The 57,671-nt window shown below is 52.8% G+C and carries 56 protein-coding genes (1 of these 56 running past the window's edge); 40 read left to right on the top strand and 16 right to left on the bottom strand.

The features are described 5' to 3' along the window. The 4 genes from smpB to EKN00_RS05555 form a co-directional block, all read left to right on the top strand. On the top strand, window positions 1-109 hold the 3' end of the coding sequence (gene smpB / locus EKN00_RS05570) for an SsrA-binding protein SmpB (protein WP_127849162.1). 362 nt of this gene lie to the left of the window's left edge; 109 of the gene's 471 nt are visible here — the last part of the coding sequence; its start codon lies beyond the left edge, outside the window; the stop codon is at window positions 107-109. A gap of 69 nt (window positions 110-178) precedes the next feature. After that, window positions 179-763 carry a GNAT family N-acetyltransferase gene (locus EKN00_RS05565; RefSeq protein WP_164848038.1) on the top strand — a complete coding sequence of 195 codons (585 nt, stop codon included), beginning with the start codon at window positions 179-181 and terminating at the stop codon, window positions 761-763. Next, window positions 756-1,187: a GNAT family N-acetyltransferase gene (locus tag EKN00_RS05560; protein ID WP_127849160.1), complete on the top strand. Its 432-nt coding sequence runs from the start codon at window positions 756-758 to the stop codon at window positions 1,185-1,187. The genes EKN00_RS05565 and EKN00_RS05560 overlap by 8 nt, the downstream gene beginning before the upstream one ends. 145 nt (window positions 1,188-1,332) lie before the next feature. Beyond that, window positions 1,333-1,767, top strand: coding sequence for an ACT domain-containing protein (locus EKN00_RS05555; protein WP_127849159.1), 435 nt, complete (start codon window positions 1,333-1,335; stop codon window positions 1,765-1,767). 81 nt (window positions 1,768-1,848) lie between these two features. Here the strand turns inward: EKN00_RS05555 and EKN00_RS05550 are convergent, their stop codons facing one another. Together EKN00_RS05550 and EKN00_RS05545 are read right to left on the bottom strand one after the other, a co-directional pair. After that, on the bottom strand, window positions 1,849-2,331 hold the full coding sequence (locus tag EKN00_RS05550) for an LURP-one-related/scramblase family protein (RefSeq protein WP_127849158.1): 483 nt from the start codon (window positions 2,329-2,331) through the stop codon (window positions 1,849-1,851). 153 nt (window positions 2,332-2,484) lie between these two features. Then, entirely contained in the window at window positions 2,485-3,390 is a 906-nt protein-coding gene (locus EKN00_RS05545) for a Cof-type HAD-IIB family hydrolase (RefSeq protein ID WP_127849157.1), read from the bottom strand. 218 nt (window positions 3,391-3,608) lie between these two features. Between EKN00_RS05545 and EKN00_RS05540 the strand changes: the two genes are divergently transcribed. The 8 genes from EKN00_RS05540 (at window position 3,609) to EKN00_RS05505 (ending at window position 8,763) form a co-directional block, all read left to right on the top strand. Next, on the top strand, window positions 3,609-4,091 hold the full coding sequence (locus tag EKN00_RS05540) for a DUF2975 domain-containing protein (protein ID WP_127849156.1): 483 nt from the start codon (window positions 3,609-3,611) through the stop codon (window positions 4,089-4,091). A 9-nt stretch (window positions 4,092-4,100) separates the two neighbouring features. After that, on the top strand, window positions 4,101-4,304 hold the full coding sequence (locus EKN00_RS05535; RefSeq protein ID WP_127849155.1) for a helix-turn-helix domain-containing protein: 204 nt from the start codon (window positions 4,101-4,103) through the stop codon (window positions 4,302-4,304). A gap of 128 nt (window positions 4,305-4,432) precedes the next feature. Next, window positions 4,433-5,122, top strand: coding sequence for a uracil-DNA glycosylase (locus tag EKN00_RS05530; protein ID WP_127849154.1), 690 nt, complete (start codon window positions 4,433-4,435; stop codon window positions 5,120-5,122). 132 nt (window positions 5,123-5,254) lie between these two features. Next, a complete protein-coding gene (gene pta, locus EKN00_RS05525; protein ID WP_127849153.1) occupies window positions 5,255-6,238 on the top strand; it encodes a phosphate acetyltransferase in 984 nt (327 codons plus the stop codon). Next, entirely contained in the window at window positions 6,231-6,698 is a 468-nt protein-coding gene (gene tsaE / locus EKN00_RS05520; protein ID WP_127849152.1) for a tRNA (adenosine(37)-N6)-threonylcarbamoyltransferase complex ATPase subunit type 1 TsaE, read from the top strand. The genes pta and tsaE overlap by 8 nt, the downstream gene beginning before the upstream one ends. 54 nt (window positions 6,699-6,752) lie before the next feature. Next, on the top strand, window positions 6,753-7,583 hold the full coding sequence (locus tag EKN00_RS05515; protein WP_127849151.1) for an aldo/keto reductase: 831 nt from the start codon (window positions 6,753-6,755) through the stop codon (window positions 7,581-7,583). Window positions 7,584-7,731: 148 nt separating this feature from the next. Continuing rightward, window positions 7,732-8,166: a DUF805 domain-containing protein gene (locus EKN00_RS05510; RefSeq protein WP_127849150.1), complete on the top strand. Its 435-nt coding sequence runs from the start codon at window positions 7,732-7,734 to the stop codon at window positions 8,164-8,166. Window positions 8,167-8,238: 72 nt separating this feature from the next. Beyond that, the gene (locus EKN00_RS05505) at window positions 8,239-8,763 is read left to right on the top strand and encodes a DUF805 domain-containing protein (protein ID WP_164848037.1); all 525 of its coding nucleotides are present in this window, start codon (window positions 8,239-8,241) and stop codon (window positions 8,761-8,763) included. A 941-nt stretch (window positions 8,764-9,704) separates the two neighbouring features. Here the strand turns inward: EKN00_RS05505 and EKN00_RS05500 are convergent. The 3 genes from EKN00_RS05500 to dinB form a co-directional block, all read right to left on the bottom strand. Then, entirely contained in the window at window positions 9,705-10,238 is a 534-nt protein-coding gene (locus tag EKN00_RS05500) for a 3'-5' exonuclease (protein ID WP_127849148.1), read from the bottom strand. A 45-nt stretch (window positions 10,239-10,283) separates the two neighbouring features. Beyond that, entirely contained in the window at window positions 10,284-11,039 is a 756-nt protein-coding gene (locus tag EKN00_RS05495; protein WP_127849170.1) for an exodeoxyribonuclease III, read from the bottom strand. A 136-nt stretch (window positions 11,040-11,175) separates the two neighbouring features. Then, complete coding sequence (gene dinB, locus EKN00_RS05490) at window positions 11,176-12,297, bottom strand: DNA polymerase IV (protein WP_127849147.1); 1,122 nt, start codon at window positions 12,295-12,297, stop codon at window positions 11,176-11,178. 152 nt (window positions 12,298-12,449) lie between these two features. Between dinB and EKN00_RS05485 the strand changes: the two genes are divergently transcribed. From EKN00_RS05485 to EKN00_RS05475, 3 genes are read left to right on the top strand one after another with little or no spacing between them, the layout of a single operon-like run. Beyond that, window positions 12,450-13,766, top strand: a complete 1,317-nt coding sequence (locus tag EKN00_RS05485) for a DRTGG domain-containing protein (RefSeq protein WP_127849146.1) — start codon at window positions 12,450-12,452, stop codon at window positions 13,764-13,766. A gap of 2 nt (window positions 13,767-13,768) precedes the next feature. Then, the gene (locus EKN00_RS05480; RefSeq protein WP_206611263.1) at window positions 13,769-14,716 is read left to right on the top strand and encodes a DHH family phosphoesterase; all 948 of its coding nucleotides are present in this window, start codon (window positions 13,769-13,771) and stop codon (window positions 14,714-14,716) included. 5 nt (window positions 14,717-14,721) lie between these two features. Next, window positions 14,722-16,080, top strand: a complete 1,359-nt coding sequence (locus EKN00_RS05475) for a DEAD/DEAH box helicase (RefSeq protein ID WP_127849145.1) — start codon at window positions 14,722-14,724, stop codon at window positions 16,078-16,080. 44 nt (window positions 16,081-16,124) lie between these two features. On the opposite strand, the gene EKN00_RS05470 is transcribed toward EKN00_RS05475, so the two are convergent. After that, complete coding sequence (locus EKN00_RS05470) at window positions 16,125-16,880, bottom strand: potassium channel family protein (protein WP_241559462.1); 756 nt, start codon at window positions 16,878-16,880, stop codon at window positions 16,125-16,127. Between the two features lie 266 nt (window positions 16,881-17,146). On the opposite strand from EKN00_RS05470, the gene EKN00_RS05465 reads away from it, so the two are divergent. From EKN00_RS05465 to EKN00_RS11045, 9 genes are all read left to right on the top strand, one after another. Next, the gene (locus EKN00_RS05465; protein WP_127849144.1) at window positions 17,147-18,079 is read left to right on the top strand and encodes a hypothetical protein; all 933 of its coding nucleotides are present in this window, start codon (window positions 17,147-17,149) and stop codon (window positions 18,077-18,079) included. 352 nt (window positions 18,080-18,431) lie between these two features. Further along, window positions 18,432-21,071: an alanine--tRNA ligase gene (gene alaS, locus EKN00_RS05460; RefSeq protein ID WP_127849143.1), complete on the top strand. Its 2,640-nt coding sequence runs from the start codon at window positions 18,432-18,434 to the stop codon at window positions 21,069-21,071. Between the two features lie 69 nt (window positions 21,072-21,140). Beyond that, window positions 21,141-21,401 carry an IreB family regulatory phosphoprotein gene (locus EKN00_RS05455; protein ID WP_127849142.1) on the top strand — a complete coding sequence of 87 codons (261 nt, stop codon included), beginning with the start codon at window positions 21,141-21,143 and terminating at the stop codon, window positions 21,399-21,401. Then, window positions 21,401-21,838, top strand: a complete 438-nt coding sequence (gene ruvX / locus EKN00_RS05450; RefSeq protein ID WP_127849141.1) for a Holliday junction resolvase RuvX — start codon at window positions 21,401-21,403, stop codon at window positions 21,836-21,838. The genes EKN00_RS05455 and ruvX overlap by 1 nt, the downstream gene beginning before the upstream one ends. Window positions 21,839-21,956: 118 nt before the next feature. Next, window positions 21,957-22,268, top strand: coding sequence for a DUF1292 domain-containing protein (locus tag EKN00_RS05445; RefSeq protein WP_127849140.1), 312 nt, complete (start codon window positions 21,957-21,959; stop codon window positions 22,266-22,268). 182 nt (window positions 22,269-22,450) lie between these two features. Further along, window positions 22,451-23,347: a UDP-N-acetylmuramate dehydrogenase gene (gene murB, locus EKN00_RS05440; protein ID WP_127849139.1), complete on the top strand. Its 897-nt coding sequence runs from the start codon at window positions 22,451-22,453 to the stop codon at window positions 23,345-23,347. Window positions 23,348-23,545: 198 nt separating this feature from the next. Then, a complete protein-coding gene (locus tag EKN00_RS05435; protein ID WP_127849138.1) occupies window positions 23,546-25,618 on the top strand; it encodes a cation:proton antiporter in 2,073 nt (690 codons plus the stop codon). A gap of 564 nt (window positions 25,619-26,182) precedes the next feature. After that, on the top strand, window positions 26,183-26,587 hold the full coding sequence (locus tag EKN00_RS11050) for a transposase (RefSeq protein ID WP_127849136.1): 405 nt from the start codon (window positions 26,183-26,185) through the stop codon (window positions 26,585-26,587). Window positions 26,588-26,764: 177 nt separating this feature from the next. Then, window positions 26,765-26,980: a transposase gene (locus EKN00_RS11045; protein ID WP_127849135.1), complete on the top strand. Its 216-nt coding sequence runs from the start codon at window positions 26,765-26,767 to the stop codon at window positions 26,978-26,980. Window positions 26,981-27,168: 188 nt separating this feature from the next. Here EKN00_RS11045 and EKN00_RS05415 read toward each other — a convergent pair whose 3' ends face one another. The 4 genes from EKN00_RS05415 to EKN00_RS05400 all read right to left on the bottom strand — a co-directional run bounded on the left by EKN00_RS05415 (window position 27,169) and on the right by EKN00_RS05400 (window position 31,515). Beyond that, window positions 27,169-27,654 (bottom strand): hypothetical protein, encoded by a 486-nt coding sequence (locus tag EKN00_RS05415; protein ID WP_127849134.1) that lies wholly within the window; start codon window positions 27,652-27,654, stop codon window positions 27,169-27,171. A gap of 84 nt (window positions 27,655-27,738) precedes the next feature. Continuing rightward, a complete protein-coding gene (locus EKN00_RS05410) occupies window positions 27,739-28,398 on the bottom strand; it encodes a hypothetical protein (RefSeq protein WP_127849133.1) in 660 nt (219 codons plus the stop codon). 634 nt (window positions 28,399-29,032) lie between these two features. After that, window positions 29,033-31,126, bottom strand: coding sequence for a glycoside hydrolase domain-containing protein (locus EKN00_RS05405; protein ID WP_127849132.1), 2,094 nt, complete (start codon window positions 31,124-31,126; stop codon window positions 29,033-29,035). A gap of 11 nt (window positions 31,127-31,137) precedes the next feature. Further along, a complete protein-coding gene (locus EKN00_RS05400; protein ID WP_127849131.1) occupies window positions 31,138-31,515 on the bottom strand; it encodes a hypothetical protein in 378 nt (125 codons plus the stop codon). Between the two features lie 241 nt (window positions 31,516-31,756). Here EKN00_RS05400 and EKN00_RS05395 point away from each other — a divergent pair, with 241 nt between their 5' ends. The 4 genes from EKN00_RS05395 (at window position 31,757) to EKN00_RS05380 (ending at window position 35,574) form a co-directional block, all read left to right on the top strand. Beyond that, window positions 31,757-32,428, top strand: a complete 672-nt coding sequence (locus tag EKN00_RS05395; protein WP_164848036.1) for a hypothetical protein — start codon at window positions 31,757-31,759, stop codon at window positions 32,426-32,428. After that, a complete protein-coding gene (locus tag EKN00_RS05390; protein WP_127849129.1) occupies window positions 32,421-33,317 on the top strand; it encodes a GH25 family lysozyme in 897 nt (298 codons plus the stop codon). The genes EKN00_RS05395 and EKN00_RS05390 overlap by 8 nt, the downstream gene beginning before the upstream one ends. 382 nt (window positions 33,318-33,699) lie before the next feature. Further along, window positions 33,700-34,044, top strand: coding sequence for a hypothetical protein (locus EKN00_RS05385; protein WP_127849128.1), 345 nt, complete (start codon window positions 33,700-33,702; stop codon window positions 34,042-34,044). Window positions 34,045-34,395: 351 nt separating this feature from the next. After that, window positions 34,396-35,574, top strand: a complete 1,179-nt coding sequence (locus tag EKN00_RS05380; protein WP_127849127.1) for an MFS transporter — start codon at window positions 34,396-34,398, stop codon at window positions 35,572-35,574. 101 nt (window positions 35,575-35,675) lie between these two features. On the opposite strand, the gene EKN00_RS05375 is transcribed toward EKN00_RS05380, so the two are convergent. Further along, the gene (locus tag EKN00_RS05375) at window positions 35,676-36,557 is read right to left on the bottom strand and encodes a LysR family transcriptional regulator (RefSeq protein ID WP_127849126.1); all 882 of its coding nucleotides are present in this window, start codon (window positions 36,555-36,557) and stop codon (window positions 35,676-35,678) included. Between the two features lie 225 nt (window positions 36,558-36,782). On the opposite strand from EKN00_RS05375, the gene EKN00_RS05370 reads away from it, so the two are divergent. From EKN00_RS05370 to EKN00_RS05335, 8 genes are all read left to right on the top strand, one after another. Further along, the gene (locus EKN00_RS05370) at window positions 36,783-38,456 is read left to right on the top strand and encodes a malolactic enzyme (protein WP_277749627.1); all 1,674 of its coding nucleotides are present in this window, start codon (window positions 36,783-36,785) and stop codon (window positions 38,454-38,456) included. Window positions 38,457-38,499: 43 nt separating this feature from the next. Beyond that, window positions 38,500-39,480: an AEC family transporter gene (locus EKN00_RS05365; RefSeq protein ID WP_127849124.1), complete on the top strand. Its 981-nt coding sequence runs from the start codon at window positions 38,500-38,502 to the stop codon at window positions 39,478-39,480. A 270-nt stretch (window positions 39,481-39,750) separates the two neighbouring features. Then, entirely contained in the window at window positions 39,751-40,842 is a 1,092-nt protein-coding gene (locus EKN00_RS05360; RefSeq protein WP_127849123.1) for an ABC transporter ATP-binding protein, read from the top strand. 2 nt (window positions 40,843-40,844) lie between these two features. Beyond that, window positions 40,845-41,672: an ABC transporter permease gene (locus EKN00_RS05355; RefSeq protein WP_127849122.1), complete on the top strand. Its 828-nt coding sequence runs from the start codon at window positions 40,845-40,847 to the stop codon at window positions 41,670-41,672. After that, entirely contained in the window at window positions 41,665-42,471 is an 807-nt protein-coding gene (locus EKN00_RS05350; protein ID WP_127849121.1) for an ABC transporter permease, read from the top strand. Before EKN00_RS05355 ends, EKN00_RS05350 begins: the two co-directional genes overlap by 8 nt. A gap of 1 nt (window position 42,472) precedes the next feature. Next, window positions 42,473-43,546 (top strand): ABC transporter substrate-binding protein, encoded by a 1,074-nt coding sequence (locus tag EKN00_RS05345; protein WP_127849120.1) that lies wholly within the window; start codon window positions 42,473-42,475, stop codon window positions 43,544-43,546. A gap of 370 nt (window positions 43,547-43,916) precedes the next feature. Then, window positions 43,917-44,498 carry a hypothetical protein gene (locus tag EKN00_RS05340; protein ID WP_127849119.1) on the top strand — a complete coding sequence of 194 codons (582 nt, stop codon included), beginning with the start codon at window positions 43,917-43,919 and terminating at the stop codon, window positions 44,496-44,498. A 113-nt stretch (window positions 44,499-44,611) separates the two neighbouring features. Then, window positions 44,612-44,983 carry a nucleotide pyrophosphohydrolase gene (locus EKN00_RS05335; RefSeq protein ID WP_241559460.1) on the top strand — a complete coding sequence of 124 codons (372 nt, stop codon included), beginning with the start codon at window positions 44,612-44,614 and terminating at the stop codon, window positions 44,981-44,983. 302 nt (window positions 44,984-45,285) lie between these two features. Here the strand turns inward: EKN00_RS05335 and EKN00_RS11140 are convergent, their stop codons facing one another. From EKN00_RS11140 to EKN00_RS05320, 3 genes are all read right to left on the bottom strand, one after another. Beyond that, window positions 45,286-46,146 (bottom strand): DUF5067 domain-containing protein, encoded by an 861-nt coding sequence (locus EKN00_RS11140; RefSeq protein WP_127849118.1) that lies wholly within the window; start codon window positions 46,144-46,146, stop codon window positions 45,286-45,288. Between the two features lie 248 nt (window positions 46,147-46,394). After that, window positions 46,395-47,048, bottom strand: a complete 654-nt coding sequence (locus EKN00_RS05325; RefSeq protein WP_127849117.1) for a TetR/AcrR family transcriptional regulator — start codon at window positions 47,046-47,048, stop codon at window positions 46,395-46,397. A 114-nt stretch (window positions 47,049-47,162) separates the two neighbouring features. Next, window positions 47,163-47,723: a hypothetical protein gene (locus tag EKN00_RS05320; protein ID WP_127849116.1), complete on the bottom strand. Its 561-nt coding sequence runs from the start codon at window positions 47,721-47,723 to the stop codon at window positions 47,163-47,165. 119 nt (window positions 47,724-47,842) lie between these two features. Between EKN00_RS05320 and EKN00_RS05315 the strand changes: the two genes are divergently transcribed. Together EKN00_RS05315 and rsgA are read left to right on the top strand one after the other, a co-directional pair. Further along, window positions 47,843-49,201 (top strand): MATE family efflux transporter, encoded by a 1,359-nt coding sequence (locus EKN00_RS05315; protein WP_127849115.1) that lies wholly within the window; start codon window positions 47,843-47,845, stop codon window positions 49,199-49,201. Between the two features lie 244 nt (window positions 49,202-49,445). Further along, window positions 49,446-50,528 carry a ribosome small subunit-dependent GTPase A gene (rsgA, locus tag EKN00_RS05310; RefSeq protein ID WP_127849114.1) on the top strand — a complete coding sequence of 361 codons (1,083 nt, stop codon included), beginning with the start codon at window positions 49,446-49,448 and terminating at the stop codon, window positions 50,526-50,528. Between the two features lie 212 nt (window positions 50,529-50,740). Here rsgA and EKN00_RS05305 read toward each other — a convergent pair whose 3' ends face one another. Continuing rightward, the gene (locus tag EKN00_RS05305) at window positions 50,741-51,406 is read right to left on the bottom strand and encodes a hypothetical protein (RefSeq protein ID WP_127849113.1); all 666 of its coding nucleotides are present in this window, start codon (window positions 51,404-51,406) and stop codon (window positions 50,741-50,743) included. A gap of 218 nt (window positions 51,407-51,624) precedes the next feature. On the opposite strand from EKN00_RS05305, the gene EKN00_RS05300 reads away from it, so the two are divergent. Continuing rightward, a complete protein-coding gene (locus tag EKN00_RS05300) occupies window positions 51,625-52,065 on the top strand; it encodes a hypothetical protein (RefSeq protein WP_127849112.1) in 441 nt (146 codons plus the stop codon). A gap of 705 nt (window positions 52,066-52,770) precedes the next feature. On the opposite strand, the gene EKN00_RS05295 is transcribed toward EKN00_RS05300, so the two are convergent. Then, complete coding sequence (locus EKN00_RS05295; protein ID WP_127849111.1) at window positions 52,771-55,320, bottom strand: TIM-barrel domain-containing protein; 2,550 nt, start codon at window positions 55,318-55,320, stop codon at window positions 52,771-52,773. A gap of 314 nt (window positions 55,321-55,634) precedes the next feature. Between EKN00_RS05295 and EKN00_RS05290 the strand changes: the two genes are divergently transcribed. Further along, window positions 55,635-57,047 (top strand): amino acid permease, encoded by a 1,413-nt coding sequence (locus tag EKN00_RS05290; RefSeq protein ID WP_421825454.1) that lies wholly within the window; start codon window positions 55,635-55,637, stop codon window positions 57,045-57,047. Window positions 57,048-57,671 lie beyond the last annotated feature (624 nt).

Below are 57,671 nucleotides of genomic sequence, written 5' to 3'. Positions count from 1 at the left end.
GAAGGTACTGATTGGCATCGCTGTTGGGAAACACAATTACGACAAGCGTGAGACCTTAAAGCGGCGCGATCAGGACCGGGAAATTGCACGCGCGATGAAGGAAAGATAAACAGGAAGGCGTGGGTGGCAGATGCAGACCCGCGTTTTTTTGCACAGTCAGATAAGGAGTATTACACAGATGGTTAAGATTCGTCCGGCAAAACCCGAGGACGGGGTGCAGGCAGCACCACTCATTAAGATTGTTTTTGACGAAATGGAAATTCCCGAAATTATGCGAATGGACGTTGCCGCCGTGAATGCGGTGTTCGCCGAGGCGTTCAAGGTTGCCGCCTTTCGGTATAGCTATGCCCACACGATTGTGGCGGAGGAAGATGGGCAAATTCTGGGGGTCTGCGTGGGTTATCCCGCCGAAGAAGAGGACCACATTGACGATGCCTTTGCGCCGTTCTTGCCCCAAGTTGGGATCACTGACGGTCGCGAGTTATTCCCCGACCACGAAAGTTTCCCCGTTGAGTGGTACCTAGACCTGCTCGCCGTTAAGGAGTCCGCGCAGCACCAAGGAATTGGTACCCAGCTGCTCGAGGCGGCTTGTGCGCGTCAGCAAGCTGCAGGTCAGCGTTACGTCGGCCTGTGCTGTGATCTGGTCAACCCCAAGGCCCAGGCGCTGTATTCGCGTCTTGGCTTTGCCGAGGATGGCCGCGTGCGGATTTTCGCCCACGAGTACCGGCACATGCGCAAGGATTTGGAGGCGGCCCATGTTTGATTTGCGAATTGGTTCAGAACCGGCACTGCGCGCGGCCAGCATCTATGTGCGCATGCAGGTCTTCGTGCTTGAGCGCGGGATTGCCATCGATGATGAGTTCGACGCCAATGACGTGCCCGGCGTTACGTACGCCGTGATTTTCGATGGCAAAACGCCGGTCGCAACTGGGCGCTTCTTGCGGGAAGACGATGGTTCGGCCCGGCTGACGCGCATCGCCACGCAGGCCGACTACCGTGGTCAGCATTTGGGCACGCAGATCATTCGGGCGCTCGAACGGCAGGCGCAGGACCTGCACATTCACGACATCGCAATTCACGCCGAGGTGACGGCGATTCCCTTTTACGCTGGGCTGGGCTACCACGCGGTGTCACCGGTGTACAAGGAAGATGGAGTGCCTTGCCGCGTTATGAGCAGGACCCTATAAAAAATGTCCACAATTCGTGAACAGCTGTGATTAAGTTCTTGAACTCGCTGATGTTTACCGGTATGATTACAAATGTATAAGCAGAATGAACAACTTCTGTGACTGATAGACAAAGATACGAATAAACATAGAATGAGGGATAGTTGTGGATAAGTATTACATCGTCGACCGTTCGATTCTGCCCGACGTGGTGGAGAAGGTCATTGAAGCACGGTCATTGCTCGAAAACGGTGAAGTCCACCAGGTAAGTGAGGCCGTTAAGCGTGTTGGCATCAGCCGGGGGACGTACTACAAGTACAAGGACGTCGTATTCCGGCCAACGCAGGAACTTTCGAACCGGAAGGCGGTTGTTTCGCTGATGTTGCACCATGAACGGGGTGTGCTGTCAGAGGTGCTCAACCGGGTGTCGCTCGCTGACGCCAGCATCCTGACAATCAACCAGAACATTCCCATCCACAACTGGGCCAGCGTCGTGATGTCACTTGATATTAGTGGTATGCCGAGCACCCTAGATGCACTGATTGCGGACTTACACGCACTGAAGGGTGTTAGTGCCGTGCAGCTTGTCTCCGTCGAATAGGGTAATTTCAAGCCAAAAAAACAGGGCGAAACCGTTGTGGTTTCGTCCTGTTTGCGTTATTCGTGCACGCTAAGAAGCTGTCTAGTATGAAAAACTAAGCGGCTGCTGCTTCATGATGGTGCCCTGGCGAATCTGGTCCAAGACGGCGATTGTCAGCAAACTCGCTGGCGCGGCTTCCTTGGTGTTGCACCAGAGCCGCATGGTCAGGCCGCTAGCAAGCGTGTCACTGGCAAAGACCGCTTCGAACCCGCGGTAGGCGCGGTAGTGGTTGGCGGTCATGTTGCCGCTAACCAGCCAGTTGGCGCCCCGGAGCATGTACAGGGGGTGGGTCTCGCCCACCATGCGGATGAGGGTCCCGCGGCCCTGGCCGTTAATGTTGATTTCGTAGCGATTTTTCTGCGCGGGATTGACGCTGCCCAGAATGTGGTTGTCCGTGTTCAGCAACTGGAATGATCCGTGGGTGCCATATTTCTGGCGGAGCACAAACCGTCCCCGATTGTCGCCATCACGAACGGACGTAAAGCGGCCAGCATGCAACGTTTCAGTTTCAAAAAAAAGTTCCAATATTGCCACCTCACTAGGAGCCATCACGCATAGCAAAATGTGTTGATTGGCACATTAATACCGGGTGGGCTCGATTGATAATGCCTGATTTCGGTAACGACCACGAGCGCGCATTCGTGCTGCCACTGGTGGGCGTTACCGGATTGAAAAATCTTAGTTAACGAATTCGGTCTGGGATTTGCTCTGTTCCAGGCGGTTTTCTTCCATCGCCTTCATGATTGCCAGGGCCACCCCGTGATTGGTGTTGGTGGCGGTGACGAACCACGCGAGGTCCTTGATTTCGGGCACCGCGTTCCCCATGGCCACACTGTATTTGGCGTCGCGAATCATCGACTCATCGTTGAAGTTGTCACCAATGGCCATGACGCTGTCCATGCCAAAGCCCTTCTGTGCAACGTACTTCGCCAGCGCAATGCCTTTTTGCGCCTTAACGTTGTTGATTTCGATGTTGTTCTTCGAGGAGCTCGTGACCATCAACTTGCCAGTCTTAATCAGAATGTTCTTCGGTTCCACCAGGGTTTCTGGGTCGGCGGTGTTGAAGGCGATAATTTTCATGACGTGCACATCGGGATCCGCCATAATGCTTTCGTAGTTGTCCACGTAATTGATGTTCATGATTTCCAGGCGGGCGGAGGCGAGGGCCACGGCCAGCTTGTAGTTGGTGTCTGGGTTTAGGTTAACCAGCAAATCGGCCACGTTCTGAATCCGGCGGACCCGGCTGTTGGAGTAGATGCCGTGGTCGGTGACCAGTTCGTAATACAGACCGCGGTCGTCCAGCAGCTGCATGGAGTACTCGGTCATCTTGTCTTCCAGGGGGATGGACACGACCAGCTTGCCGTCTTCATCGTAAACCATGGCGCCATTCAGCGTGATGTAAGCTGGGTGTAGGTGCTGGTCGGCCAGCAGGGGTTTGGCTTCAGTTAGTCCGCGCCCGGTGGCAACGATGAATTCAATGTTGTTTTCACCGGCCTGGCGAATTGCGGCTGCATTTTCGTCGGAGACCTGCATCTTGTCGTTGAGCAGCGTGCCGTCCATGTCTGATGCAATTAACTTAATCATCCAAATCCTCCATGGTTGCGTACCGGTGAGCAAATTGTCGCCCGCGTTACCCAACCCTGACCTGTGCGTCGTTCGTGTCAAAGCGTTAACTTCATTTTAGCATGTTCCAAAGGATTTGTGAAAACGCTGCTTTTTGGCAACCTTTACCATTTCATATCGTTTATCGATAAAAATTGTGCTATGATGTTTTTATTAAATGGACGCGGAGGAACGCGAAGATGAAGATAGGCACTTGGTTTTTGAAAATTACGATTGGTGTGATGTTCCTGATGGCGGTTGCAATTGCGATTATTCCAGCGCCCCAAATTGCCATCGCCGTGATGAGTGATGCGCCCAAGTCACTGGGCTTTGTCGGCCTCATGCTGATTGGGGGGCTTTACCTCGTCATTCTTGGCTTTTTGGCCGCTGCCTGGCAGGCGGAACGGCTACTTTTGGTCATTGACCGGAGCGACGCGTTCAGCCGGCGGTCGGTAAAACTGCTGGCCACGATTAAGTGGTGCGTTGCGGTGATGGCTGTGGGCACCCTCTGTTGGTTGCCGTACCTGTACGTGCTTGTGCAGCAGGAGGACGCGCCTGGCCTGATGTTCATCGGGCTGTGCATCATCGCCGTCCCGATTGTGATGGCTGTCTTCCTTGACGTGCTGCAGCGGCTCTGGGCGGCCGCGCTCGACTACAAGGAAGAGACCGATTTGACAATCTAGGAGGGTGCGATGATTGAAATTAGTTTAGACGAGTGGCTCGTCAAGCGGAACATGACCCTCACGCAACTGGCTGCGGAAGTTGGCATTACTGTTGCCAACCTGTCCATCCTCAAGACGGGCAAGGCCAAGGCGGTCAGGTTTTCGACGCTGGAAAGAATCTGTGCGGTCCTGGATTGCCAGCCCGGTGATATTTTGCACTACAAGGCCCAATAAGCTGGTTGTGCCCGTGTTTGTGGTGAGCAGTCAGAAAACCTGTCAATTCAAAAGGCAATCCCGGTTAGATTAGGGATTGCCTTTTCGCGTCCTACTCGCTGTTGTAAAATAGGCGTGGAGGTGGACTCATGAAGACACTGATTCACAACGACTGGCAGGACATCTTGGCGCCGGTTTTTGCTGGTAAAACGTACGCACAGCTACATATGTTTCTGGCGGATGAATATGCTCACCAGACGATTTATCCGGAAATGCACCATATTTTCCAGGCGTTTGAGTGGACGAGCTTTCGGGACACCAAGGTGGTAATTCTGGGTCAAGATCCGTACCACGAACCAAATCAGGCGGTTGGGGCGAGTTTTGCGGTTGCACCGGGTGTTCAGATTCCGCCGTCACTGGCGAACATTTACAAGGAGCTGCAAAGTGACCTCGGCATTGCGCCGGTCAACCACGGTTACCTGAAGAGTTGGGCCACGCAGGGCGTATTGTTGCTCAATGCGGTGCTCACCGTGCGGCGCGGGGCGGCGAACTCCCACCGTGGGCGCGGCTGGGAAGAGGTCACCGATGCCGCAATTAAGGCGTTGTCGGCGCGCGGCGGTTGTGTCTTCATTCTGTGGGGACGCTCGGCACAGGACAAGCGGCGATTCATTGACGAACGCAGTAATTACGTGATTGCCTCAGCCCACCCAAGTCCGCTGTCGGCGTACCGGGGCTTTTTCGGCAGCAAGCCATTTTCCAAGACGAACGCGGCACTTGAAGAGATGGGGGCTAAACCCATTGACTGGCAGTTGCCGGCAACGGTCGACCAGGTCGATTGAGTTTAGAAAAAGTTTAGATTTGTGCTCGCTTAACGATTGGGTTGAGCTTACGATATTGATACAATAAAACTAACGTGTGCAACATGACGCACGCAAACAGTTGGTGGTGGAAGCACCGCAGGAGGTAGGATTATGGATTTATTTGCGAGTTTGGAACAAAGCGTCCGGGGTCAGGGCGTGACCATCGTCTTTCCAGAGGGGACGGAACCACGGATTCTTGGTGCTGCGGCTAAGTTGCAAAACAACGGCGTGCTGAGTGCGGTGGTGCTCGGTGACGCTGCGGCGATTGCGCAGGTAGCCAAAGAGCATGATTTTGACATCAGCAACCTGACTATCCGCGACCCAGAAAAAGATGCCGACCACGAGAAATTCGTCCAGGCGTTCGTTGACCGGCGCAAGGGGAAGGCCACGCCGGAACAAGCCCGCGAGATGGTGCGTGACGCCACGTACTTCGGCACGATGATGGTGTACACCGGTGAAGTTGACGGTCTGGTGTCGGGTGCGGTGCACTCGACGGCGAACACCGTGCGGCCAGCCTTGCAGATCATCAAGACGAAGCCGGGTGTTTCGCGGACCAGTGGTGCATTCATCATGCAGCGCGGCGATGAACGCTACCTGTTTGCCGACACCGCCATCAACATCGACCCCAGTGCGGACGAATTAGCCGAAATCGCGGTGGAGTCTGCCGCAACCGCCAAGGCGTTTGGCATTGACCCACGTGTGGCCCTGCTCAGCTTCTCGACCAAGGGCTCAGCGTCTGGCCCAATGGTGACCAAGGTGCAGGAAGCAACTGAAAAGGCCAAGAAGCTCGCGCCTGATCTGCCGATTGATGGTGAGTTGCAGTTTGATGCGGCCTTTGTGCCGAGCGTCGGTGCACAGAAGGCTCCAGGCTCAGATGTTGCGGGTCACGCAACGGTGTTCGTGTTCCCTGAACTCCAGTCCGGGAACATTGGCTACAAGATTGCGCAGCGGCTCGGTGGCTTCACCGCGGTCGGCCCAATTCTGCAGGGCCTGAACCAGCCGGTATCTGACCTGTCCCGTGGCGCTTCCACCGAGGATGTTTACCAGACTGCCCTGGTGACTGCGATGCAAGTATTGGCGGCGCGCAATGACTAAGACGTGGACCTTCGCGGGCGAAAGTGAAATGCAGCAGTTCGCCGCACAAGTTGCGACCGTGGTTGAACCGGGGGATGTGCTCCTGCTTGATGGTGACCTTGGTGCGGGCAAAACCAGCTTCACCAAGGGCCTCGGCGCGGCGCTGGGGATTACCCAGCCCATCAAGAGCCCAACCTTCACCATTATTCACGAATATCCAGAAGGCAGAATTCCGTTGTACCACATGGATTTGTACCGGCTCGAAGATGGGGGCGCGGACGATCTTGGCCTCGAGGAATACTTCGAGGGTGACGGGGTCAGCGTGGTTGAGTGGCCAGAATTCCTCGGGCTCAGTGCGCCCGAAGATGACGTGACGCTCCACTTTCACAAGGACGACGATGACGACAACAAGCGTACCTTGACGGCAGACGCACGCGGCAAGCGCGGCGCGGCGCTGCTTGAGGCAATTGAAAAGCTATGATGAAGGGGACGCACTGAATTAGTGCGTCCTTTTGCATCGGGAAAGGTGATTAAGATGGACGATTATATTTTGCGTGATGGACTGCGGCTGCCCCGGATTGGGTTTGGCACGTACAAGTTGCAGGGGGTATCTGGGGCCAACGCCATTGCCAGCGCGATTCAAACTGGCTACCGGCTGGTGGATTCAGCGTACAACTACGAGAATGAGGGGGCGCTGGGTGCGGGCATTCGCCGCAGCGGTGTTGCCCGGAACCAGCTGATAATCACGTCGAAGCTGCCGGGTCGTTATTATGAACGCAATGCTGCGATTACGGCACTGCAGGAATCATTATTCCGGTCCGGTCTCGATTATTATGACCTGTACCTGTTGCACTGGCCCAACCCTAAGGCGGACCAGTACGTCGAGGCGTGGCAGGCACTGATTGACGCGCAAAGATTCGGGTTGGTGCGCTCAATTGGGGTCTGCAACTTCCTGCCGGAGCATTTGGAGCGGCTGGAAAAGGAAACGGGTGTGTTGCCGAGTGTCAATCAAATTGAGCTGCACCCGTACTTCAATCAGGCTAAGGAGCGCGCCTTTGATGCGGAACACGGAATTGTGACGCAGGCGTGGAGTCCTCTGGGCCGGGCAAGCAGTGTGCTGCAGGAGCCGGTGATTGCGGAAATTGCGAGGAAGCACGGCAAGCAGGTGGGTCAGGTGATTTTGCGCTGGGAAATTCAACTCGGTGTTGTGCCAATTCCAAAGTCGCAGCATGTCAGTCGGCAGCGGGCCAATTTGGCGGTCTTTGATTTTGAGCTTTCCGCAGACGAAATGGCGGCAATCAACTCACTGACAAAACCAGATGGGCGCAATAAGAACCAAGATCCGGCCACTTATCAAGAATTCTAAGACAAACAAGGACCGTGCAGCGAACTGCAGCTGCGCGGTTTTTTTGACCGCAAACGCGCGCGTGGCACCAGTTGTTAGCGCTTACTTAATGGTGGTATAATGGGTTTAACGAAATGGGGGTTTGGCAAGTAAAGGCAGGTGCATAGCGATGACGGAAACAATGGGTCCGGTGAAGGCGATGCGGCGGTTGTTCGGTCGATACGTTGATTTTGATGGGCGCAGCGGCCGGGCGGCTTATGCTTGGGCAATGTTGCTACTTCTGATTATCACGGGTGGTTTTGGCTTGTGGTTGCGCACGCGGACGAACGCAATTAGTGCGACGAGCATCTTTGCCGCCGACGTGATTTTTGTGGTGATGTTTTTCACCTACGCAATTCTCGCGGTACCGTACGCGAGCCTGCACATCAGGCGCTACCGGGATGCGGGGCTCACGCCGTGGCTACTACTCTTTACTGTCGTGTTGCCGCTGATTGTGTTGCTACTGGACAACGGGAACATCTACGTTAACTACGGGGCGTATGTGCTACTACTGGTGAACTTGGTATTGGCATCCTTACCGAGCCGGCAAGAATTTGGTTATTAAAAAAACGGCTGTTATGACGGCCGTTTTTTAATGTGCGTGGTATACTTAGCCAAAAGACTTGGAGGTTCCCTTATGCAAAAAGAACGGGTTGGGTTTTTCAGTGCACTTGTGTTATTTTTCAAAAATTACGTGAACTTTACGGGGCGTAGCACGCGTGCTGAATATTGGTGGATGTTTCTTTGGCAGGTAATATATGGTGTCCTGCTTTGGGGATCGATTGCGGGTCTTGGCATCATGATTTTGCAAAAGTCCGCGGATAATGAAAGTGCAACTGCATACATCGGCTTAGCGGTGGTTCTAGGCATTGTTGCTCTTGTCCTCGCACTAGCCGTCATCATCCCGAGCATCTCGCTTCGGGTCCGGCGTTACCGGGATGCGGGGGTGAACCCACTTTTGGTGCTCATTCCCTACATTCTGCCGAACGCGGTCACCTTTTTCCTGCACATTCCGAATACTGATTCCAGCGCCACGTTCAATGCGTGGCTGGCCAGTTCGGGAATGCAGATTGGGTTGCTGTTACTAATCAGCTTTGCCGCATGGTTGTTCAATTTAGTCATCACCCTGATGCCAAGCAAACCATCACGCAATATTGATTAACAGCGGGAGTGGCTTTGGTGAGCTAGACCAAGGGGGCTCCGCGTTGCGGGGTTTGGCCTCCGGGTCCGGGCTGGGCCTCGGGTGTGCTTCGCCGTGGTCGCTGTGGCGGTCGTCTGGAGCCGGAAAAGCGCCGTCTCCAGACTAAAAATTTAGCTTTGCATCGTCGCAGTTAACTTCTAACGGGTGCGGAACATTGCAGTTAATTTTTTGTTTATTCTCGTAATCCACATCTAGCAGGCTCCTCACACAAATCTAAATTTTTCCCACAAGAATAGAGGCTGTGCCAACCGCAAAAAACGCGGTCGTCACAACCTCTATTCTTGTTGCCACGGCTGGGCGGCACACCCGAGACCCAGCCCGGACCCTCCAGCCAAACCCCACAACGCTCCGCTGGACAGTGGCATAAATCCAAATTCAGACTCAGTTCACGGATGGCAACCGAACAGATCTAAGGTAGCTGCCGGGGTCATGAATTTCTTTCTCGGATCTGCTTAAACATCGCCTGTACTTTTAGTTCTCTAACCACGATGTAGCGACTGGGTGGGGTCGGTGCGTGTGGAGCCAGAAGCTCTTGGCGCTTTAGCGCTTAGAGCTCTGGACATCGTTAGAGTGCGGCTGGGATTTTCCTGTGAAAGCTATGGTGAGAGAAGACCGATGCGGTTTTTGCATCGGGCTTCTCCACACCATAGCCGGCAAAAATTAAGACCCGCTAGGAGAACAAGATTCCCCAGCAGGTCTTAGCCACACATATTAAGTTTGTGACCCTAAAAACCAGTTGCGGGGCTCAATTTTTAGGTTGAAGACCCCGCTTTTGGGGCTTCAACCGGCCGCACGGAAAATCCCAGCCGCACGGAACGCACACCGGCCCCGCCCAGGCGCGGCCCCTATACCACTACATGCCCAGAACTTCACCAAGGACTGACGCTGCCGGACAGCGACAGCTATGCCAGCTTGACGAAGGGTTGGAGCGCACGGGGTGTGAACTGTTTTTCTTCCTGCAGGAGGATCCGGGCGCAGGCGTATGAATCGTCGAGCGCGTTGTGGTGGTGCTCCAGGTCGATGTGCAGTGCCCTGCTAACTGTGTCTAATTTGTGGTTAGGCAGTTCCGGGTAGAAGTACTTCGACGTCCGGACGGTGTCGATGTACTGGAATTCTGCCGGCGCCAAGTGGTATCGTTCTAGGCTCTTGCGCACGACGGAAACGTCGAACGTGGCGTTGTGTGCCGCCACCAGCTGGTTCGCGGTGAAAAAGCTTTGGATATGTGGCCAAAGTTCCGGCCACGTTGGCGCGTCTTGCACCATTTGTGGCGTGATGTGGTGTATCTGCACGTTGTATGGACTGAACCGCACCTCAGGGTTGATTAAACTGTAAAATGAGTCAACAACGCGGCTGCCGCGCACCACCACGAGGGCGACGGAGCAGGCGGTTGCGCGTTGGCCAGCTGCGGTTTCGTAATCCATTGCAATGAAATCCATGTTGTCCTCCAGAATACTGATAGGCGTAGTGCACTACCACAAAATTTACAGATTGACGGTTAATTCGATTGGGCAGTGATCGGAGCCCATGATTTCCGTGTGAATCTTGGCGTCGACCAGTTTGTCATCGAGGTCCTTGCTGGTGATGAAGTAATCAATCCGCCACCCCGCGTTCCGACTGCGCGCGCCGAAGCGGTAGCTCCACCACGAGTAGATGTCCTTCTGGTCGGGGTAGAAGTGGCGAAATGTATCCGTGAATCCCGCGCCAAGCTGGGCGGTGAAGTCCGTGCGTTCTTCATCCGTGTAGCCGGCGTTGTGGTGGTTACTCGTCGGGTTCTTCAGGTCAATTGGGTTGTGCGCAACGTTCAGGTCCCCGCAGTAGATGACGGATTTGGTCTCCGCCAGCTTACTGGTGTAATTGCGGAACGCGACGTCAAAGCCTTGGCGGAATTCGAGGCGCTTTAATTCGCTGCCGGAATTCGGGACGTAGACGGTGATTAGGTAGAAGTTAGGGTATTCAAGGGTGATGACCCGGCCCTCATCGTCGTATTCGGGCACGCCGATTCCGTACGTTGCGCTTAGCGGCTCGTGCTTCGTGAAAATGGCCGTACCGGAGTAGCCCTTACGCTCTGCATAGTTGAAGTACTGGTGGTAGCCGGGCAACTCGAGGCTTGCCTGACCCTCCTGCATCTTGGTTTCCTGCAGGCAGAAAAAGTCTGCATCCAGGGTGTTGAATGTGTCCATGAAGTCCTTTTTCAGGATGGCCCGTAATCCGTTAACGTTCCAAGAAATAAATTTCAACATTTGTCCCTACTTTCCCGCCAGCACAAAGCTGTCCCGGCGTTATATCCATTTTGGCTGGCATCGCAGCGCTTGCATTGTTTCGGTTCGTGTCCATTATACCAAAAGCAAAACGAGCCCGCCCAGGTAAACTGGGCTATTCGATGTGCGGGCCCAGCGGCAGGTCGATGTTCGCGAACGTGATGGGGGCGAGGGCGGTGACGGTGATGCCGACTAGCCGCAGTGCCTTGCGCATGCCGCCAAGTTCTTGCCAGAGCTGCAGGGCGGCGTCATAGATTGCTCGGCTCGTGTCGAAGTAGGTTTCGGTGGTGACGCGCCGGGTCAGGGTTGTGAAGTCGACGTCGCGGACCTTGATGACTACGGTCTTGCCGTGCCGTTCCTTGCGTCTAGTGGCCTCGAAAACCATTTCGGCGAGGCGTTCGAACTCTTTTTCCACTGAGGTGTCGGTTTGGAGCGGCGGGTTGTAGGTCCGCTCCTTGCCAATTGACTTGGCCTCGCGCACGCGCACGGGGCGGTCATCGATGCCGCGGGCGTGCTGAGCGAGGATGAAGCCCATCTTGCCGAAGCGCCGCTGTAATTCCTGCGGGGATTTGGCCCGTAAGTCGGCGCCGTTGTGGATGCCCATTGCCTCAATCTTGGGCAGCGTCTTTTTGCCCACCCCGTGGAAATTACCGATGGCTTGCTCGGCCAAGAAGTCGTCGACCACGTCGGGGGTCACGACCGTGCGGCCCCCGGGCTTGTTGTATTCCGAGGCCATTTTCGCCAGGAACTTGTTGTACGAAACGCCAACCGCGCAGGTGAGATGGGTTTTCGCCTCAATCGTGCGCTGCAGCCAGATGGCGAGGCTGATGGTGTTGGAAAAACGGGTGCTGGCGGTCACGTCGAGGTACGCTTCATCCAGGGCAACGGGTTCGATGAGGTCGGTTACTTGATGAAAGACCTCGTGAATCTGCTGGGACACCGCGCGGTATTTTTCAAAATCCGGGTTCTTGAACACCAGGAGTTGCCGGGGGACCAGGCGTAAGGCCTCCTGGGCGGGCATGGCCGAATGGACGCCGTACTGCCGCGCCACGTAATTGGCGGTGGTGATCACGCCCTTACCGCCAGTTTGGCGCGGGTCGTGGGCAATCACGAGGGCCTTCTTGCGGTACTCCGGACGGTCGCGCATTTCAATTGAGGCGTAGAACGCGTCCATGTCCACGTGCACAATTCGGCGGTGCGTATCACTGGGCAAATCTAAGCGGAACAATTCGGACACATTTACATCTCCTCACGAACAAACTTTCGCTAACATTTTCGCACAGATTAACCCCTGGTGCCAGTCCGTTTTTCCAGGGGCGACGCCAAGACACATCTTGACGGTGATTTCTGTTATAATTAACTTATCTATGCAAAGGGGAGGCGCCGGCGTTGCAGAAAAGTGAACAGTTGCTCCATTACATCGAATCACTGGATGTCGGCACCCGCATCTCTGTGCGCCAGATTGCTAACAGTCAGCATGTTTCCGCGGGCACGGCGTACCGGGCGGTCAAAACGGCCCAGGCGCGCGGACTCGTGGCGACCATCGACCGGGTCGGGACCGTGCGGACTGACCCCAGACCGCGGAGTACCAGCGCGCAATTAACGTTTGCCGATCTGGTGCGCGTAATTGATGGACGCGTTCTGGGGGGCAGCGATGGTTTGGATAAGCCGCTCGATAAGTTCGTTATCGGGGCCATGAAGACGAGCGCGATGGGCCATTACATTAGCCGCAACTCGCTCGTTATTGTCGGGAACCGTGAAGACGCGCAGGCGCTGGCACTGGAAAGCGGCGCGGCGGTGCTCATTACCGGTGGCTTTGATACCACCCCCGAAGTCATGGCGCGGGCCAACGCCGCGGCCCTGCCGATTATCGCGACGAGCCACGATACATTCACCGTTGCGACCATGATTAACCGCGCGCTGTCCGACCAGGCCATTCGCCGGGACATCTTGACCGTGGCCAGCTTGTACACGCCGCGGGAAGAGGCCAGTTTTTTGCAGCTGCCGGCGACGGTGGGCGATTACCGCAGTATGGCCAAGGCTAGCGGGCACGCGGACATTCCCGTCGTGAGTGTTAGCGGACGGGTGGTCGGCGTGGCCACCAGCATCACGGTGAACGAGCGCAAGGATGCCGCACCAATTGACCGGGCGATGGAAAGACATCCCGCCGTGGTCAAAACTGGTGAATCCGTGGCCACCGTGAACCACCTGATGCAGGGCCGGGGGTTAAACCTCGTGCCCGTGGTCGACGATGCCGGGCTACTCATCGGGGTCCTGACCCGCGCCACCGTATTGGCGCAGCTGCAGGAGACGCCGGAGCCCGAGCATTTGCCGGCGACTATTGCTGATCAGCTCGATGCAACGCTCAGTCCCGTGCGGCCACTGTTAGGTGGCACCGCCGCATACCGGGTGGCAACCGCACCGGTGATGACCAACAAGTTCGGGGCCCTGAACGTCGGGGTGCTGAACGGACTGGTGACGAGTGCAACCAGCCGTTACCTGCGCGACAACGGGCGGCAAAACGTTCTGGTTGATAATATTACGCTGAGCACACTGCGTCCGATTCAGTTATCTGCACGTGTGACAATTGGTTTGAAAATCCTGGACCTAACGCGCCATGGTGCCGCATTTGATATCGACGTGACCGTCGACGATGTTGTGGCCGCAAAGGCGTTGTTAACGTGTCAGTTACTAGAGAGGAATTAATTATGGCAGTAGAAGAAATTTTGCAGGCAATTGCAGAAAACGACACGATTATTATTCACCGGCACCAGCGGCCCGATCCCGACGCTTACGGTTCGCAGGTAGGACTGGCCGAAACCATCCGCAACAGTTACCCCGACAAGGCGGTTTACGTTGTGGGTGAGTCCGTTCCGAGTCTGGGGTGGCTTGCGACCATGCAGGAGATTCCGGACAGCCGCTACGCTGACGCACTCGTGATTGTCACCGACACGGCCGACACGCCGCGGATTGATGACGACCGGTACAAGCTGGGCAAAAAGCTGATTAAGATTGACCACCATCCGAACGATGACGCGTACGGCGACATCCGGTTGGTGCAGCCCGAAGCGTCCAGTTGCAGCGAGGTGCTCCTTGACCTCATCAACGCCAGCAACGGTCAGCTGAGGCTCAACGTGCGGGCGGCCAAGATGTTTTACGCCGGAATTGTCGGTGACACCGGCCGCTTCATGTACAACAACACCAGCGCCCACACGCTGGAGCTAGTAGCGCAGCTGTACGGCTTTGACTTTGACCCTAGCCTCATCAACCAGAAGATGAATGAGGTCACGCTGGGTCAAGCAAAGCTCCAGGCATTCGCGATGGACACGCTTGAAATCACCGAAAATGGTGCCGGCTTCTACATTTTGCACCAAAGTGATTTGGCTCGTCTTGGCGTTGCGCAGGATGAATACCAGGCCGCAGTGGGAACGGCCGGCCGGCTCGCGGAGGTTCACGCCTGGGCAATGTTCACGGAACAGCCCGACGGAACTTACCGGGTCAGCCTGCGTTCCAAACAAGCACCAATTGAAGAGATTGCAAAGAAACATAATGGTGGCGGTCACGCACTCGCCAGTGGGGCGAAGGCGGCAGATACCGACGAAATCCACCAGATTGTCAGGGAATTAGACGCACTGCTTGCCAGTGCCGGAAAGTGAGATTAATGGATACCAAGTTTAACCAGTACAACCTCAGCAAGGACTTGCTGACCGCCCTGGCGGTAAACAAATTCATCGACCCAACGCCAATTCAGACGCAGGTAATCCCTAAGGCGCTGAAGGGCATGTCCATCATTGGTCAGTCCCAGACGGGTTCGGGGAAGACGTTAGCGTTCTTGCTGCCGATTTTGAGCAACATTGACCGCAGCGACGACACACTGCAGGCAGTCATCACGGCGCCAAGTCGCGAACTGGCCACCCAGATTTATAAGACCGCCCAGCTGCTGCTGGCGGACATCGATGACCTGCGCGTTGGCCGTTACGTTGGTGGGACCGACCGGCAGAAGCAGGAAAAGAAGCTGACCGGCAAATCCGTGCATTTGGCCATTGGCACGCCGGGCCGTATCCGCGACCTGTTGCAGGATGGCGCACTGACGGGCTACACCGTGAAGACCTTTGTTGTTGATGAGGCCGACATGACACTCGACATGGGCTTCCTCGACACCGTGGACAAGATTGCAAGCACGTTCCCAGCCGAACTGCAGATGATGGTCTTCTCCGCGACGATTCCGCAGAAGCTGCAGCCATTCCTCAAGAAATACATGCACAATCCACTCGTGATTGAGCTGAAGCCTAAGACGGTTATCGCCGACACTGTGGATAACTGGCTCATCGCCAAGAAGGGGAAGAACACCAATGAGCTGGTGTACAAGCTGCTCACGATTGGTCAGCCGTACCTTGTGCTTATTTTCTGTAACACCAAGGAAGCGGTCGACAAGTTGCACGCCTACCTGACCGATCAGGGCCTGGACGTTGCCAAGATTCACGGGGACATCGCGCCACGTGAACGCAAGCGCGTCATGAAGGACGTTGCCGCTGGGCGGTACCAGTACGTTGTGGCTACCGATTTGGCTGCCCGCGGGATTGACATCAACGGTGTTTCCCACGTCATCAACGCCGAAATCCCAACTGATCCCGAATTCTTCATCCACCGGGTTGGGCGGACCGGCCGTAACGGCATGAGCGGGATTGCCATCACCCTTTACGCACCTGGTGAAGAAAATAAGATTGGCGAACTCGAAAACATGGGGATTCACTTCACCCCCAAGACGATTCACGACGGCGAGTTCATCGACGCCAAGGACCGCAACCGGCGCCACACCCGGGAGAAGAAGTCCGATAAGCTGTCGCAGACCATGTACGGGATGCTGCAGAAGGAAAAGAAGAAGCGCAAACCTGGTTACAAGAAGAAGGTTAAGAAGGCCATCGCGAAGGAAGAATGGTTCAATCGTCGCGTTGAAAAGCGGGCGGAACTGCGCGCTGCCAAAAAGAAGAACAAAGCAAAGGGTCTCAACCAGGCCTAATGCAAAGAAGGGCCCCGGAAGCAATTCCGGGACCCTTTTTTAATTCAGATTTTCTTGTGGAGCAGCTTGTTTTTCTGGGCCATCAATTCCTTCTTGCTGATGACACCATCTTGCTGGAGCTTTTGGTACTTCAGCAATTCATCGGCGGGCGAGGAAACAATGGGTTCGGCCGTGAAGTAGGCGGTAATCGAACTGGTTAACGTACCGATTAACCCAATCCCGGTGAACATCAGGATGATGGCGACCAGCCGGCCGAGAAGCGTGTGGGGCGTGACGTCACCGTACCCAACCGTGGTCGCGGTCACGATGGCCCACCACAGGCCGTTCCAGAACGTGGTGTGTTCAGCGTAGGCGTAGACCACCGAGGCGATGAGAATTAACATGGCGGAGAGGCCGAGGTAATAAATGAGGCCGCCACCACGCAAAAAGCGCATGAGCCGCGACTTGAAGTGATGGGTCAGGTGGTGCCACGCCTCACCAATCCGGCGACGGGCAGCGGCGGCACTGCTGACGACCTTTTGCACGTGTTCGGGTGACATTACTTTGTCAGTTGGCACAATCGTGGACAGGCGGAAGGTGTTGGTGGCCAGCATTTTGGCCTTGCCCCGCGCCATGAACAGGCGAATCAGGTAGTCGCTGGCGAACACCAACAGTAGTATTGAAATTAAGATGCGGCCCAGCGTTCCGTTTAGTTGAATTACCTGGCACCAGTCAAGAACAACGACAATCAGGGCCAGCAGCGAGACGGCTGTCAACGTTGCATTATAGATGCGGAAGAAGCGCTCAAGTTTGGCGTTCATTACCTGTCACCTCAGGGGATTAATTGAGAATTATTTCGGTTCAAGCATACGACGGGCCCGGATTAATAGCACGCGTTTGTTACTACTTTAAGCAAAGTTTATGCATACCATGTCCCTTCGCGCTAGTCTTGCTGCGGGGCTTGCGTGAAGAGATGATCAAACGGTGGCCGTGCGAAAATGCGGATAATCATTTTCAGCGTGAACATGGCTATTGCACAAAGGGGAGCTGGTGTATAATCATTGTAAACGCTGTCAGGAGAAAAATTATGCGGGTAATTAAAACAAGCGGCTGGCTGCTCGGGACACTTTTGTTGGTGCTGCCACTGGGTGCGTGCAGCCAGCACCAGGATGCACCGAAGAGAGGCCAACGGGTACAGACGGAAAAACGTGCCAGCAAACCGGCGAGCACTAGCAGTCAACACGCCGATAATTCGTGGTCGGCGCGGCAACTGGACCAGTTTGCGGCGTACATGCAAAGTTACGCGCAGAAGCAGGGGGTGGGGCTGACGGTCGCAACCAATAAGCACCCCCAAAACTTTGCGGGTTACACCTGGCCCAAAGTGTATAACGACCTAGAAGCCAAGGTGACCGGCCGCGACACCGACCTGCGCACCGATAAGGCGGTTGCCCAAGACGCTGGTTACTTTGTGCAGGCAACCTACGCGCTAACGACGTCCGGGAAGGGTGAGCCGTACGCGATTTATGCTTTGGTCACCCGAGCTAAGACGCCCGAATTGATGCGGGTTGAGGTGGCAGATAAAGCAGACGCGCCGTACCTAAGTGGCGTACTCACTGCACCCGGCCAGCTTGATGCGGCGCTGGCGGCAATTACCGCCGGGAAGACCGTGGCCGCGCCAAAACGCGAGCCGCTGCGGAACCAGTACGATGCGGTGGCGCTGCTCGAACGCAAAATTGGGATGAGGGATGCAGACGGTGAGTTCAGCTGGCGCGTCACGGGCAGTCTGCAGCGTGACGAATTCACCAGTAACAAGCAGCAATATTACCTGGTGCGCAAGATTTATAATGTGCAAGCCAAAAAGGGTGACGGCACCACCGGCAGCGTCAGTTACGGTGCGGGGCCTGCTGATTCCGTCATCTATTACGTGAACGCGAAGTCCCAGGCGATCACGCGCGGTGACACGGACGCGGGGGCCAAGATTGCTGCGGGGAGAATCATGCTGAACTCGAATAAGAATTAGTTGCAATGGCGGGTCGCACGCTTTTATCGGCTGGTGTTTGAAAAATGATAGATTTAGTCGCGGCCTTTGCAACCAACATGCCTTCATTGTATAATGACCAAGTTAGGATATACCCCGAGCTTGGCTGACCATACAGAAACGGCGCGTTAATGAGAGTGCCCGGTCCAAGCGCGGGTGCGCTCCCTAATCTGAAGCTGAATAATAACTAATTAAGTGGTTAACGATGAACATCGTTGCAATCAAGGTGGTACCGCGCAGAAGCGCCCTTGAAATGCAGGGATGTTTTTATTTTCCACAATCAGCAACGGCTGGAAGCGGCGTAGATAATCAAAATTGATGGAGGCTATTTTTCATGAAGCAACTGACCAGCGCACAAGTGCGCCAGATGTTCCTTGATTTCTTTAAGAGTAAGGGCCACTTTGTTGAACCAAGTGCCAGCTTGGTACCAAAGGACGACCCAACTTTGCTGTGGATTAACTCCGGGGTTGCGACCCTGAAGAAGTACTTCGACGGGTCCGTTATTCCCGAAAACCCGCGGATTACGAACGCGCAGAAGTCAATTCGGACCAACGACATCGAGAACGTCGGGAAGACCGCGCGGCACCACACCTTCTTTGAAATGCTCGGAAACTTCTCCGTTGGGGATTACTTCAAAAAGGAAGTTATTCCGTGGGCCTGGGAATTCCTGACCAGCGACAAGTGGCTTGGTCTCGACAAGGACAAGCTCTACATCACCGTTTACCCCAAGGACCTTGAATCCAAGGAACTGTGGGAGAAGACTGGTGTGCCTGCCAGCCACATCTATGAAGCTGAGGACAACTTCTGGGATATTGGTGGCGGTCCCTGTGGTCCTGACTCCGAAGTCTTCTACGACCGCGGCCAGAGCTTCAACAACGTAGCAGAAGACGACCCCGAGAACTACCCTGGTGGCGAGAACGAACGTTACCTCGAAATCTGGAACATCGTGTTCAGTCAGTTCAACCACCTGCCAGATGGCCGCATTGTTGACCAGCCCCACAAGAACATCGATACCGGGATGGGTCTGGAACGGGTTGTGTCCGTTGTGCAGAACACGCCAACCAACTTCGAAACTGACCTCTTCATGCCAATCATTGAGGCCGTGGAGAAGATGTCCGCGGGTAAGAAGTATGGCGTTAACAAGGCCGATGACGTTTCCTTCAAGATTATTGCCGACCACGCCCGCACGGTGACCTTTGCCATCGGGGACGGCGCTTTGCCAAGCAATGAAGGCCGTGGGTACGTGCTGCGCCGCCTGATTCGCCGGGCAATCGTCAACGGCAAGAAGCTCGGGATTGACCACGACTTCTTGTACAAGCTGGTGCCCGTGGTCGGGAAGATCATGGAATCCTACTACCCTGAAGTCCTGAAGAACAAGGACTTCATCCAGAAGGTCATTGAATCCGAAGAAGCACGTTTCCGTTCCAGCCTCGACGCCGGGATGAACAAGCTGGACGCAATCATGGCGCAGCTCAAGGCGGACGGCGACAAGCAGATCAATGGTGACGACGCCTTCCTGCTGTTCGACACGTTCGGGTTCCCAGTTGAAATGACGAACGAAATCGCCGAAGACAGCGGCCTGTCCGTGGACATGGACGGGTTCAAGGCCAACATGGAAGCCCAGCGTCAGCGCGCCCGTGCAGCCCGCGGCAACGCGCAGTCCATGGGTAACCAGGACACAACGCTGATGGACATCAAAACGGATTCCAAGTTCACCGGCTGGACCAGTGTTGCCGAAGACGGCGCCGTGTTGACAGACATTGTCGCAAACGATGAAGCCGTTGATGCAATCAGCGATGGCCAGGCCCGCCTGGTGTTCGACAAGACGCCATTTTACGCCGAGATGGGTGGTCAGGTTGCTGATTGCGGGACCATCAAGGACGAAGACGGCAACGTTGTGGCAACTGTGACCGACGTGCAGCACGCACCAAACGGGCAGAACCTGCACACCGTTACGGTCAGTGGCAAGCTGGTGAAGGGCGGTAAGTACAACCTTGCCGTTGACACCAAACGGCGCCACAAGGTTTCCCTGAACCACACCGCGACCCACCTGCTCGACCAGTCACTGCGCAACGTGCTGGGCGAACACACACACCAAGCTGGTTCACTTGTTGAACCTGACTATCTGCGCTTTGACTTCACCAACTTCGGTCAGGTAACGGACGAGCAGCTGCGCGCCGTTGAACAGATGGTTAACGAACAGATTTGGCGTGCCCTGCCAATCACGGCCGTTGAAACGGACATCGAAAGCGCCAAGAAGCTCGGTGCCATCGCGGTGTTCGGCGACAAGTACGGGGATGTTGTCCGCGTTGTTTCCATCGGCGACTTCAACAAGGAATTCGATGGGGGGACGCACCCAACCAACACGAGCGAACTTGGTCTGTTCAAGATCACGAGCGAAAGTGGGATTGGGGCCGGCACGCGCCGGATTGAGGCTGTTACCTCTAAGGAAGCCTTCGAATACCTCAGCAAGCAGGCCGACGCTCTGGCCGAGACCGCGGCTGAACTGAAGGCTAAGCCACTTAACGCGCCCGCAAAGGTTAAGGCACTGCAGCAGGAACTGCGGGATAGCCAAAAGCAGGTCGCCGCACTCCAGAGCAAGATTGCCAGTCAGGCCGCTGCCAACGTCTTTGACAGCGCCGAAAACGCCGGGAAGTACTCCATCATTGCCGCTGCGGTCCAGGTTGCCGGCATGAATGAATTACGCCAGCTGGCCGACCAGTGGAAGAGCAAGGACAGTTCCGACGTCCTCGTTTTGGCCACAGCCAATGACGGGAAGGTCAGCCTGCTCGTCGGTGCCAGCAAGGATGCCATCGCAAGCGGCGTCAAGGCCGGCGACTTAATCAAGCAGATTGCCCCACTTGTTGGTGGTGGCGGTGGCGGTCGTCCCGACATGGCGCAGGCCGGTGGGAAGCGCCCAGACGGAATTTCCGCGGCACTTGCTGAAGCGAAGAAAATACTAGAAAACGCTTAACTGAAGTTTGTACTTTTGCCGCCGATACAGTAGAATAGGCGGTGAACCGAAAGAATAGAGGTGTGGAGCATGAGTTCATTGGATGAAACTGTCCACTTTAATTTCCGCGATAATTCGCCGAAGAATGTGCGTGAATCGTTGACCACGGTCTACGATGCGTTGAAGGAAAAAGGCTACGACCCGATTACCCAGCTGGTCGGTTACCTGCTTTCAGGCGATCCAGCGTACATTCCACGTTATAACGATGCCCGCAACATCATCCGCAAACACGAGCGCGACGAGATCATTGAAGAACTCGTCCGCAGCTACCTGGGAACCGATAAGAAGTAATGCGATTACTAGGATTAGACGTTGGCACCAAGACCGTTGGGGTCGCCCTGTCAGACCCGTTTGGCTGGACGGCGCAAGGGCTCGAAATCATCCCGATTGACGCCAAAGCGGGTAACTTGGGCATGGGCCGGGTGAAGAAGCTGGTTGCCGAACACGAGGTAACTGGCTTCGTGTTGGGTCTGCCCAAGAACATGAACAACACGGAGGGCCCGCGGGTGGAAGCCACGCGCGACTATGCACGGCGCCTCGAGCAGAAGTTCAAGTTGCCGGTTGATTTCATCGATGAGCGGCTGACGACGGTGTCGGCATACCGCATTCTGGTTGACGAGGCGGATGTGTCGCGGCGCGAGCAGAAGCAGGTCATCGACAAGATGGCTGCGCAGTTTATCTTGCAGAACTATCTAGACGCCAAGGGGCCGTTAACCAAGCAACAATAACGGCTGGCTTTGGACCATCGCAACGTGCAAGTTAGCACAGGAGCGGCTGCACGTGCGGTTCGCATTCAAATTAATAATAATCGCGGCGCGAACGACGTGCGGCGAAGGGGGAAACACAATGGCAAATGATGAAACAATTCACCCAGGTGAAAATGACCAGCAGATTACACTGATTGACGACAAGGGCAACGAAGAGTTGTACAACGTGTTGTTCACGTTCGATTCCGAAGATTACGGCAAGTCATACGTCCTGCTTTACCCAGAAGGTGCGGCAGACGATGACGACGTCGAAATCGAGGCGTTCGCATACACGCCCGACGAAAACGGGGACGCCAGCTCCGGCGACCTGTTCCCCATCGAAGACGATGACGAATGGTCAATGGTCGAGGAAGTTTTGAACACCTTCCTCGCCGATGACGATATGCAATAAAGCCAAAAGGGACCAGGGCCTAACAGCCTTGGCCCTTTTTTAGTGTCGTGAGTGCGCCGTGAACAATTCGGCAATAATGTTTAATTGTCCGTAAAGCCGTTTGGCCCAGCCGTGCCCGCGCGGCAGGACGCGTTTTTTGTGTTAAAATTAGAGACATAATAATCGAGAATGGACGTGAGATCTTGGATAATGCACAGACACTCATTGCGGGGGTCCCCGTACTCACCAATGAGCCACTGTCGAACTATACGTTTACGAAAACCGGGGGGCCAGCTGACCAACTTGTTTTCCCCGAAACTGTGCAGCAGGTTCACGACCTCGTGGACTACGCGCGCGTTAATCACGTACCGCTCACGGTTATCGGTAACGCCAGCAACCTCATCGTGCGCGATGGTGGCATCCGCGGACTAGTCATGATTTTGACGCACATGCACGAAATCACTGTGGCGAAAAACAGTGTGACCGCCGCTGCTGGTGCCCGAATCATCGATACGTCCGATGCCGCCGGTGCCGCCGGACTTTCCGGGCTGGAATTTGCGGCCGGGATTCCCGGCTCGGTCGGGGGCGCGGTGTTCATGAATGCCGGCGCTTATGGTGGTGAGGTCAAGGACTGTCTGGCCAGTGTCGAGGTCATCAGTCGCAGCGGTGAGCTCCACACCTACACTGCCAGCGACATGCATTTTGCCTACCGCCACTCAATCGTGCAGGAAACGGGCGAAATCGTGCTTAGTGCCACCTTTGCCCTGAAGCCAGGTGACGCCAAGGCGATTCGCGCCGTAATGGACGACCTGAATGCCCGCCGGCGCGCTAAGCAGCCACTGGAATACCCATCCTGTGGTAGTGTCTTCAAGCGACCAGTTGGGCATTACGTTGGGCCGATGATTCAAAAGGCGGGGCTGCAGGGGCACATCATTGGTGGCGCCCAGATTTCGATGAAACACGCCGGGTTCATCGTGAACATCAACCATGCAACGGCAACGGATTATCTTGATATGATTCACTATGTTCAGGATCACGTTTACGCCAAGTTCGGCATTCACCTTGAACCTGAAGTGCGCATCATCGGGGAAGAACGTTAACTATGCACCCAAATCAGTTCGCGGCAGAGTTGGCCCGGGCTGATTTTTTGTTTTCAACTTGGCTGGTGGTGGTGCGCCTAGTTTGCGCCGCACCTGGCCAGCACGATTTTGGTGCGGACAACGCGGCAATGTCGGGTATAATTAATGGGAATGGTTTTGCGCAAAATCTGCGGTAACACCGGAAAGGAGGGGTGAACAGTGGCGCTAATTCAGGGTGTTTTACTTCTAATTGGGCTCGTGTTGGTCGCCAACGTGATCAGCCACTTCCTGCCGTTCGTGCCGGACGCGATTATTCAGATTGTCCTCGGGCTTGGACTCGCACTGGTGATTCACATTCAGGTACCCGTGGCCACGGACTGGTTCATGCTGCTGTTCATCGCGCCCCTGCTGTACAATGACGGGCGCCACTTTCCGCACCGGGCGCTCTGGGCACTGCGGGGGCAAATTGTGTCGAACGCGGTTGTCCTGGTTTTTGCGACGATGTTCCTCATCGGCCTGCTCATCCACACGCTGGTGCCGCACATTCCGATTGCGGCGGCCGTGGCACTGGCCGCGCTGCTCGCGCCAACCGACGCGATTGCGGTTGAAGGCATCGCCGAACACGTGCCCATGCCCAAGAAGGTAATGCACCTGGTCGCCGGCGAAAGTCTGATTAACGATGCCAGTGGTCTGATTGGCTTCAAGTACGGGATTGCCGTTGCCTTATCCGGCACGTTCGCGCTCGGGGCGGCCGTTGGTGACTTCTTCTACGTAAGCCTAGTCGGGGTCATCGCCGGGGCCGCACTCATGGGCATCATCAACTGGGTGCGCCAAGTGCTGTTCAAGCAGGGGATTGGTGACGTGGTTTTGCACACCGTTTTGCAGTTGTTCACCCCGTTTGTGATTTACCTCATTGTCGACGAGGGACTGCATGCCTCCGGAGTAATAGCGGTCGTTGTGGCGGGGCTGCTCAGCAATAGCCCGAACAACAGTTACGCCGCGGCGTTGCCCGAGTTGCGGCTCGTCACGGAACAGGCGTGGTCGATTCTGGTGTACGTGTTAAACGGGTTAATCTTCTTCCTGCTGGGCATTGAACTGCCCGTGGCGATGCGGGCGACGATTGCGGATCACGACGTTAGCACCTGGCAGGCGATTGGACTGGTGCTGCTGGTGTTTGTCGCGCTACTCACGCTGCGGACGGCCTGGGTGTACGGCAGTAATATTTTTCACGCTTACCGGCGGCATCGACGGTTGCCCAGCTTTGCCTCGGCTTTGCTGACGGGGATTGCCGGCGTGCGTGGGGCCATCACGGTTGTCGGGGTTCTGGCGATTCCGGTCGTGACCAGCTCAGGCGCGCCATTTCCCGAGCGAAGCCTCATGCTGTTCACCGCGGCGGGCGTCACGCTCCTGAGCTTGCTTGTCGCCACGGTCGGCCTGCCGCTCATGGCCAAGATTGCACCGCAGCCGGATATGATGCGGCAGGCGGTCGCGGGATCTGGGGTGCACCTTACCCTCGTCCAGGCGCAGGCGTACCTGCTCAAGACGGCCATTAACCGGCTGGAGGAGGAGCGGCATAATGACAACAGTAAGGCCGTCCTGGACCTCATTGGCGATTACCAACGGCGGCAGCGCCGGTTGCGCCTGCTCGCCGATGACACCAGCGAGGGGATGCCGGTGATGCTGCGTGACGAACTCGAAATCAAGATTATGGGCACACAGGGTGAACTAAACGCGCTGACGGAATTGCACATTGAGGGCAAAATCCCGCAGAACATTTACCGGCGTCTCCACGTGCGCTTGGGCCAAAAACTGACCGACATGCAAAAGCAGCTGCAAAGTGACGGTCGGCGGACCCTGCCGATGCGGTTACGGCAGCTGAGCGGGAAGGTCCGCCACCGCCTCGATTTCCTCCACATCCTGCGCCACTTGCGGCGGGATAATGAGCAGTATCTGGAGGTGATGAAGATCACCGCTAAGGGCGCGCTGGCGAACATCAACGCCACCTTGAAGAGTCCGGAGTACAAGAACCGCAAATTCACGCGGCAGGTGATTGCCACGCAGATGGTGCACTATCGCAGCCGCATTGCGACCGTCCATGAGGTGCACAACCCGAAGCACGAGTTCTACGCGGCCGAGACGCAAAGACTGCGGATGATTGGGTTCACGGCCGAACGCACCGCGGTGCACCAGCTGATGGAACAGGGCTACATTACGCCACTCATGGCCCAAAAGCTGAGCACGGATATTTCGTACAATGAAAGTGCCGTCAGCCTCGCCGCCCAGGATGATTAGTAGATTAGTAAAACAGGCGCTACGATATTTGGAGTTGATAGGCATCTTGCCTGTCAGCTCCTTTTTCTATACCATTTATGTATTTGAACGCAAAAAAGGACACTGCACTATTCGTGTCCACTGATCCGACCAAAGACAAGTAAATAGGAGTTTGTGCAATGTCCCTTACAAGTAAGTCTATCCGACTCATTCTAGAAATCAAGGACCCAAATATAATTTTCTCGCAAGACGCTGAGGTTGAGGAAATCCAAGGAGCTAACGCCATGGTCCTCTCGGCCGTGCTTAAATCACAGCCAGAGCGTTGCCCGAACTGCGGATTCACGAGCAAGATTGTTCGTTATGGCTTTGTCCGTTCATGTGTCCTTGCCCCATGTTATAGCTACCGCCCGACCTATTTAAAGCTCAGCCGCCAACGGTACCGGTGTGATCTGTGCCGTTCAGTCTTTCATTGCGAAACCGACTATGTACAGCCCAACAGTAATATTAGCACCCCCAGTACGACAGATGATTTTATTTGAAGCACTATCAAATAATTAACTCACCGATATTGCACGTCGCTTCCACGTGGCAGACAAAACAGTGCAACGCATCATTGATGAGGAGGCATCGAAGCACAACTATCACCAACAGACTTGGCTTCCGCAGCATCTCGCGTTTGATGAATTCAGGGCCACCAACCAAATGAGTTTTATCTGGGGTGACAGTGACCGCCACGAAATTGGCGGCATCTTACCAGCACGCACCGCTTACGCCATTAAGAGATACTTTGAAGGCTTCCCACTTAAGGTTCGAAAGCAGGTGCGCACAGTCTCGCTAGACTTAAATGCGGGCTACATCAATTTGATTCCCCAACTATTTCCAAACGCCAAGGTGGTTGTGGATCGATTCCACATTGTCCAAATGGTGTCGACTGCCCTCAACATGGTGCGAGGTCAAGTCATGAAGACCGTCCCTAAGCGTAGCAAGTAATATCGGTTCATGAAGCGTGAGTGGAAAGTGTTTCTCAAAGACTTTGAAGAATTAGAAGCTACCAAGCTAACTAATCACAAGACCGTCGGCTACTAGGAAATTCTGGGCGCAATCAGGCACCGAGATGCGCGTGCACTTGAAGAAGCGCTCGATAGTTATCAAACACTAAACAATCGGATGGATCAGGCCATCAAATCAGTGAAGAAGTACAAGAAACAGGTAGTAAACGCGGTGCAATACGAGTACTCGAACGGTTTTCTTGAAGTTATCAACAGCATCATCAAGAAAATCAAGAACACGGCGTACGGGTACACTAATTGGACCAATTTTATCAACCGAACCTATGTTGAGCGGGTGTGGTTCAAGGTAAACAGTAAAAAGGCACGCGCATAAGAAAAGCACCTAGACCAATTAAGGTCCAAGTGCTCCCAAAAGATTCTATCAACTCTACTTGACGAAGAACCGGAAAATTACGAAATTTCGTCATGCGACATCTTAATGTGGTTATGCTAAAGCTCTGTCACTTCTTTCAATTGCTAAACGGTAAACTCACCCACCCTAGATTAGCTGTAAACCACTTGCTAGATTTTGAAGGCGCCAATCTTAAACAAAAAACCATGGGTTAATAAACCGTATACGCCAAATGAAAACGAAAAACCGGCATGAAGCAACATCCATAGTGAGTATTTGGTTAGAGCTTTTTTATCGACAAAAGACCAAGTTATTGGAAGCTTGCCAGTCTTGTGAAGGAACTCGGTTAATTTATAATTTGTGAAGTACAGAAGTGGAACAGACCCAACAATAAAGAGTGACCAGCTTATGAAGAAGGGAAATGTCACGGAAAAAATGGACTTTTGACTTAAAACCGTTTTTACCATCCAAAAACCAATTAAACTGCCTATGATGTACCAAAGCACATAATTAAATGTTTTGTTGGTTCCAGGCAGCCCAGCCTGTTTTCTCATTTCCAGTGAAACAGGAATAACCGCAACATTAGGATACGTCATTCTAACAGTGGGGGCCAGCTTGTTCAGCTGCTGTAACGTTAAATAGTACCCACCAAGCAATGCAATTACCCCTGTTAATCCAAATCTTAAATTAAACACAATACCTTATAAATTAAACGTGTTGCCTCACTCCTTAATAGCCTGTTAGTTTTCCGGGTTAGTGGACGTCATTATTAAAGTAGCCGCCTCCGTCAAAGATAATCCTGCAGAAGTAATCGCTGGTACGGACGTGGCCGCTGTTATAGCCATGGGTGCTACTACAGCTATGAATCCAGTGATACTCATGGCAGCAATCACTACAGCTGTGAGTTTAAGACCATCAGATAGGTACTTTTGCGTGTTTAGTGATAGTTTGTATGCAATAACTAAGTTGGAGTTTAGTGGTCCCTTATCTGTTTCCCATACGGTAAATGATAGAGTGATTGTCGAGGTTCCAGTCATATTAACGTCGAGGCTTAGAGTTAATCTACCATCTTTTACATCAGTGAGCAAGGTTGTTTTACCCAGCTGGTTAATAGTTGCATCAATGTTACCAGAATCAACGCCAAGTGTACTGAGCATTCCCTTGAGACTAGCTTCAACACCATCGCCTTTCAAGGTGATGGAATGCGATGAACCTGGCGCGGAAAAAGTGCTAGAAGCCTTAACGGTTAACTTTAGGTAGGCATTTTCAGCCACTGTCACCTCAACTTCCATTTGTTCATCAACAGCAGGAACTAACTCCTTTAATGCGTCTTGAGGGGTAATTGTTGGTGAGGTGTATGTGGGAAGGGCAGCCAGTGTCACGGCCAAAGTAACCATCAAGATTTCAGAGTCTTATTTAGTCTCTGGTCCCATCTTAATTTTGAAAGTAATTATCATAAAAAAAGCACCTAGGCCGATTAGAGCCTAGGTGCTACCGAAATGGTTATTGAACCTTATTACTTGAACATTGAGTAGTGGTAAATCAAACCCAGAACACTGATACTAGAAAGAGATAAGAACCCTATTACAAGTAATGACACATATTTAAGAGCATCGCTTAAACTACAAATTATTAACGATTTGTCGCTGTGCAAATGGTTTACATTTAAATATCGATGGATTTTAAACTGTACCAATAAAAATTGAAAAATCGCTACCAATATAAAAATTGTAAACATCAAGAATAAGGCCCAGATAGCAGAAGATAGTGTTCTTTGATGAATCCAAACCAATATAATAACTAAATTTGATAGCACACTGCATACAATTTGAATCACAGTAAATTGGTGCTTGTTCAGTCTTTTTAGATTGATTTCCTTACTCTTCTTTAAAGAAATGTTAGGTGAAAGTAAATTATTAGGCAAAAAGCCAACACTTTCTGTGAGGTTCATGGCCATACCAACTGATATGACACCGATTACCAATACTAAAGCATGCAGTGTTGCGAACATCAAATTTACCTCAACTTATATTATTATGCGGAAAGGTTGCTTACCGCGGCGACAACTGCTGCCAACATTGCAGACGCTCCAGCAGTGGCCAAAATTGGTCCGGCTGCTGAGACAGCAGCAATAACTCCGGCAATTGCGTAAGCGGCAATCACAGCCAGACTTAGTGTATTAATAACCTCATCAGTTTGGTCGGTTGTAGCCTTTAAATACTCTTTATACTTAAAGGTTGCTTCGAACGCAATAACCAAGTTCTGATCCAGTTGGCCTTCGTCCAACTCCCAAACTGTGAAGGACAGAGTGGCTACAGCTTCACCCGTTGATTTTACGTCAACGCTTAGTGACATCTTACCGTCTTTGATTTTTGATTTCAATGCAAAAACTCCAGCTTTGTTGATAGTTGCATCAATGATTGACCCGGAGATTCCAGACAAACCTGCCGCAGTTAGAAAACCAGTTAGACTTGTACTATCAAATTTCCCATTTTTAATAGTAATACTGTGTGACGAACCAGGGGCTGAGAAGGTGGTAGATGCTTTTAACTTCAATGTAAGCCATTCGTTGGTCATGATGGTTTTTTCTTCTTCAAGTTTAAAGTCAGTTAAACCAGTGAGAGCCTTAATTGCAGAGCTCGTTGTTACTGAAGGAGATTTGTAGTTTAACAGGCCAGTGTCACGTCCGGAATAACCATCAAGATCAATGTTGAGGGTTGTATCCTCGTTGTACTGGTCAAAACACCAAGTGCTAGGCATTTTAAAACCAAGGTTACCACTCCAGCCAGAGGACATGTTGGCCACAAAGAAGTCGGTAATTCCAAGAGATTCTGCATGCAGACAAGCATTGCGAGTGGCGTAAACACCCACTGTATAACCGGTGGTATCTAGTACTGCTTTTACCGACTTCAGGTAGGGCATGAGGAGTGATTCAATCTGATCCCCCGTAAGGTCTACGTCGGCAGCAAAGTAAATTGTTGTCCCAGAAGGGAAGCCAAGTTTACGAGCAGCGTTAGATGCTGTGAATCCATCTGCAGAGCCTTGACTACTACTGAAGTAGCCTACTTGGTAACCACCATCTTCATAGATTGGAAATACACTGAAGCCAGCATTAGTCAGCTTTTGTATTTCCTCAACACTAAGACTCTTATCGGCGTGAGCAGAGCCCACGGTACCGGTTAGATATCTCCCGACCGTGTCATAACCAGCACTGCGTAGCTTTGTTATTGTTGCGTCATTTAACAAGCGGGTAGCTGTATCAAAGGCATTGGTTGAACGATTGGTATTACCATTACTAGTAAGAAGGCCCTTAAATACGGTGAGGTCGACCTTGGTTTCATAGGGCGGTAGCTTCATAAATCTACGGAATGAAACTACAAGTGCACCGGTTGAGGCGTCATAGCGCTTGCTCCAATCAGTTGGTGCGTAACCATTGACGTAGAGGGCGTATTTAAGAATTGTCGCCCATTTGTTATCTGCAGCCGTGTTAACATCGAACGTTGGGGTAAGGGTAATTGTGCCTGGCCCATAAAATTCGTTTGCAGTTCCGAGTGCCATGCCACCAGTTGCTTGCAGCGCGTAAATAAGTGCTTCATTTGTATCACGTTGATAGATTCCGTCACAAGGACGGATGCCGATATAGTCTTCAAAGTTAGCGTTCAACCATTGTTGCATTTCGCGAACACGAGAGTCACCGCCAGGAACCAAGACGAAGGCACTCATGTCAAACAGTGCTGCCATTAAATCAATGTTAGGAAATCCATCAGCCTTGACGCCGGCGTCCCCTTGTAAGGTCTTGATGGCATCTACAGTTGCTTGGGTGTATTCATTTGTGAAATCGGTTGGGCTGATACCCTTGCACCAGAAAGCGCCCTTAATCAACTTGACGGTATTATCCTTGTAACCAATCTTAAGTTTTTTTGCTACCTCGTAGGCGACAGCGCGGGTGGCATCACCAAAGCCGTTTTGTACTGGTGAAATACCGCCTTCATGTTGCAGTCCCATGCGCAAACTGTAGATGGTTTTCCAACCAGTGACACCATCTTCTGCGCATTTTACGTAGCCTTTAACTGATCCGTAGGTCGCATTGACCCACTTTTGAACAGCTAGTACTTGTTCGTCAGCCATAATTTTTCCTCCTAATGGTTTGTTTTCTGCTGTAATAGTTTGACTAAGCTATTTAAGGTTTCTTTGAGAAAGCCAACGCTGACATATTTGCTTGCACGAGCAACAATCCATAACATCTCATCTAGGATGACAAGAAGAGTGAATAATAGAGCAATGCTCCAGTCCCAGCTTATCTTCAAATATGGCAATATTTTGTCCATAACCCCGCACATGATGATAAGACATACACTCACAAATTCATTTCTTACAAATATTGGTAAAGTTGAGCGTAACTCTTCACCGTGAGCGTCGATTAGTAGCAAAACCAAATGCAGCATCAGGCAGATAAGGTAAAGATGCAGCAGAACATGTGCCTGGCCGAAGACCAAATTATTAAGTTTAATCAGCATTTACAACACTTCCATTGCTTCATTGTTCTCGAGAACAATACAAGTATGCGTTTTGAAATAAGCTTGTGCAGGAAAGCGGTCTCAAGTGGCCGCTTTTTTTTATGAATTGACCTTACGATTGCTGTGTATTTTGTTAGCCATTTATTGATAAAGCCTTTAATTTTAAAAAACCGGCCGCCTGTGGCCGATATTAGGTTTTACCCCATCTTTTTGGACTATTGTTCATAAAAACGAGGTGATTGTGATGAACGTAACAAGATACGGTGCTGCTTTAAAGAGAGTAAGAATGCTTCAATGTGTTTCGCAAGAAGGGGTGAGTGCACGACGGTTTTCATTAAGAAGTTTACGTAGATTTGAGAACGGACAGTCTAGCATAAAATTCACAAGTTTATGTAGCGCAACTGAGGGTTTGGGAGTGCGATTGTCTGAACTTGCATCACTTGCCGAAAAGGACAGTGAAGTCGATTGCCCATTTTCACTTGCTGAACTAGAAATGTCAGGGTGGTATTTTCAGAGTGCAAGGATAAAAATACAGGATAATGTACAACAAGCATCTGATTCGTTGCTCCAGTCTGTTTGTGGAATGATGCTTATCGATGATGATGAATTAAGATGGACGGAAATGTTTAGTATCGGCTTGGCTAGTCTGGAAGAACTATTACGACGTTCAGAGGTGCAATATACGCGTAAGGTGTGTCAAAGGTTGAAGGTTAAAGTCGAAAGCGCTACTGATTGTCTGTCAGTTTACGATTTGTTCGAATTTAGAATGCTCTATTCACTCACATGCAATCTGGACCGAGAAAAGCAGGTTAGATTAATTCAAATGGCGAATGAATTAGGCTTAAGTGTTGTAACTGAAAAGTTAAACCAAATGGTAAAGGACGAGGGCAACAGGAGAATGCAACATGCTTAACTTAATAGATGTGTCAAGTCATCAAAAGGGGCTTAACGTTTCCAATGTTTCAGGAGATGGAGTAATTGTAAAAGCTACGGAAGGAGTCAGCTATGTTAACCCGTTACTAACTAGTCAGGTCGCACAAACGTTGAATTCTGGTAAGGTACTCGGCTTGTATCACTATGCTAAAGGTAAGAACGGTGCTAGCCAAGAAGCCAAACATTTTTTGAATTATGCGGTTAAGTATATTGGTGAGGTCCCATTTTTCTTGGATTTTGAAGAGCCGAGTATGTTTTCCGCTTCCGGTGTTGCTTGGGCAAAGCAGTGGCTTGATTATGTGGATAAATCAACTGGTATTAAACCAATGATTTACATGAATTTAAACTTTGAGAATAATTTGAACTGGGATTCAGTTGTTCTTGGTAATTATGGGCTTTGGATTGCTCAATATAACAAGTCAAAGCATGTATCAGGATTCACCATCCGTAACCTGTCAGGTAATCTGAGACATTGGCCAGCATCCGCAATGTTTCAATACACGAATGTTGGAAGATTAAACGGATGGGGTGCCAACCTGGATTTAGATGTATTCTATGGTGACCGTAAAGCCTGGAATGCATATGGGTGTCCCCAAGGTACTCATAAAGATAGCAACGAATGGCACAGAATAAATGGAGTGTTTGTTATCGGTCATGGTCAATCAATCAACCTGCGAACTGCGCCTGCGGTTACTTCCTATATTATTGCTACATTGAGGTCAGGTGCTAAGATTTCTTATGATGCATGGTCAATTACAGGTGGGTATTTGTGGATTAGGCAGCATCGTAAGAATGGAGGATACGGCTATCTTGCAACAGGAAAACACGACGGGAGGAAACGTGAAAGTTTGTGGGGTAGCGGAATCTAATTACAACAAAGGCGCCATGCAATTCGGAAATTTCCTGCATGGCGTCTTCTAAATATGAAGGTGTATTATAACCACTTTTAGTTATTAAACGTGTGCCTGTGGATGTCAGTCAAAAAATGTAGTAAAGTGCGTGTTTTTAGTTTTGCGGTCACAATGGGTTTACCGTAGCTTCCTTGTTATATTTTAGTAGCACAAATATTATGTTATTTGCGCACAGCGGCGCCTATACTGGTTACAAAATGAAGTTTTACAGGCAACTGTTCCCGAGGTTAGCTCCGCTTCCTGAAGTGCCAGCTTAGCAAGGGCATACGCAGTAAGTATGGTAAGACTCCAAACCCTCAGTACCACACCTTTTTGGGATTTAACGCAAGGAGATGCTAACTTGGCCACTAAAAAACACGCAAATTTAAATAAGTTTTTGATAGCAATAGAAACAAGTGTTATATGCGGATTTCTTTTACTTCATATGACACCAGGAATGGCCGTTCGTACTGTCTTGATTACTAACGGCTACTTCAAGAGCGCCATGACCGCAAAGATCGTCAAAACTAATGAAAACCCAGATGGGATTGGCACTGCCAAACGAAATTCAAATGACGGCACTGTTTACTATGTAGAGCCATCTCCTGTTTCTAAAGAAAAGAACATCAGAATGAATCCCCACCCTAACCGAATGATAGTAAAAACCTTTGGGCTTTCGTTTGCCGAGATGACAGGTGAGGGATAGTGGTTAAATGAATGGCAAGCCAATTATTTATTCTAGGACTACCGTAACTCCTTGGTAGTCCTATTTATATATCATTATTTTTTCGGAATACTCACGAATTCGGTAAACCTGTGACCTGCTTAGTCCGGTAGCCGTCAAGTGGAAGAGGTGGTTTACTTCATTGCACAATAAGCCCTGCCAGTGGCGACACGGATGTCACGGAGCAGACAAATAATCCCCAATCTGAGCGGGACAAAAACCGCGAACTTGTTCTATAATGTTCACCAGCGCGGCAATCCACGCGACATATTTTGTTATTACACCGTCGCCGCTGCGCACCGTTGCGGCAAATTACATAGTTAGGTGATCAAAATGGCACAAAAAGAATTCAAATTGAAGTGGTTACTGGCAGGCTCGCTGATTACAAACATCGGCGGCACGTTCATCTGGCCGCTAACGACAATCTACGTCCACGAGTACTTGCACATGCCGCTAACCGTTGCCGGCACCGTGATTTTTTTGAACTGCATGGCCTCGCTTTGTGGGAATACCGTCGGCGGGTATCTTTTCGACCACTGGAAGCCGGTGTCCACGCTCTTGTGCGGCATTAGCATCGACATTGTCGCGGCGGGCCTGCTGATATTCTTCCACGCCTGGCCGATGTACCCGGTGCTGCTCACGCTGATGGGCCTGGGCGGTGGGATGACTTTCACCTCCATCAACGGGTACGCCACGAAGGTGCCGGGCCACGCCCCGAGCTACGCATTCAACTTCCTGTATTTCACCAGTTCACTTGGTGTTGCCGGGGGGACGCTCGTGGTCGGCAACGTGCTGGCGGCCGGAATTGACTGGGTCTTTGTCTGCGCGACCAGCATCTACCTGCTCTTTGCAATCATCGTCCTCACGTTCTACCGGGGCCGTTCGCTGCGGCAGGGCGAAAGCGAGACGGCGGTCGCAAGTACGGGTAAGCGCGGCCGGATTCGGCCGGAAGTGCTCACGGTGCTGGTCGTGGTCTTCATTATCTGGGTCTTTTACGAGCAGTGGGACAGCAACCTGTCGTCGTACATGCTCAGCCTGGGCCTAACCGTGCGGGAGTACAGCTCGGTGTGGACTATCAACGCGGTGGTCATCCTGCTGGTGCAGCCGCTAGTGACGCGGGCAGACGACTGGCTCACCCGGCACCTGACGCTGCGGCTGTGCACCGGCCTTGGCTTGTTTGCCATCAGCTTCGCCACGCTGCTTTTCGCTCGTTCCTACCTCCAGTTCGCCCTGGCCATGGTGATTTTGTCGCTGGGTGAGGTCACGGCGATGCCGGCAATGTCGACGTACATCAACTTGTTTGCGACGACCGCCACGCGCGGACGGTACCAGGGCCTCGTGCAGGCTGGCGCGTCAGCCGGCCGCGCCGTGGGACCACTCATGGGGGCGTTCATCATCGAGGGCCTGTCGTATCAGGTCTTATTCATGCTGGCGGTCTCCGGACTGGTTGCGGCGTTACTCCTCTTTGCCGTTGTCAGCCAGCGCGGCAATCGCAGCCAGGACGCGGCCTGATTCTAAGTCGCCTAGTTAATAATCAGCAAAGTAAAAACCGCAAGAAGGTAATCCTTCCTGCGGTTTTTTGGTGGTCTGAAAATTTTGTAACCAGTTGAGCGCTAATTCTTGTCGTTAATGAGCAGTTCCTTGAGCTGGCGCTGGAGCGGCGGCAGGACTTGGTGTTTGCGGTGCACCACCGAGATGCAAAACTGGGGCTGGTCCGGGTCGCTGAGGTGCAGCATCTGGAGATTGTCCGCGGGTGTGACGGCCAGATCAACGAGGAAGCCGATGCCAACGTTTTGGTGCACCATTTTTTTGAGCAGCTCAACGTCACTGGTGCGGAAGACAACGCGCGGGTGGATGGCGTTCGCGGCAGTCAGGCGGCGGAAGGCCTCACTGTGCATGAAGCCCACGGTCAGGGAGACGAACGACTCGTGGGCCAGCTCCGCGAATTTGACCGTCCCGTCATGGCCCAGCTGCCGCTCCGGGCTGGCCACAATCGTGAAGGTCGGCTGGGCTAGCTCAGTGACATCCAGGTCGGGTTCGACTAAGGGGCCGACGCTTCCGAGCAACGCCATTTCGATATCCCCGCTGCGGAGCTGACTGAGCAGCTCTGCGGAACCGGCCTCGATTGTCTTCAGGTGCGGCACCAGATTGTGCTTGACCAGCCGGTTTAGCGTCGACGGGAAGAAGTAGTTCCCGATGATTGGCGGCAGGCCCAACCTGATTGTTTCGGCTTGGAGGGCTTCGATCTCGCTGCGCGTTTGGTCGAGTTCCCGCAAAATGTTGTTGGCGTGGGCGGCTAGCTGCTTGCCGGCGTCGGTGACCGCGAGGGTGTTGTGGCTCTTATCGCGATTGATGAGCGTGATGCCGAAATTGGTTTCCAGTCGCTTCAGGGCCACCGAGACGGTCGGCTGACTAACGCCAAAAAACTGCGCAACCATCGAAAAATTTTTTAATTCGCATAATTTGGTGAAATATTCTAAATCCTTGGTCTGCATCTGAGCCCCGTCCCTTCAATGTTTGTGCGCCTCATATAAAAACATTTTATCATAGCTGGCGCGTTTGACTATAATTTTTTCAATCGGTTAAAGTAACAAATGTAATCGCGACAGCAACTCGGACGTCGCGAACTAACAGACATTGTGGATGATTCGGGAACAAATTCGGTTTGACCCCCGCGGCGGGAAAGTTCAAAAAGACCAGGTACCGCCAATATCCACGTTATGGAGGAAATTTATATGCGTTACACACCAGAACAAATTTTGAATGACCCATTCTTGAACAAGGGCACGGCCTTCACCAAGGCTGAACGTCAGCAGTACGGGCTCGCCGGCATCTTGCCACCAGCAGTGCAGACCCTCGACCAGCAGGTGGCCCAGGCATACGCCCAGCTGCAGAGCAAGCCAAGTGACCTCGAGAAGCGGATCTTCCTGATGGACATCTTCAACCACAACCACGTGCTCTACTACAAGCTGTTCGCGGACCACATTGCTGAATTCATGCCAATCGTGTACGACCCAACCATCGCCGACACGATTGAAAACTACAGTGCTCTCTTCATCGAACCCCAAAACGCCGTGTACCTGTCAATTGATGACCAGGCTAACATGGAACAGGCCCTGCGTCATGGCGCAAACGGCCGCGACATTCGTCTGATCGTTGTGACCGACGCTGAAGGAATTCTTGGCATTGGCGACTGGGGCACCCAGGGGGTCGACATCGCGGTCGGCAAGCTGATGGTGTACACCGCTGCGGCCGGAATTGACCCAGCAAGCGTGCTGCCAGTGGTCCTTGATGCCGGCACCAACAACGAAGCACTCCTAAGCGATGACCTGTACCTCGGTAACCGGAAGAAGCGTGTTTACGGCGATGAGTACTACGCCTTCGTTGACAAGTTCGTGCAGAACGCGCGGACGTTGTTCCCGAAGCTATACATGCACTTTGAAGACTTCGGTCGGAGCAACGCCGCCAACATTTTGGCCAAGTACCAAGGCGAAATGACCACGTTCAACGATGACATCCAGGGCACGGGGATTATCGTCCTTGCCGGGATTCTCGGGGCGCTCAACATTTCCAAGCAGAAGATGACCGACCAAGTGTACATGAGCTTCGGTGCTGGGACTGCCGGTGCCGGTATCACCAAGCGGATCTACGACGAATTCCTGCAGCAGGGGATGGACGAAGCAGAAGCCCGCAAGCACTTCTACCTGGTTGACAAGCAGGGGCTGCTCTTCGATGATGACGAAACTCTGACTCCAGAACAAAAGCCATTCGCGCGCAGCCGCAGTGAATTCGCTAACGCCGATGATCTGACCAGCTTGCTGGCAGCGGTTAAGGCCGTGCACCCAACTATTCTGGTCGGGACCAGCACCGTGCCTGGGACCTTCACTGAAGACGTTGTTAAGGAAATGGCGGCACACACAGAACGGCCAATCATCTTCCCGCTCAGCAACCCAACCAAGCTGGCGGAGGCTAAGGCCGATGACCTGATTGCCTGGACAGACGGTAAGGCACTGGTTGCCACCGGGATTCCCGCAGCACCAGTTGAATACAAGGGTGTGACCTACGAAATTGGGCAGGCCAACAACGCCTTGGTTTACCCAGGTCTTGGCCTTGGGACCATCGCGGCAAAGGCCAAGCTACTCACAGACGGCATGATTTCCGCCGCTGCGCACAGTCTGGGCGGGATTGTTGATCCAAGCCAGCCGGGTGCAGCAGTGCTGCCACCAGTGAAGAAGCTTGATGTCTTCAGTCAGACGGTCGCTAACGCCGTGGCAACTGAAGCGGTGGCTGAAAAGCTGAACGCAGAACCAATTGCCGACGTGCAAAAGGCCGTTGCGGACATGAAGTGGGTGCCTGAATACACTGAATTACCAGACATTGACGTTGAACTGTAAAGTGCAATTTGCACCGTTTGCGTTTGGTTGATTGGAGAATAATATGACTGCTTTAACAACATCCATCCAAAGCATTTTGACCATCGTGCTCATCATTGCTTTGGGTTACATCTTACAAAAGAAGGGCTGGTTCGACGACAAGTTCGGCGGGACCGTGTCCACCTTACTGATGAAGGTCGCACTGCCTGCGTCCATCTTCATCTCCGTGCTGGAACGGCTCACACTGGACAAATTAATTAGTTTATCCAGCGGCCTCGTTTACGGCTTTGGTGGGGTGATTCTGGGCTACATCATCGCCTTCATCCTGGTCAAGGTCTTGAAGGTCCGTCCAGGGCGCCGGGGAACGTTCATCAACATGTTCGTGAACGCCAACACCATCTTCATCGGTTTGCCCCTGAACCTCGCGCTCTTTGGCGACAAGTCACTCGCATACTTCCTCGTGTACTACGTGGTTAACACCGTGTCGACCTGGACCGTGGGTGCGTTCATCATTGCAAACGATGACCCAACCAAGGAAAAGGGCGCAGCGGGCGCGGCCTTCAACTGGAAGAAATTGCTGCCACCACCACTACTTGGATTCCTGGTTGCGCTCGTCTTCTTGTTGCTGCGGATTCCGTTCGTGAACGTGCCAGCCCTCAGTTTCGCCGTGAACACACTGGATTACGTCGGGAGCCTGGTGACGCCACTGTCCCTCATTTACATCGGGATTGTGCTCGCCAAGGCTGGCCTTGGCAGCATCCGCTTTGACCGCGACACCATCGTGGCCCTGCTCGGCCGCTTTGTCCTAGCCCCAGCACTGATTGCCGGCCTCATTGTGCTTGGCAGTCACATTGGGAGCGCCTTGCCAAGTCTTGAAGCCCAGACGCTCATCGTTCAGGCTAGTGCACCTGGTCTTGCCGTGCTCCCAATTCTGGCGGACCAGGCCCACGGGGACGTCAAGTACGCCACCAACGTGGTCACCACTTCCACCATCTTGTTCGCCATCGTGGTGCCAATCATCATGATGCTGATTCAGGGGATGTAGTTAAAAATCACCCCGGAAACAGTCAATTTCCGAACATTTTAGTGTTGCAGTTTATTTACATTGATGGGAAAAAGCAGTGCGGTAAGGTTTTGGCACTGGTACCGATTCCCCCTAATGCGTATAATGTACAAGGACCTTTGGGTAACCAAGGTCCTTTTTTTGAGCATTCCGGCCCACGGTTTGTTCATTGGTGGGCCAACGTGCCTGCCGCTGCGGGGGGAGCGTAGCGATACCCCGTAAGCACACACAGCGCTATGGGAGGCGGATATTTTGGGCGAACCGATTGTTGAATTGCACCACGTGTTTAAGAGCTACGACGAGAACGTCGTGCTCAATGACATTGATATTACCCTCGAAGCAGGGAAATTTTACACGTTACTGGGGCCTTCAGGTAGTGGGAAAACCACTATTCTGAGGGCGATTGCTGGGTTTCTGAATGTTACCAGCGGGGATATTATGATCGCGGGTAAACGCGTGAACGATATTCCAGCGAATTTGCGGCAGGTCAATACGGTCTTCCAAAACTATTCGCTTTTCCCGCACATGAACGTGTTCGAGAACATCGCGTACGGCCTGCGTATTCGCAAGGTTGATAAGGCGGCCATCGAAACACGGGTCATGGATGCACTGAAGATGGTGCGGCTGGAGAACCTGGCAAACCGTGAAATCAGCGAGTTGTCTGGTGGTCAGCAGCAGCGTGTTGCCATTGCACGCGCGATTGTGCTGGAACCAAAAGTGCTCCTGCTCGACGAACCACTGTCCGCGCTGGATGCAAAGCTGCGCAAGGACATGCAGTACGAACTGCGTGAATTGCAGCAGCGCCTCGGCATTACCTTCCTGTTCGTCACGCACGATCAGGAAGAGGCCCTGGCATTATCCGATGAAATCTTTGTGATGAACGACGGTCAGGTGCAGCAAAGTGGCACCCCCGTTGATATTTACGATGAACCAATTAACCACTTTGTTGCGGACTTTATTGGCGAAAGCAACATTGTTGATGGCCGCATGGTGGAAGACTACCGCGTTGAATTCAACGGGAAGGTCTTCGATTGTGCCGACGCCGGGATGCGCACGAACGAACACGTTGAAGTCGTGCTGCGTCCGGAAGACCTCGATGTCGTGCCAGTGGACAAGGGCCGCGTTGCCGTGCGCATCGACACCCAGCTGTTCCGCGGGGACTTCTATGAAATCGTGGCCTACGATGACGGGCAAAACGAGTGGCTGATTCATTCCACCAACCCGGCACCGGAAGATGGCGCCATGATGGGTGTGTACTTTGACCCAGAAGATATTCACGTTATGCGTTTTGGCGAGTCCGAGGAGGATTTCGACGCCCGTCTCGAAAGTTACGAGGGGGAATAGTCATGCGCAAAAATGTGAATGCTGCTTTTTACGTGCCATACGTGCTGTGGCTCGGTTTATTTGTCATTGCCCCAATGCTGCTGATTTTTTACCAAAGCTTCTTTGACATCAACCACCACTTCACGCTCGCCAACTACGCGACCTACTTCCAGTCCGGGACCTACCTGACGATGACCTTTAACTCCGTCTGGTACGCCTTCGTGATTACGGTCGTGACCCTGTTAATCAGTTACCCAGCCGCGCTCATCTTGCACTACATGAAGCACAAGCAGCTGTGGCTATTGCTGATCATTCTGCCCACCTGGGTGAACCTGCTGCTGAAGGCATACGCGTTCATCGGGATTTTCGGCAAAGACGGGGGGATTAATAACTTCCTGGGCTTCTTCGGCGCTGCGCCGATGCAGCTGCTGTTCACCGACGCCGCCTTTATCTTCGTTGCGGCGTACATCGAGATTCCGTTCATGATTCTGCCCATCTTCAACGGCATCGAGGAGCTGGACGAGAATCTGGTCAACGCCAGCCAGGACCTCGGGGCCAGTTCGTGGCAGACCTTCACCAAGGTCACCTTGCCGCTAACAATGAGCGGGGTCAAAAGTGGGGTGCAGGCCGTGTTCATTCCCAGCCTGAGCCTCTTCATGCTGACCCGCCTGATTGGTGGTAACCGGGTAATCACCCTTGGGACCGCGATTGAGGAACACTTCCTGACCACCATGAACTGGGGGATGGGTTCGACCATTGGGGTTGTCCTCATCGTCGCCATGGTGATCATCATGTTCCTCACTGGCGAACGGGCCAAGCACCGCGTGAAGGGGGGCCGGCGCCATGTCTAAATCCAAGTTCAAGTGGGGGCACCTGTACCTGATTCTGGTCTTCGTGGTGCTGTACCTGCCCATTGCCTACCTAGTTGGGTTCTCCTTCAGTGACGGCGAGCGGATGAGCCACTTCAAGGGCTTCACCTTCCGCCACTATGGTGAACTGTTCAACGATCCGCGGATGATTCAGATTGTGCTGGACACCCTGCTCGTGGCGCTGCTGGCGGCGCTTTTTGCCACCATCATCGGGACGTTTGGTGCCATGGCGATTAACAACACGCGCAAGGCCGGGGTGCGCAACTCCATCTTGTCGCTCAACAACATCCTGATGGTTAGCCCTGACGTTATTATTGGGGCGAGCTTCCTGATCTTCTTCACGGCGCTGAACGTGCCCCTCGGGTTCCTGTCCGTTGTGCTCAGCCACATCGCCTTCTCGATTCCGATTGTGGTGCTGATGGTGCTGCCGAAGCTCAAGGAATTACCGGGGAGCATGCTGGATGCCGCTCAGGATTTGGGGGCAACCAATTCGCAGGTGCTGCGCGACGTTGTACTGCCGTTCATCACTCCCGGAATTCTGTCTGGGTTCTTCATGGCCTTCACCTACTCGCTGGATGATTTCGCCGTTACCTTCTTCGTGACGGGGAATGGCTTCCAGACGCTGTCGGTTGAAATCTACGCCCGTGCGCGTCAGGGAATCAGCCTGGAAATCAACGCACTGTCCGGGGTCATGTTCCTGTTTGCTCTACTGCTGGTAATTGGTTACTACTTCATCCAGCAAGCCCAAACCTCGCGCAAGCACAAGAAGGGGGGCCGTTAAGATGAAGAAACTATTATCTGGGATCTTCGCGATTATCATTGTCTGCATGGCCCTTGCTGCCGGCAGTGCGCGTCTGGCCAAGAGTCAGGGCGCAACCGGGGGCAACGTGCTTAACTTCGCTAACTGGGGTGATTACATCGACCCAGCGCTCATCAAGAAGTTCGAGAAGGAGACTGGCTACCACGTTAACCAGGAAACCTTCGACAGCAATGAAGCCATGTACACCAAGATTAAGCAGGGGGGCACGCACTATGACCTCACCGTGCCGTCCGAATACATGGTGGAAAAGATGGCCAATGACCACCTGCTCGTGCCGCTGGATAAAAGCAAGCTCACCGGCATGAATAATTTCGGCAAGGACTTCATGAACCAGCCGTTCGACCCGGGCAACAAGTACTCGATTCCGTATTTCTGGGGCACGCTGGGGATTATCTATAACGACAAATACATCAAGCCCGGCGCGATTCAGCACTGGGATGATCTCTGGTCCAAGAAGTACCGCGGCCAAATCATGTTGATTGATTCGGCGCGGGACATCATGGGGATGAGCCTTGTGTCCCTGGGCAAGTCGATGAACACGACCGACACGCCAACACTGGCGGCGGCCAAGGCGAAGCTCGACACGCTTTCACCCAACGTGAAGGCGGTTGTCGCTGACGAAATTAAAATGTACATGGGGAACAATGAGGCGCCACTGGCCGTTGACTGGTCCGGTGAAGCCGCCGACATGATGTACGAAAACTCGCACCTCCACTACATTGTGCCAACGGAGGGGAGCAATCTCTGGTTCGACAACTTCGTGATTCCGAAGACGGCTGAGCACTACAAGGCCATTTACGCCTTCCTGAACTTCATGTCCAATCCCAAGAATGCGGCCCAGAACACCGATTACGTCGGGTACTCCACGCCGAACAACGCCGCCCGCAAGCTGCTGCCAAAGAGCACGCGGGAGGACAAGTCGTTCTACCCAACTGAAAGCACCATGAAGCGGCTGGAGGTATACAAGGACCTCGCGCCAACGGTTGTTGGTAAGTACAACGATTACTTCTTGGAATTCAAAATGTTCAGACATTAGCAAAATAGAGCACAAATAAACGGCGCCAATTCGGTTAAAATCCCGAGTTGACGCCGTTTTTGATTTCAGCTATTCACTTTGATTTGAATGGAATGTCACCGGAATACGGTACATTATGCGGTACATCGTTTTGTACCACAATTTTTCTCATTTTGTACCATGTCGAACACGTTCAGCATGGTTAAATGCTTGGCCCTTTTTTCCCAATTATTCAACTCGATATGCACGCTTAATTATCAGTCATAAGCGGTTGTAAGCACATTCGAAAACGTTTATGGTAATAAATAGGAGGAAGATAATCAGTTCTATAAATTAATTTGTAATATAGAACATAACGGCGGAGAGCAAATTTGAAATTCAAGGGTGAATAATGAAAAAACAACTAATTACGCTAATAGGGTTGAGCGCAATCCTGGTTGCCACTGTCACTTTCTTTGCATTTACTGGTAAGAATCAATCAGTTTCACCGCAGAATGTTCCGGTGATTGAGGCCCACACTGAGTATGCAATCAATGTCGACAATCCTGACGTGATTGTTAGTCATGCTGACCTAACTTTCGTAGCCACTGTAATTGCGCAGGATAAAACAACTTATTCTGACAAGGTGCCACTGGAAAACGCGGATGGGTCAACGACAATGGTTGGGTCGGCGTACACGCATTACACGGTCGATGTGTTGAAAGTACTGAAGGGGAAAATCAGTTGCGGGTCAATTAAAATTGTTAAGACGGGCGGAATACGTGAAGACAAGTCGGCAATTAACGTGTTAGAAGGCGACTTCATGCCCAAGGTGGGACGCACATACGTCTTCAACGCGTACGTCCAGGATGACGGAACCATCTTGCTGAGTGGGCAGAATTCCAACGTGGCGGTCAGTGGCGGCACCAAGGCAGATATTGCCCAAGACGATAATGTTGCGACGTACCAAGAAGCGGCGCGGAAAACCAAATAAAGTAGACGTAAGCAGCAATTAATGCCCCGTTAATTGCTGCTTTTGTTGTGCAGCGCCACCACAAATCACTGCCGCGGAGTATAATCACATTAACGTAGAATGGAGGCAGATTGATGAACGGTAAGGTACATAAATTGGATCCAGAACACAACGGGGCGGCACTGCGCCTTGACAATAAGAGTGACCCGCAGATTGCAGCAATGATGCACGACCTGGAGCACTTTCGCGACGTTGAAAAGGGTTGGGGTGACGCGCACCAGCTGAAGAACCTGGCGATGGCGCTCAACGTTGAAGCCAGCGAGCTCATGGACATCTTCACCTGGAAGGATGTGGGTGAGCCGTTGTCTGATGAGGAATCCGCGCACGCCGCCGAGGAGCTGGCCGACGTGATGATATACTCGTTCTTCATGTGTTCACGGCTCGGCCTAGATCCACTCAAGGTGGTGCGCGCCAAGCACGAAATCAACCGCGGACGGAGCTGGTAATATCATTCGCAAGACCGGTGAGTCAGGTAAGGAGTAGGGTTGGCCACTGGAGAGGGTGATCTGGTGATTACAATATTGAATGGGTTCGGGTATTTTATCGGCGGTGCTGGTATCTTGATGTTAAAATCCAGTGTTTACCGCAAAACCTCTAGGAAATACAACATAATTATGATTGCACTGATCCTGGTCGGCATGGGATTGGTCTTCCTTTGATCTTGTGTGCCGGGTGCACCGGACGGGTAGCCGCCATTATCAATTTGGACAAAGGAAAAGGGTAAACGCGGTGGCGTTTACCCTTTTTGTTACTTGATTGTGTATTCCTTAGTCCCGATGGTATCGAAATTGGAATTGGAAAATTCTAGCGTAACTGGATTGGTGTTCTTCAGTTCAAAAATCAGGACAGTTTCAACCGTTTTACCTGGTAATAATGCGTTGTTAAGGTTATCTTCTTGTTTTTGCAGCGGGTCATTCCCGTTTTCATCGCTGTTCATCATACCCACGTCCAAATCAACGTTTGAGGTGGACGTTTTTTGTTTGGCGTTAATGACCATGTAGAAGTTGGATGGATCCTGCTCCTTGCTCGAGTTGTTGCGAATCGTATTGTAGATGACGAGCACCTTGGTGCCATCCAGGCCATCACGAACCTCCGACTTGGTTAGAGTCATCGTTTCGTTGCCGGCGTAAAATACATTCTTTTTGGCGTTGAAAAACCATTCGTGCTTTGCATCTGTTGGGATGGTGTCGTTTGCAGGTGCCTTGCTGGTCGTGGTGGCCTTATCGATTGCTTTTGAGGCGACATTTTTGCCGTTTTTCTTGAGCCCTGAGTAGCTGATTACCCATGAGCCAACAATTGAAGTGGATTTTTTGATTTTTGCGGTCACGGTGTCACCTTTTTTGACGTCTTTACCGTCTTTGCTGATGAAATTAAGGTGTTTACCGGTCTCTAGGTTAAAGCCAAATGCACTATCGGGTTCAATTTTAGAAATTTTGAACTCAACCGTTTTTCCTTGGACCTTTTTACCGTCATTCAGTGCCTTCTCCAACTTGGCTGCAGTGTAATCAGGTTTTGGGACCGGCGTCGAGCTGGTATTTGTCCCGCCGCAAGCAGCCAGTAGCAAAGTGGCAGCCGCAATGGCTAAAAGAGAAGCGATGTGTTTCTTCATTGTTATTCCCCCAGTCAGCTTTTTACGTGATTCCGGACTGCACGTTGATTGGAATTGTCATTAAGTAATAACAGTAATCTATAAACATGAAATTTATTATAAAAGTGCGCATAAGTATCGGCACCAGATTATATTTGCACAACCAAGTATATGATAACAAATATTCCAAGAAAAGTAAGCGCTTTTAGCACAGGTTTGTGCCGTGGCGACAAAAAAACACCCACATCAATGTGAGTGTTTGCTTTGAGTTATTCGTTGCTAATCTCTGCCTGATAGTAAGTATTCCGCAGCTCGGCCAGCAGCGCCGCCGTTCCTTGCTCAACCAAAGCCTGGTTAAGCGATTCGGGGTGGGCGACGGTGCCGCGAATCACGGCGCGCAAGTAATCACGCAGGAGCGCCTCGACTGTTGTGTATTCGAGGTGATCGGTGCCAATGCGGACGATGGTGCCCGCGACCATAATCGCGTCTTGGAGGTTGAAGTACTGGCAATCCGCATTCCCGTGAATAATGCCGGCCGTGCGCAGCTCGAGTAGCCGCGCCGTTGCGGCAGTATCGTAGTTCGCGTAGGCGGCATCGAGGCGGCTAGCCAGGTCCGGGAACTGCTGCTGCAGGTCCGTGCGAAAAATTGGGGACCGCATTCCCAGCAGCAAGATTGTGTTGAGGCGCAAATTTAAATAACCATCCGCTGTCAGGGGCCGTTCGGCTGGTGGGTTGGCACTTAGTAATTGTTCCCGGCGAATACACACCGCCTCGATGATTTCAGCCTTGCCCGCGAAGTACGAATACAGCGTGGCGCGGGATACGTCAATCAGCTGCGCCAGGGCGTTCATTGATTGTTTGGCAAAGCCGTGAGCCAGCATGGTTCGGCTCAGTGCGATGGTTAATTCATCTTTGCGTTCCATGATTTCACCTCGAGGTTGAGTATACCAAGTAAAATAACGTTTAACAATTGGTAAGCCACAATTACACGGCCGCAAGCAGCACGATTGTGGCGGGCCGGTCAGTGATGCCGGCAGCTACTTGAAGCGCTGCGTGTGGCGGTGAATGATGCGGGCCACCGTAGCGCGGGAGATGTGAAAAAGTTGGGCGGCTTCCTGCTGCGTGTGCGTGGTCGAATAATCCAGGACGGCCAGTTGCTGACCCGGTGTTAGCTTGGCGGGGCGGCCGCGTCTTGTGCTAGATTGGCTAATGTCCTGGCGAATGTGTTGTTCCGCAAGCGCCATACGGGTTTGCGCCGCGATGAGGCTGCTGAGTGTCCGCAGCAGTTTGGCCCCCGTTATCAAGGTGCCGTCATTAGTTACCTGCAGGCGGCCCATGTCCACAATCGTCACGCTCACCCCAGCTTGCAGCAGCGCTTTGAGCACGGTTTGCGCCCCAATCAGCGACGGGGCGAGGGCGTCAATGCTGACGATGTTCAGCTGATCACCTGGTTGCAGGTGCACGCGCAGGTCCGACCAGCCGCGGCGGAAAAAGTCGTGGTCGATAACTAGGCGCATATTCCCCAGGTACCGCATCTGTGCGGCCTGCTCTGTGGCCGACTTGCTAAATGGTGTCTGCCAAATGTATCCGTACTGCACGACTTCACCTTCTTGTATCATAATTATCGATTTATGATACAACTTTGGCACCATTGATTTCAAGCAAGCCACAAACTAATTATAATGGTGCCTATTCTAAAGAAGTTGGTGGCAAAATCGTGGAAGAGTTATTTGAACGGGCTTCAGTGCCCAAGGCGTACTTTACACTGGCCCTGCCGGTGGTGGCGGGGATGGTCGCAAGCATGGTGTACAACCTGGCTGATACGTTCTTCATCGCCCAAACGCAAAACGCGGCGATGGTTTCGGGTGTGGCCATTTGCACGCCACTGTTTTCGTTTCTGCTGGCAATCGGGGACATCTTCGGGCTGGGCGGTAGTTCCGTGATTTCGCGGCTGCTGGGCGGTAAGGATTTCCACCAGACCCGCCGCGTCAGCAGCTTCTGTCTGTACATGGCCCTCACAGTCGGCGTCGTCACCGCCGCATTACTCCTTGGTTTTGAGCAGCCAATTTTGCACATGCTCGGCACGACCAGCGCGACCTACAGCGCGGCCGCGGCCTTTTACCGCATCATGAGCATTGGCGCACCCGTGATTATTATCTCGCTGGTCCCCAGCAACATCATGCGCACGGAGGGGCTGGCGAACGCGTCGATGGTGGGGACGGTCCTCGGCACCGCTTTGACCATCGTCCTGGACCCAATTTTCATCCTGGTGCTGCACATGGGTACGGCTGGGGCCGCGCTCGCCACCGTGATTGGGTACCTACTCACGGACGTGCTCCTGATTGTGCTGACAATGAAAAAGGCGCACGTCATCAGCGTCAGTCCGCGGCTGTGGCGGATTGATAAAAGCGCGGTTTGGGCGGTGATTGCAATCGGCGTGCCGGCCGCAATTACCAACCTGACGCAGGCGTTCGGGACGGCGGTGCTCAATCGGTACGTGGTGCAGTACGGGACCGATGCCATGGCGGCGCTGGGCATCACCCTCAAGATTTACATGGTGATTATGCTCGTCATGGTCGGTTTTGCCTTCGGGGCCCAGCCGCTGCTTGGTTACAACTACGGGGCGCGCAACTTTAAGCGGCTGAAGGCTATCATTAACTTTGACCTGCTGGTTGAGGTTCTTTACGCAGTCGTTGTTGCGGCAATTTTGATGCTGCTGGCACCGCACCTCGTTGGGCTGTTCATGCACAATCAGCACGTTGTGGCCGCGGGGACCGTGATGATCAGAATATTGCTCATCAGCACCCCGGCGGTCGGCGTGTGTCTGGTGCTGACCACGCTGTTTCAAACGGTGGGGGCAGCGGGTGCGGCCTTCATCATGGCCATCGCGCGGCAGGGGGTTATTTTCCTGCCGGCGATTATGCTGTTGCACGCACTTGCGGGGTATGCCGGTGTGCTCTGGGCGCAGCCAGCCGCGGATGTGCTCACAATGCTGGTGGGCCTGTGGTTGTTCCGGCAGCATTTTCACAAAATTTTCGCCGGTAATGGTCGTCAGGACGATAACCCAGGCCAGTAGCAGAGATCGTGCAATCCGGATATTTGCGGCCTGCATAATATGATACAATGATGACAATATTTGTACCCGTAAACGGTACGGCAATTAGGGGGTTCAGCGTTTGGCGCAACCTGCTAATTGTGGAAAGGATGTGTGGAAAACATGGCTGAGAAGAGCATTGTAATGGGCGTTGGCATGTTGGCGGAGGGTCAACTTACGCAATAGCGAACTTTTCCCTCCAGGATTTTGGAGGACACACAAAAAATTGAATAGTAACACATTAATGCAGTACGGTTTACCCGCTGATATAGCTGCCATGAACAGCACGGGCCTCACGCTCGGCCGCGTCGCACAGCAGGGGCGCAACCTGTATTCGGTGCAGACGGAGGACGTGCGCGTTCAGGCGCAAGTTTCCGGACGCTACCGGAACATCGCCTTTGGCCCGAAAGATTACCCGGCGGTCGGGGATTGGGTGCAGGTGCGCATGCCGGATAACCCTGGTGACAACGGGATTATCGAACGGCTCTTGCCGCGCAGCAGTCAGTTCACGCGCAAGGCGGCGGGCACGACGAGTAATCTGCAGGTTGTCGCCGCCAATGTTGACGCCCTGTTTTTGTGCATGGCAATGGATGGCAACTTCAACCTGCGCCGCCTGGAACGGTACATGGCGGTCGCCAAAGACAGTGGGACCACGCCCGTCGTGGTGCTCACCAAGGCGGATTTGGCCACCGATTTTGCCCAGCAGGTGGAAGACGTGGCCGCAATCGCCGGCGATGCGACCGTGCTGATCTGCGATGCAACGCGCGCTGACGGCTGGCAGGAGTTACAGTCGGCGATTGAGCCGGGCAAGACGTATGCCTTTTTGGGTTCATCCGGGGTCGGTAAATCGACGTTGATTAACCGGCTGCTTGGCAGTGATGAGCTGGCCACGGGCGGTATTCGCGAGGACGACGCACATGGCCGGCACACGACCACCAGCCGGCAACTGCTGCTGGTTCCTGGTGGCGGGATTGTCATCGATACCCCGGGAATGCGGGAACTAGCGATTGCCCAAGCGGACGTGGACGGGGCCTTTGCGGATATTTTGGCCTTGGCCGCAAACTGCAGGTTCAACGATTGCTCGCACACCGTTGAACCCGGCTGCGCGGTGCAGGCGGCAATTGCGGACGGGACGTTAGCGCCGGCCCGCTTCAGCAGTTACCAGCAGCTGCAGGCAGAAGGTGCCGCCAACACGCAGCTGCGGGGGCGTGCCCGGGAGCACGCGAAGATTGAAAAAATGTTTGGTTCCAAGAAAAACATGGTGACAATCATGCGGGCGGACAAGAGCAAGAGCAAGCGGAAGCACTAATAGATAAAAACGAGACTCGGTCACAATTGCCGAGCTGCAAGGAAAGACGACCGAATATTTCAGTTATTGCTGAAGTGTTCGGTCGTTTTTCCTTGCTGAGCTACTTTTATTGTCAGTCTCTGTTGTTGCGCTCGACGTAGAAGGCCCGCATTCCGAAAGTACGGAATTGCGGGCCTTCTTACATAATAAATTGTCAGAGCTGTGATAATTGATTATGCACATGATACCAGTGAGGCAACCAAACCAACTATTAAACCAGCCACAGTCATATTTGAACCAACAAACCCAGCAAACTTAGATACTAATTTTGCAATTGCTGTGGCAATAGCCCAAGATGAACCTGTTTTTAAAATCTTCATAAACTTACCAGTAGCTTCGTCACGAATCATGTCGGCCACCATGCTTATTGAACCGAATATTGGTGTCGTGCCAACGACTACACATGCCGCATAGTTTATTAATTCATTGTCTGAGCGATCACCAAATAATGCAACATATAGTTTAAAAGCTTCTGCGTCACCAGCTTCACCACGTTCAAAAATTAATTCTGGGTTCGTGACTTTGTAAGTCCCACTTTCGTCTATGGTACCAGCTTTAGTGAAGTAAAACTCAAGATCTTCAGCTATTTTTGCTATATCCTGTTCTGTGAATCCTTCAGGAATTTGATGTGGTGCTTCCAAGGCCTCATTGATAGCAGTATCTAAATTCAAATCAACATTGTCATTGGCTTCTGAAGTTATTACTGAATCAGACTTTTGTGAGGTTGCAGAAGAATTAGTTGAAGTGCTGTCTGATGCAAAAGTGAGAGTAGCAGGCGCAATTGCAGCAGAAAGTGTGATCATGCAGAGCACAGCGGTAACAAACTTAGGTAGTCTCATGGTAATACCTCCTTGAGTAATATAAAGCGCTTTCCATCTATAGCATAATGATAACAGATTGCTCTTTTTAAAAACAACAGGATTGGTTTAATAACATAACGAATTTTATGACAAAATGAGTGACTTTGCCCTATAATAGGAGCGAGAGGCATGGAAGACGATGACGGACAAAAACGAAGGGGGAATGACTTGTGGCGGGATGGCCTGAATGGGATCAAATGGATGAACTAGAAAATACATTGCGCTTGGCACCGGCATACAATGCGCTTGCTATAAAACGAGTTATGGATCCAGAGTCAAGGCAAGCACGTGCAGTCTATGATACCTTTTTAGGATACAGTTTGTTGACGGAAAGTAATGAAAAAATTGTTGTTGTGATTTTTACGTCACAAATGGTATACATCGTTGATATGTCTGGCAAATATAACGCCGAGCGTATGACTGAGAATGCCGAAAAAATATCAAAAAAGAACATAAAAAATTTACATGTATATCGTAAAGGACTGTATTTGGTTTTGGAATTTAATTACGGTGAGAAGGTGTTCTGGGGCTACTTTGATACCTCTGGTGGCGTGCGATACAATTATCGGAATCTAAAATACTTGGCTTCGATTGGATTTTATGGTCTGATTGCGCCGTTTAGTCTCAGCAACATATAAAGCTATACTGCGTAAGTTGGAGCATTAATTCAAAACTGCAAGAAATTTGGTTTTTGGTTCCATCAGATTTGTACATAAAAATTAGCTTCTAACTATTTATTCTTTTTTGTCGAAGTTGAGGTTAACAGAACCTAGTTACTGTGCCTAAATAAAAAGGCCGAAATTCTGAAAGCTCAGAATTTCGGCCTTTTTTGAGACTTTAGCTGTGACCGAGTCAGTGCATTATCTCAAAATAAGATAATCAGGCACTGAAAAGATAAAATGACGCCAATTTTTTTCAAGATTTACCGATTCGTGAAGTACAACAGGATAACGCCGAACCCGGCAACAAACAGCATTACCGTTACCACCCAACTGCTATAGACCGCCTGCAGGGTGAACGGGGGTGTTGATGCACCCGCAGAAGTTTTGAGGTAATGCATGTACTTGCGGTTTCGCACAAGTTGCCACCCGCCAATTGCGATCAGTAATACGCCTAATGCTACCAACCAAGGACTCATCCTATCAACCCCTATTTCGTATTTATTGACTACATTATAGCTCTAATAGTGGAGACGGCAACCCTGCGCTGAAAGATAATTAAAAATCGGACTTTAGTTGTATTATCGTTAAAATGTGGCTACTTGATTATCCTTATAAGGCTTGAAGTTCTGGGAGTTCGGGCCCTTTGTTTTTGATAATATAATTGTGACCGAGAGCGTTTGGTTATAGCCCGACCTCAATTTCAAAGGTGTTGGCGCTGATGTTGACCGCCGGGATTTCAATTGTGAAGCCCGTTTCGGTGCGCATGGCCGCAAACGGATCACCGGCGCGCATGCCGAAGCGCTTCGGTACGTTAATTAGTTCGCCGTTCATCTGGACGACTGAGTACCGCGGCTCGGTTGAGCACGGAATGAACACGGTCGTTGCCTGGCGTAATTCCTGTCCGGCAAAGGTGCCAGTGGTCGCATGAATGGTGATGTGGACAGTGTCTCCGTCATCCATGATTGCATCAATGCGGGTCTGCGCCTGCTTCCCGTGCGCGTATGCCGGTGTTTGGCCGTCATCGTCGTATTGAACGAAACTGCTCTGGTTGTATCCTGGATAATAATCAAGCCGGCGGGTGTTCGGCAGCTGGTCCGGTGTCATGTGCGGCGCGACGAGGGGAACGATACTGCCAGCGCGCACGAAGATTGGCGTCTGGCCAAGTGGCGCGGGGACATTGCTGATGGTGGTGCCCCCGTTATATTCGCGGCCGGACCAGAAGTCGGTCCAATCGCCGGTGGGCAGGTAGACACTGGCCCGCTCTGCGTTACCACGCTCATCCTGGTGGTACGGCGTCGTGATGGGGGCGATGAGGAAGGCATCACCCAGGAGCAGCTGGTCGTTCAAATCATCGCTGTAGGTGTAGTCGTTTTGCTCAAGCCACCAGGTTGGTCGCATGATTGGCTGGCCCGTTAACCGCGCATTTGCGGCCAGACTGTACAAGAACGGCACCAGGCTGGTGTGGTATTCCAAGTACGCTCGGTTAATCGCCGCGGTTTGATCGCCGAACTCAAGGCCGAGGTGCTTGGCCACATCGCCCCAGCCGTCCATGGCAAAGAAGGTGGGGGTGAAGGCTTTCCACTGCAAATCACGGGTTTGGACAATCGGGTCGCTGCCAGCGTAAATACCATCGACGTCACTGGCGATGTTCGGGTTGCCGGACAGACCAGAACTGAGGTAACTACCAATGTGGGATTTAATGTTGCGCCAATTGCTGCCGGCCTGATCGCCAGTCCAGATCAGGGAACTGCGCTGACTGCCAGCCCAGCCGTCGAGCGTTACGATTGCCGGACGCAGACCCGCATCGTTGAGCGCGCTGGCGGCTTTGGTCGTGGCGTTCAGGCCGAACGTGTAACCTTCGCCAACCCACGCCACATCCGTCTTGAGGGCGCGCACACCCGCGGCAATTTCGGCGTTCAGGTCGCGTTCCCCCTTTGCCGGTTGCTCCGGGTTTTGCGGCTTCACGGCCTTTTGCGTCCACAAGCCGGTTGCCACACCGTGGGCACGCGCGTACTCAATGAATTGGGCGAGGTTGGCCAAATCACCGCTGAACGAGTTGGTCTGTCCGTAACCAGCTCCGTATCCGTCGTTGGGCAGCAGCCACCCCAGGGGGTACCCCGCATTCTGGTAGCGGTCAATGACGGCGCGCGCGGAAAACTGGTAGTCGTGTTCACCATTCAGTGATTCGTGGATGGCGGACTTGGGGTTGCCACTTGCATCGGCGTCGGTGAAGGTCACGTTGCCGCTGCCGTAGACGTTAGGAATTAGCGTCTGGCCGGCTACGGTGATGGTTCCCGGCCGGTAGCCCGTGTTGAAGGTTTCCGGGTTTACGGGCTGGTATTCCTTGTACCAATTACCGTCCTCGAACTGCACGGCGCCGCTCGAATCAGGTGTGACCGCCACCCAGTAGTCCCGATTGTAGGCGTTGAAGTGGGCCGGGTAGAAGGTGAACCGCGGCATGAGCGCTGGCAGCCCGGTTAGTTCGTGGTAACCGTGAATGATTGCAGTCGGCGTTTGCCCCAGAATCAGGTAACCGTCGTACACCGCATCTTCGTGCAGCAGCCGCGCGCCGAAGTGGGGGTTACTGAAGTCGTAGGTGCCGGGGGTAAACGTGTTGCTGAGGAAACCGTAGCCGGTGGTGCTCCAGAAAAACGGCACGGGGCTGGACACCCCGCCGAGCGTCCAGCGGTTTTCGTTCCTAATCTGAATCAGCCGGTCATTAAGGGTCACAATTCCGTTTTGGGTGCCACCACCGAAGTAGTGCGCGTGCGGCCGCGTCTTAATGGTCGTACTCCAGTGGGCGGTCTTCACGTCGCTGTCTGGGTCGGCGCTTGCAGCATCGGCGGACACCAGCTGGGGCAGGGACTGGCGCACCAGCAAATCTTGGCCGGCAGCAATACTGAGGCTGCCATCCGTGATTGTTAGCAGGTAGTTCCCAAGGGCAGCGGTGTTCCCACTGAGGACGAGGGCCTGACTATCGTGGTTAATGACGATTGGCGTCTGGTATTCCTGACCGCTACCACCAGTTGCGACGGTGGCATCAGCGTGCTTTTGCGTGGTCACTGCGGCCGGGATGCTGGGCTGGGTCGGCCATGAATCGGCGCTGGTCACGGTGAGGCGCACAATGTGGTCGTTCACGGCGCTGATGCGGGCGTGCCAATTATGGTAGGTGAAGGTGATGGTGCCTTCTGGGTTCGCTAAATCGTGGATGGCATTCGGATTTTCTGGCATAGGAATTTCCTCCGTATTTTACTTGGCTATAGAATACCGCAAAGCGTCGCTGAAGTCGCTAAGTGAAGTGACATTTCGCGGAAAAGTTAATCCCAGCATTTTTAATATGTCACAAATAATGTTATGCTGTTATGTGCAAATTAGCATGTTTCCGCGTAAACGTGCCCCGCATCTGCAAGGACGGCGGGCATTCGGCTGGGCGGCCTTAACAATCGGGTCGCCCTTTTAATATTGCGGCGAAAATTGCCGTGACAAAATGTGTAATATCAGATAATAAGGAGTTTCTCTTGGCACAAGCAAAACACGATAACGAAATGGCCCGCGAGCTGAAAACACGGCACCTGTCCATGATTGCCCTTGGGGGATCAATTGGCACGGGGCTGTTTGTCGCCAGCGGTTCCGCGATTGCCACGGCCGGCCCGGGTGGCGCCATCTTGGCGTACTGCGCAATTGGGCTGATGGTTTACTTTTTGATGACTAGCCTTGGCGAGATGGCCACGTACATGCCGGTTTCCGGGTCCTTTTCCGAATACGCCAGCCGGTTTGTTGACCCGGCTTTGGGCTTTGCGCTTGGCTGGAATTACTGGTTCAACTGGGCGATTACGCTTGCGGTGGACGTGGCCACGACTGCCATCTTGATGCATTTTTGGCTACCGGCCGTGCCCGGCTGGATTTTCAGCCTCGGCTTTCTGGTGCTCATCTTCGCCATCAACATCATCTCGGTGAAGGCGTTCGGGGAAACCGAGTACTGGTTATCGATGATTAAGGTCATCACCGTCATTGTTTTCCTGATTGTCGGTGTGCTCACGATTTTCGGCATCCTCGGCGGCGGCCCGGCGATTGGACTGCGCAATTACACACTGGGGGACGCACCGTTTCACAACGGCTGGCCCGCGGCGTTATCCGTCTTCGTGGTCGCGGGTTTCTCCTTCCAGGGTACCGAACTAATCGGTATCACGGCGGGGGAATCGGCGACGCCGGAAAAGAGCATTCCCAAGGCGATTAAGCAGGTGTTCTGGCGGATTCTTCTATTTTACATCCTCGCAATTGCGGTGATTGCGGCCATTATTCCGTTCACCAGCCCCAACTTGCTGGGTTCCGGGGCCAGCGACGTGGCGATTTCGCCATTCACGCTTGTGTTCAAACGCACGGGACTTGCCGGCGCGGCCAGCGTGATGAACGCGGTGATTCTGACCTCCGTGTTGTCGTCGGCGAACTCGGGGATGTACGCATCAACGCGCATGCTCTGGGCGATGGGCGGCACTGGCTTTGCCCCGCGGATTTTTAGCAAGACGAACGGGCGCGGGGTGCCACTACCGGCGTTGCTGGCGACAACAGCTGTCGGTGCGCTCACGTTCCTGACGAGCATCATGGGCCCGCACGTGTACACACTGCTGGTTGCGGCATCCGGGTTGACCGGGTTCATTGCGTGGCTCGGGATTGCGATTTCGCACTACCGATTCCGGCGCGCGTTCATTAAGCAGGGGCACGCGGTCTCAGAACTTGTGTACCACGCCAAATGGTTCCCAGTCGGGCCGCTGCTCGCACTGCTGATGGGCATCATCGTAATCCTGGGGCAGGACTTGCAGTCGGTGACGCACTTCGACTGGTCACGGCTGCTCATATCGTACATGTCCGTGCCGCTCTTTATCATTTTGTACGTCTACTACAAAGTCCGGCACAAGACCAAGCTGATTCCCCTGGATGAGGTCAAGCTGGATAAATAGCCGGGCCCAAACTTGGAGGACTGTCGTTGTCCGGCAACGTAAGTGGTTTTGTGCTTGTTGGGTACTGAGTGGTCTAGGGGCCGCGACTGGGCGGTGCCGGTGCGCGTTCCGTGCGGCTGGGATTTTCCGTGCGGCCGGTTGAAGCCCCAAAAGCGGGGTCTTCAACCTAAAAATTGAGCCCCGCATCTGTTTTTGGGGGTTACGAACTTAATATGTGTTGTTAAGATTCGCTGGGAAAGCTTTGTCCTCCTAGCGGGTCTTAATTTTTGCCGGCTATGGTGTGGAGAAGCCCGATGCAAAACCCGCATCGGTCTTCTCTCACCATAGCTTTCACAGGAAAATCCCAGCCGCACTACACACGCACCGACCCCGCCCAGTCGCTACATAGTGGTTAAAATATAAGGCTTACGACGGCACCATATAAAGCAGAATTAACTGTCGTACCGGACTCCATCACGATTCATGGACGTTATGGAGTCTACCAATACGAGGCAATTGGATGTCACTTTCTATCCAGCGGAGCGTTGTGGGGTTTGGCCGGAGGGTGCGGGCTGGGCCTCGGGTGTGCCGCCCAGCTTGATGAGTGAGTAGCATCTTTGATGCGTACTCACTCACATGCGCACG

The organism is Lacticaseibacillus hulanensis (assembly GCF_004010095.1).
Taxonomy (GTDB): Bacteria; Bacillota; Bacilli; order Lactobacillales; family Lactobacillaceae; genus Lacticaseibacillus; species Lacticaseibacillus hulanensis.
The sequence above is the reverse complement of the archived record's forward strand: the minus strand, read 5'-3'. Positions and strand labels throughout refer to the sequence as shown.

Bases quoted from the DNA above. Each gene is read 5' to 3' on its own strand.
- EKN00_RS05565 (WP_164848038.1), top strand. From the start codon at position 179: ATGGTTAAGATTCGTCCGGCAAAACCCGAGGACGGGGTGCAGGCAGCA.
- EKN00_RS05560 (WP_127849160.1), top strand. From the start codon at position 756: ATGTTTGATTTGCGAATTGGTTCAGAACCGGCACTGCGCGCGGCCAGC.
- EKN00_RS05545 (WP_127849157.1), bottom strand. From the start codon at position 3,390: ATGATTAAGTTAATTGCATCAGACATGGACGGCACGCTGCTCAACGAC.
- EKN00_RS05540 (WP_127849156.1), top strand. From the start codon at position 3,609: ATGAAGATAGGCACTTGGTTTTTGAAAATTACGATTGGTGTGATGTTC.
- EKN00_RS05535 (WP_127849155.1), top strand. From the start codon at position 4,101: ATGATTGAAATTAGTTTAGACGAGTGGCTCGTCAAGCGGAACATGACC.
- EKN00_RS05530 (WP_127849154.1), top strand. From the start codon at position 4,433: ATGAAGACACTGATTCACAACGACTGGCAGGACATCTTGGCGCCGGTT.
- pta (WP_127849153.1), top strand. From the start codon at position 5,255: ATGGATTTATTTGCGAGTTTGGAACAAAGCGTCCGGGGTCAGGGCGTG.
- tsaE (WP_127849152.1), top strand. From the start codon at position 6,231: ATGACTAAGACGTGGACCTTCGCGGGCGAAAGTGAAATGCAGCAGTTC.
- EKN00_RS05515 (WP_127849151.1), top strand. From the start codon at position 6,753: ATGGACGATTATATTTTGCGTGATGGACTGCGGCTGCCCCGGATTGGG.
- EKN00_RS05510 (WP_127849150.1), top strand. From the start codon at position 7,732: ATGACGGAAACAATGGGTCCGGTGAAGGCGATGCGGCGGTTGTTCGGT.
- EKN00_RS05505 (WP_164848037.1), top strand. From the start codon at position 8,239: ATGCAAAAAGAACGGGTTGGGTTTTTCAGTGCACTTGTGTTATTTTTC.
- EKN00_RS05500 (WP_127849148.1), bottom strand. From the start codon at position 10,238: ATGGATTTCATTGCAATGGATTACGAAACCGCAGCTGGCCAACGCGCA.
- EKN00_RS05480 (WP_206611263.1), top strand. From the start codon at position 13,769: ATGGCAGTAGAAGAAATTTTGCAGGCAATTGCAGAAAACGACACGATT.
- EKN00_RS05475 (WP_127849145.1), top strand. From the start codon at position 14,722: ATGGATACCAAGTTTAACCAGTACAACCTCAGCAAGGACTTGCTGACC.
- EKN00_RS05470 (WP_241559462.1), bottom strand. From the start codon at position 16,880: ATGAACGCCAAACTTGAGCGCTTCTTCCGCATCTATAATGCAACGTTG.
- EKN00_RS05465 (WP_127849144.1), top strand. From the start codon at position 17,147: ATGCGGGTAATTAAAACAAGCGGCTGGCTGCTCGGGACACTTTTGTTG.
- alaS (WP_127849143.1), top strand. From the start codon at position 18,432: ATGAAGCAACTGACCAGCGCACAAGTGCGCCAGATGTTCCTTGATTTC.
- EKN00_RS05455 (WP_127849142.1), top strand. From the start codon at position 21,141: ATGAGTTCATTGGATGAAACTGTCCACTTTAATTTCCGCGATAATTCG.
- ruvX (WP_127849141.1), top strand. From the start codon at position 21,401: ATGCGATTACTAGGATTAGACGTTGGCACCAAGACCGTTGGGGTCGCC.
- EKN00_RS05445 (WP_127849140.1), top strand. From the start codon at position 21,957: ATGGCAAATGATGAAACAATTCACCCAGGTGAAAATGACCAGCAGATT.
- EKN00_RS11045 (WP_127849135.1), top strand. From the start codon at position 26,765: ATGGATCAGGCCATCAAATCAGTGAAGAAGTACAAGAAACAGGTAGTA.
- EKN00_RS05405 (WP_127849132.1), bottom strand. From the start codon at position 31,126: ATGGCTGACGAACAAGTACTAGCTGTTCAAAAGTGGGTCAATGCGACC.
- EKN00_RS05400 (WP_127849131.1), bottom strand. From the start codon at position 31,515: ATGCTGATTAAACTTAATAATTTGGTCTTCGGCCAGGCACATGTTCTG.
- EKN00_RS05390 (WP_127849129.1), top strand. From the start codon at position 32,421: ATGCTTAACTTAATAGATGTGTCAAGTCATCAAAAGGGGCTTAACGTT.
- EKN00_RS05380 (WP_127849127.1), top strand. From the start codon at position 34,396: ATGGCACAAAAAGAATTCAAATTGAAGTGGTTACTGGCAGGCTCGCTG.
- EKN00_RS05375 (WP_127849126.1), bottom strand. From the start codon at position 36,557: ATGCAGACCAAGGATTTAGAATATTTCACCAAATTATGCGAATTAAAA.
- EKN00_RS05370 (WP_277749627.1), top strand. From the start codon at position 36,783: ATGGAGGAAATTTATATGCGTTACACACCAGAACAAATTTTGAATGAC.
- EKN00_RS05365 (WP_127849124.1), top strand. From the start codon at position 38,500: ATGACTGCTTTAACAACATCCATCCAAAGCATTTTGACCATCGTGCTC.
- EKN00_RS05355 (WP_127849122.1), top strand. From the start codon at position 40,845: ATGCGCAAAAATGTGAATGCTGCTTTTTACGTGCCATACGTGCTGTGG.
- EKN00_RS05350 (WP_127849121.1), top strand. From the start codon at position 41,665: ATGTCTAAATCCAAGTTCAAGTGGGGGCACCTGTACCTGATTCTGGTC.
- EKN00_RS05345 (WP_127849120.1), top strand. From the start codon at position 42,473: ATGAAGAAACTATTATCTGGGATCTTCGCGATTATCATTGTCTGCATG.
- EKN00_RS05340 (WP_127849119.1), top strand. From the start codon at position 43,917: ATGAAAAAACAACTAATTACGCTAATAGGGTTGAGCGCAATCCTGGTT.
- EKN00_RS05335 (WP_241559460.1), top strand. From the start codon at position 44,612: ATGAACGGTAAGGTACATAAATTGGATCCAGAACACAACGGGGCGGCA.
- EKN00_RS11140 (WP_127849118.1), bottom strand. From the start codon at position 46,146: ATGAAGAAACACATCGCTTCTCTTTTAGCCATTGCGGCTGCCACTTTG.
- EKN00_RS05325 (WP_127849117.1), bottom strand. From the start codon at position 47,048: ATGGAACGCAAAGATGAATTAACCATCGCACTGAGCCGAACCATGCTG.
- EKN00_RS05305 (WP_127849113.1), bottom strand. From the start codon at position 51,406: ATGAGACTACCTAAGTTTGTTACCGCTGTGCTCTGCATGATCACACTT.
- EKN00_RS05300 (WP_127849112.1), top strand. From the start codon at position 51,625: ATGGATGAACTAGAAAATACATTGCGCTTGGCACCGGCATACAATGCG.
- EKN00_RS05295 (WP_127849111.1), bottom strand. From the start codon at position 55,320: ATGCCAGAAAATCCGAATGCCATCCACGATTTAGCGAACCCAGAAGGC.
- EKN00_RS05290 (WP_421825454.1), top strand. From the start codon at position 55,635: ATGGCCCGCGAGCTGAAAACACGGCACCTGTCCATGATTGCCCTTGGG.